Raw genomic sequence first — 57,671 nt, 5'->3', positions numbered from 1 at the left:
AGGATTGAAGCCTAGAGAGGATGTGAAGGAAGAAAAGGAAATCAAGGTGAGTACTACTGATCCGGACAGTGGTTACATGGTTCGTGACGGAAAGCCTGAAGGCTTTTTCTATCTCGATCATCGGACAGTCGATCATAAGTACAATATCATAACTGATGTACACGTGACTGCGGGTAACGTTCATGATTCTGTTCCTTATGTAGATCGGCTACAACACCAAATTGAGAAGTTTGGGTTTACAGATACCATTGAAGCCGTTGCATTGGATGCTGGCTATTTAACTACTCCAATCTGCAAGGCTCTGCACGATCTAAATATCTTTGCCGTCATTGGCCATCGAGCTTTTTCACCTGTTAAAGGCCTTATCGCCAAATGGCGGTTTAAATATGATCCCGAAAAGAATGTCTATATTTGCCCCCAAAAACATGAGCTTGCTTATTCGACAACTGACCGTAACGGATACAGAATGTATAAGTCAAATAAAGAAATATGTAAGGCATGTCCGATGCTCACTATGTGTACACGGTCAAAAAATCACCAAAAGGTGATAACCAGGCATGTATGGGAAGAGAGTAAAGAATGGGTTCGACAGAACCGCTTAAGTAAGTCAGGAAAATACCTATACAGGTTGAGATACCAAACGATAGAGCGAAGTTTTGCAGATGCCAAAGAACTGCATGGACTTCGCTATTGTAGGTTGCGCGGACGTGAAAATGTCCAAGAGCAAGCGTTGCTGACAGCAACCGTTCAAAATATAAAAAAGATAGCACTCCACCTTGCAAAGGCATGTTAGGTGTGGTGCTATCTAAGACTTCCAGCACTTCGTGCTCAATTTTATTGTTATGAAAGAAGAAACTCCAACATATTGTGGGGTTTCTCGACAGCCTGAGGCATGGCGCACAGGGCGTCATGCCTTTTCTTCATGTAGCTTATTCTACAACTGCTTCTACAGCATCCATTTCCCAGCTTGGCTCAGTGGAGAGCGTTTCAGCAAAGGAGCGGAAGAAGCCTTTTTTGTCAAAAGCTTCGATTGCTTTCGGATCTTTCTTCAGATCTTCTACAGTCAAAGAAGCGTCTTTTCCAGGGATGTCATACTTGGTCGCTTTGCCGAAGTTATACGATACGCTTTCTGCTTCCAGACCGACAGTCAACGGCTTTTGAGTTTTGTCAACCGCGAACGTTACGTTCAAAGCGCTCTTTTGGCGAATAGGCAGTTTTGCCTTGTCGATGTTGAAGTCCAGGGTCCAGTTCACACCGTGGAAGCCTTCTTCCTTCAGCAGCTCGACGACTTTTTCAGGCGTATAGACTTTGCCCTCTGTTTCCAGCCATTGTTTCGCAGAAGCAATGCCAGCTGTTACCGCTGCTTCGGCAGTAGCGCGCTTCTCGGCTTCTGTCGTTTTCTTCGCGTCAGGAGTCATTTCTTCCTCCAGTTGTTGAGTCAAAACCATGAAGTCGACAGCGAACGCTTTTACGTCTTGGTTGGCAACAGCGTCATTTGCTGTGTAGTAGAACATTTGAATCAGTTCTTTTGTGTCCAGAGTGATGGCGATGTGTGTCGTTTCCACTTTCTCGCCGTTAGGCAGTGTGACGGTTTCTTTGCCCAGGTCTTTCACATTGGACAGCTTGTAACCGTATTTGGAGATGTACTTCTTCATGAAGTCCATCGTCAGCTTGTTCATTTTGTCCTGATAGTCTTTCAATTTCGCTGGATCGATGGCTGTTTCGCCAGCCGCGCCGAGTCCGGTCGAGTTGTCGATTTTCAAGTATTTTTTATCCAACGAAGATTTTGCATACAAATCGCTTCCGCTTACGATCAGCTCCACGCCAGCTTTTTTATCGCCAGCCCAAACGCCTTTGTCCCGCAGCAGCTTGTCGTCGTTTACTACGACGTCCATCTTCGCGTTCTGAAGATCGAGCTGGGAACCTTTTACGGTTACTCCTGCTTTCAGTGCATTCAGTACGGCGATGCTTTCAGAGTCCGCTGGTTCGCCCAGGGCTGCTGGCAGCTTGTCTACGTCACCAACCAGTTTGAGTGAACCCTGGTAGTCATAGTTGGGTTTATCGAGCGATGTAACCACGGCGTCCCGCACTAATGACGCTTGACCTGAACAGCCTGTGAGAACAAGTCCCAAAGCAAGCAGCAGGGCACTCCCCTTTTTCCACATGAAGTGTTCCTCCTCTATACATTCATTTCAATTTCCACATCTTGTATTACGCATGAGTTGGTAAAAGGTTTCTCATTATCTAAAAAAAACACAAGAGAGCAAAAACAACGGGGGGTTTCGTGGTAAGATTGTAGAAAGCGAAAGGTTATGCTAAGAGGTTATGCAAGAAAGGACGTTGCAACATGTGGTCGTGGCTTCACAAGCTGATGAGTTTTATTCGCGGGGACGAAAGTGAACAGCAGGAACAAGGGCATACAGAACAATACGTTCGTTCAACAGGAGTGTCTGGCGGCAAAGTGCAGGCAAGAACGCGGAGCATTTACCCCAGAGAGCGGGAAGTCGAAGAGACGGACGAGCCGTTCCGCAGAAGGAAACAGCGACAATTTAAATTTCCGGTCATACCTGATGAAAAACAGACTGAAAAACGGACAGAACAGGCTCCGCCGACAGAAAATCCGGCAGATGCCGTGGCGAAAAGAAGGGCTGAGAGAGTGCGCGCGACTGCGGGAAAAGGTGAATCGGAGCGGCGGCGTGCAACAACAGCTGACAGCAATGAACAGAGCAGACAGCCAGAAGAAGCCGTCGATACGGCAAACCGGATCGTCCAGCCTTTAGAGACCAAGCGCCCCTATAAACCTTCAGAGGTCATTTCACCTGTGTTTGGAAAGGTGACTGCTGAGACAGAGGACGCTGATCATCGGATACATACGACAGCCGGAGTCCATTCTTCCCGGGAGCTGATCAATGAACAACAGGCGAGGATACGGGAGCTGACTTCCTTAAGCCACGCGGAAAGTGAAGAAGCGGATCACCGATCGGAAGCATCTTCAGACCTTGTACTGGAGATGAACAGCGAGCCGGTGGTACAGCTTCCTGAAAATGAAAAGACCGAAACGGTAGTGAGCGAAGCCGCAGATATTCGGGTGGAAGACGGCATGCAAGAGGAAGAATCGTTTGCTCACAGCGTCCATAACCGGGCGCAAGCGCCGCACTTTTTGGACGTTGACAACGCTGGAGGTCAACCTGCCGATCCAGCAGCCTCCGGCCACATGCAGCCGGCAAGCACTGGTCAGCCGGGAGAAGAGTATAGCGTGACTGTTGGCGAGATGCTTGAAGCAGCAGCTGCACTGGACGAGGCGGAATTTGATTCAGGCGAAGCCGAGGATAATGGCGTGCGGGCTGCAGTTGATTCAGATGCGGAAGGATTTGCTGAAAAGCTGACCGCAGAAGAGCCAGTGGCGGAGGAGCCGGTTGGAAAGTTGACTGTGGAGGAGCCAGTGGCGGAGGAGCCGGTTGGAAAGTTGACTGTGCAGGAGCCAGTGGCGGAAGAACCGGCTGAAAAGCAGACCTCAGAGGAGCCAGCGGCAGAAGGATCGATTGAACCAGCCGCAGTAGAACCAGCCTCGAAGCAATCGGGAGAAGAACAGCCGATTGTCTCTGTATCGAATGCCGGCATGCCGTTTATCGGGAAAGAGACCAACGCGGAACAGAAGGAAGCGGAACAGCCTGTAGAGGAGCAGACTGCGCAGGAGATGAGCGCTTCTCCCCGGGCAACGATTCAGCCGGGTCTGGAAGGCAGCCGTTCCCAGGAGAAGCGGGAAGAGATCGGCTCCGCAAAAGACGAGTCTGTGAACAGTTCTTCGCAAAGCGTTCCGCCGCATTCCTTTGCGAATCCAGCCAACAATTTGCAAGGGGTCGCGCCAATTGCTTCAGCAGCCGAGGTGGCGGCCAGTCTGGCTGCATACGCTGCGGAAAAAAGCGAGCCGTCATCCGCACCGCAGAAAGAGACAAACGAAGCAAATCCACAGCAGCGGCAAGCTGCCGATGTCACCCCACAGCAGGGGCAAGTTGCCGTCGTCAACCCACTACAGCGGCAAGCTGAAGTCGTCAACCAACAACCGGCTCCGCAACCGGACGAGCAACCGTTATTGCCGTATGCGAGTCCGTCCCTTGAGCTGCTTGCCCCATCGCCAGAGCAGGATGACGACGACGACGAGCATACGCAGATACAGAAGCTGCTGCTGGAAGAGACGCTGAGCAACTTCAACGTAAACGCGCAGGTCGTCGGCATCGTGAAGGGGCCTTCGGTGACCCGTTTTGAAATACAGCCTGCGCCAGGGGTGAAGGTGAACAAGATCACCAGTTTGATCGACGACATCAAGCTCAATCTCGCTGCCAAAGATATTCGGATCGAAGCCCCGATCCCGGGACGCAACGCTGTCGGGATCGAGGTCCCCAACCTGAAAAGCCAGCCGGTGCTGATCAGCCGCATTATCGGGTCCGAAAAATTTTTGCAGCATTCTTCTCCGCTGGCTGTTGCCCTGGGGATGGACATCGGCGGAGAGCCGATCGTCGCGGACATCAAAAAAATGCCGCATGGCTTGATAGCGGGCTCGACCGGTTCAGGAAAGAGCGTCTGCATCAACTCGATCATTGTCAGCCTGCTGTATAAGGCGACGCCGGAGCAGGTGCGCCTGCTGTTGATCGACCCGAAAATGGTCGAGCTGGCTCCGTACAATCATTTGCCCCATCTGGTTACGCCGGTGGTAACCGATGCGAAGCAGGCGACGGCCGCTCTCAAATGGGCGGTAGAGGAAATGGAAAAACGGTATGCGCTGTTTGTGGACGCGGGAGTGCGCGATATTGACCGCTACAACCAAACGACGGATCAGCAGCTGCCGTATATCGTTATTGTCATCGACGAGTTGGCCGATCTGATGATGGTTTCTCCGCAGGATGTAGAAGACTGCATCATCCGTATCGCACAAAAAGCGCGGGCATGCGGCATTCATCTGCTTTTGGCGACACAGCGCCCCTCTGTTGATGTCATCACCGGGAACATCAAGGCAAACGTCCCTACGCGTCTGGCCTTTGCCGTCTTTTCTCAGGTGGACTCCCGGACGATTCTGGACCAATCGGGTGCGGAGCGCCTGCTCGGACGGGGCGACATGCTCTTTTTGGAAAGCGGAACGACACCGATTCGCCTGCAAGGAAACTATGTGACGGACGAAGAGATCGAGGCCGTCACCCAAGCGATCAAAAGGCAGCGAAAACCGGCGTATCTGTTTAGCAAAGAGGATTTGGAGCAGCAGGTACAATCATTCGACATGGGGGACGACCCGTTGTACCACGAGGCACTGCTGTATGTGGCCGATCAGGGGCAGGCGTCCGCTTCCGCCCTGCAGCGCCGTTTCCGCGTAGGCTACAACCGGGCGGCTCGTCTGATCGAAATGATGGAAGCCGACGGCTATGTAGCCGGACAGAGCGGCGGAAAGCCTCGCGCTGTGTTGATCACGCGTGAAGACGCTGAAGCGTTGACGGAAGGGACATCGCTGTTTTAGCAAGTTCATCAGGGGGCCTGGTGGCCGGGATGTTATTCTCGGTAACAGGCCGTCTTTTTTTATTGCATGGTTGCTCAAAGCGATTGTTCGTTGTATTCTGAAAAGTATGAGAAAAGGAGAGGCGGGGATTGCGATGGATTTGGTCCAGAAAAAATATCAACGCATGGATGAGCATACCGTTCTGTTTAACGAGGAGTATTACCTCCGCGTCATGAAGCTGTCCATAGACGGTCTGGATGCTGCTGCGAGAGAGGAGCTGTTTACGCATCTCTACTCCTTCGAAAGTGCTGACATCGAGCTGGAAATCGATATTTCGGAGGAGGAGCAGGGCAAGTGGTACTTGCAGCTTCTCGTCCCGCATGTCCTCACCTTGCCAGAGGCGGCAAACAAGCGCTTGACGCGGGGAGAGGAACAACTTGGCGAGCATCTGTCTGGACAATCTCAGGCGGCTTTCACTTTTCGTCTGGCAGAGGAGGAGCTGTATCATTACGTGAAGAGGTACAATCCGAATCTGAATGTGACCGCATGACCTGCATGATCTGATGTGGCACAGCTTTTTAACTTGTTTGGGGCTAAGTCCTTGGGGGCTTGCCCCTTTTTTGTTTTGAGAACGGGGCCAGGGCGGGAAAAGCGTGTTTCTCTGCTTGGCTCCGGGATCCGTCTGCATAAGAAGTGTGAACAGTCCGCTCCGGAGCGTTTCGCGGGGGGAGCTGCCGGCTTGTATGTACAAAGTGGAAAAGGAGCTGCTAGTCTTGCGCAGCTCCTTCGTTGTTTATGAAACACTTCTTTTTCCTAGGAAGCAAAAGTGATCATTTAACTACAATAAATTCTTCATGATTGAAAATCATTGTAGTTGCTGTACGTCCTTCCGCTGTAGTGCCTGACAGGGCTATTACAACGCTTTTCTCATTTTTACTCGTATCCCCCTCCATAACAACACGGAGCATGTTATTGCCGCGGAAGGTATTCGGTCCGGAACGCACTCTTAGAAATGCACAGTTTCCTGCGGGTATGGTAACCGTTCTGCGGAAAATTCTAATCTCTGGGGGGGAGATGGGTATGATTGTCTCTCTCGACAAACATGAACCGATATATTTACAGCTGAACTAATGTTCGAAATGTTTTTTAGCCCGATTTGTAGAAACTTTATTACCCCCCTGCTATTCCGACGGCCGCGGCCCATATCGCGGATCATACAGGCTCTCCACCCCTTTCGCGAAGACTGTTCTTTGTGAAAGGGGTTTCTTTATGTCCTTCTGAAATGCACACTTGTCTTTATGGGGTAAATAATTTAACCTATACTCATGCAGTTTGTGATCGTTATACACAGATGGAGGAGTCGGAGATGAAAGTTGCCAAATTTGGCGGGACCTCACTGGCGAGCGCCGCACAGATAAAAAAAGTATGCGAGATTGTCAAGTCGGATGAAGCGAGAAAGCTCGTCGTCGTTTCAGCACCCGGAAAACGGTACAAGGAAGATACGAAGGTTACCGATCTTCTCATCCGGTACGCGGAAGCGCGTCTGCAAGGCCAGCCCGCCGAAGAAGTTCAAAGCCGGATCATCGGCAGATATCAAGACATTATCCGGGAACTGGGCTTGCCTGTCGAGGCGGCGGAAGAGATCGCCGCACAGCTGAAAGAGGCGCTGCACTACATACCTGCCGAAGATCCCGGCCGGTTCATGGACAGGGTAAAAGCGGCGGGAGAGGATACGTGCGCCAAGCTGGTAGCCCGTTACCTGCAAAGCCAGGGCAGGGAGGCTGTCTATGTAAACCCCAAGGATGCCGGTCTGGTCGTGACTGGAGAGCCGGGGAACGCTCATGTATTGCCTGAAGCGTATGAAAAGCTGCGCAATTTGAAAAGCCAGTCCGGGATCGTGATTTTTCCGGGGTTTTTCGGATTTACGCCGGAGGGCGAGCTGGTCACCTTCTCCAGGGGAGGCTCCGATATTACTGGCTCCATTCTGGCTGCAGCCGTGCAAGCGGAGCTGTATGAGAACTTTACCGATGTCGACTCGGTGTATGTCGTGAACCCGAGTCTTGTTGAAAAACCGAAGGAAATCCAGGTCATCACCTATCGGGAGATGCGAGAGCTCTCCTATTCGGGCTTTTCCGTCTTTCACGAGGAAGCTTTGTATCCGGCGTATCAGGCGGGTATCCCCGTCTGCATCAAAAATACGAATAATCCGCAGGCACCAGGCACCATGATCGTCTCAGAGAGACCGTTCCACGAAAATCGGGTATCCGGAATCGCGGCTGACAAAGGCTTTTGCAGTATTTATGTGAGCAAGTATTTGCTCAACAAAGAGATCGGCTTTGGCCGCAGGCTGCTGCAAATCTTTGAGGAAGAGGGTCTCTCGTACGAGCATACGCCGTCGGGGATTGACAATATCTCTGTCATTTTGCGGGAAAAGGATTTTACCCCGCAAATCGAACAGCGGGTAGTGAACAGATTGAAACAGGAGCTTCAGGCCGAAGACATCATCGTCGAGAGAGGCCTTTCACTCGTCATGATCGTCGGCGAAGGCATGCGCCGTTCCGTGGGTACTTCGGCGCGAGCAACATCCGCTCTCGCCAGAGCCAAGGTCAATCTGGAGATGATCAACCAAGGCTCCTCCGAGGTCAGCATGATGTTCGGCGTAAAAGAGGTAGATGCGGACAGGGCCGTGATCGCGCTGTATGAGGAGTTTTTTGCCCAGTCCGAAGAGGCATTGGCAGACATGGCCGTGACGCTGAAAGCTTGAGCAAGGACGTTTGCAGAAACGAGCCAGGCCATACAGTCGATTTGTTCAAGGTCGTCCGAAAATAAATAACAAGCCCCCCCTTCAGAAACTGATGAGAATCGAATCGGAGGGGGGGTTTTCTGTCCAGGACAAAAGAAACGGGATGGGAAAAAAGTATCGGTCAAGTTTTCCTCCTTCCCGCCATACGATTGTACTAACTATATAAATGGTCTAGTGTCGATAGGTGTAAGTACGAAGGCGGAGCGGCGATAGAGCTCACCAGTTCCCTGCTAAACGATCGGGACAAGACGGAGGTAGATCCATTTGCATACAAGGCGACAACCGCCAGATTTGGCCCGCAGTCTCTCAGTTACGTGATCATCGCCGAGCAGGAGCAAAAGCGGATCGCGGAGCTTTTGCGGCAGGCTGTGACCACCAAAAGCGAAAAGTCTCAAAAAGAGACGAAAGAATCAAAATGAGTCAAATATAGTATCGTTTTGATTCTTGTACGAAAAATGAAACCGTTCACTGCCTCCCCTCATCCATGGCATGAGAGTTGCACAGAAATAAGCTCTGAATAGTCGATTCAGAGTATCGAATCAGAGCATCGATTCCAACCAATCGACTCAGCAGCAATGGAGCATTCCTTTATTGCGGGCAAACAAGGAGGAGAGAAATCATGTCAATGGAAACGGGTATTCGCTATTTTCTTCAAGAAACAGGGAACCAAACGATAGGCCGACCGCGAGAAGCGGCGACATTTTTGGATGAGGCCAAAACGCAGGAGGTCATCCGGTTCCACCGCTCCATTCACGGCTACAAGCCTGCTCCGCTTCATTTCCTGAAACACCTGGCTGAGCGTCTCGGCGTGAGAGCCATTTTTATCAAAGACGAATCCTACCGCTTTGGCCTGAACGCCTTTAAGGTGCTCGGAGCCACTTATGCGATCGGCAGACATTTGAGCGCCCGGTTGGGGATTTCGGTCGAAGAGGCGAGCTTCGAGCTGCTTCGTTCGGCTGAGGCAAAGCAAAAGCTCGGAGCCGTAACGTTCGTCACTGCGACCGATGGGAATCACGGCAGAGCGGTCGCCTGGGCAGCGCAGCAGTTGGGACAAAAGGCAGTCGTCTTTCTGCCAAAGGGATCGGCAGAGCAGCGGGTGGAAGCGATTCGGCAGACAGGAGCCGAGGCGCATGTGACAGATGGCAATTACGACGAAGCTGTCCGCTTGTCGAGAAAAATGGCCGAGGAAAACGGCTGGCAGGTCGTCCAGGATACCGCATGGGAAGGCTATACGGACATCCCGCGATGGATTATGCAGGGCTATACGACGATGGCCAGGGAAGCGCTGGAACAACTCGAGGAGTCCGGAGAGCCTGTGCCGACACATGTTTTTCTGCAGGCGGGGGTTGGCTCGATGGCTGCAGCCGTGCATGGCTATCTGCAAAGCTGTTTGGGAGATCGGAGGCCGGCCACCATCATTGTCGAGCCTCATACGGCAAATTGCTTGTACCAGTCGGCACAGATAGGCGACGGTGCTCCGCATACGGTAGACGGTGATCTGGAGACGATTATGGCCGGGCTTGCTTGCGGAGAACCGAACCCGATCGCCTGGGAGATTTTGCGCGATCATGCCGCAGCTTTCGTGAGCTGTCCCGATTGGGTAGCGGCGACCGGGATGCGAATGCTGGCAGCTCCCCCGGGAGATGACCCCCGCATCATTAGCGGTGAGAGTGGAGCGGTAGGACTCGGCTTGCTTGCGGAAATCATGCGGTCAGGTGAGCTCTCTGCGCTGCGGGAACATCTCGGGCTGGGCAAAGACTCGGTGATCCTGCTCTTCAGTACCGAGGGAAATACGGATGCGAAACAGTACGAAGACGTCGTATGGGGCGGAAAGTATCCACTTGTTCCAGATCCTTCTTGTGCCTCCCGCCAGCTATAATGGAGGGAGACGGAAAACGAGAGGGGATGCGCTGTGTCATTGCGGGAAATAGCCGACTCGGTTCAACAGATTGCGGAGGCAGTCGCGTCCGTATTGCACGTGGAGGTAGAGATAGCTGACCATCAGTTGCTGCGAATCGCCGGTACAGGCAAGACTGAGCCGGGCAGATTGCAAGCGATGGCCGGAGAAGATTTTGTCTACCAGGCAGCGCTCAGGACGGGTCAGCCTGTCGTGATCGACAGCCCGGGTACCGATCCGCTCTGTCGTCCTTGCATGCATTACGGGAATTGCGCGGAAACCGGGGAGATTTGCTGTCCGATTCGGGTGAACGGGATTGGCGTGGGAGTGATCGGGCTGCTCGCCTTTGATCAGAAACAGCGGGATCGGCTTTTTTCCGATGTGGACTCCATTTTGCTTTTCTTGCAAAAAATGGCAGAGCTGATCGCGATGCAAATAAAAGAACATCAGATGTATCGGGAGCAGCAGCTTGCCCTGGAGAGACTGCAGGCGGCTATGCAGCAGGATGATGCGTTTGCCGAGATAACCGGAACCAGCGCCGTAATCACACGGGCGAAAGAGATGGCAAGACGTGCGGCAGAGAGTGATTCCACCGTCCTGCTTCTGGGGGAAAGCGGCACGGGAAAGGAATTGTTCGCACGAGCGATTCACAAGGCCAGTCCCCGCAGAAACGAACCGTTTGTTTCTCTCAACTGCGCCGCCATTCCCGATACTTTGATGGAGAGCGAGTTTTTTGGATACGAAGAGGGGGCGTTCACCGGAGCCCGCAGAGGAGGAAAAAAGGGACTGTTTGAAACGGCTGACAAAGGGACGATTTTCCTCGACGAGATCGGGGATATGCCGATGCATTTGCAGGGCAAGCTGCTGCGTGTCCTGCAGGAAAAGCAGGTCGTCCGCGTGGGAGGAGAGGCCCAGCCCGTCGGTGTCGACGTAAGAGTGGTGGCGGCGACCCATCGCGATCTCGCCCAACTGGTCAGAGAGGGCGCCTTCCGGCAGGATCTGTATTATCGTCTGCATGTCATCCCGATCCATCTGCCTCCGCTAAGGGAGCGCAGGGAAGATATATTGCCTCTGGCCCACCTTCTTTTGCAGAAAAACGCTGCACGTTTGGGAAAACAGCTAAACGGCTTTACGCCGGAGGTACAAGCCAGGTTCGTCCAGCATGACTGGCCCGGTAACGTACGGGAGCTGTCCAACGTCGTCGAGTATGCGTCCACGATGGAGCATCGCTTGTTCATTTCTCCGGAAAATCTCCCCGCCACGTTGTGGACAAGCCCATCTGCTGAAGGCAAGGCCCAGCCTGTCGTCGGGCCGGGAGAAGGCTCAAGCTGGAATCTAAAGCAGATCGAGCAGCGCACAATCAGGCGGGTCATGACTCACCTGGAGAGAGCAAACAGGCCGAAAGAGGAAGCGGCGCAGCTTTTAGGGGTCAGTCGGGCGACTTTGTTCAGGAAACTGAAAGAAATGAGAATATGTGAACGGTCTCACAGAGATCCATAATTTGGTATATTTTTGGCTCCGCCGCCATTTTATGCTATGATAGCTTTCGAGGAAATTTTGAAAATCGAAAGGCGGGGTTGCCGGTGAAGCTAAGAGAGATCTGGGAATGGGTCCGTTCATTGGCATTTGCGCTAGGACTTGCGCTTGTGCTCGGCATTTTTGTGTTTCAGCCGTTCAAGGTAGAAGGGCATTCGATGGACCCAACCTTGCAAGATCAGCAGCGAATCTATGTATCGAAGCTGTCCCATACGTTTTCGTATTTGCCGGACTACGGCGATATCGTGGTAATTGACAGTCGCGTGGATCGAGAGCGCAGCTTTCAGGATGACCTGGTCGGCCATCCGCTCATCCATCTGTTTTTGGGAAAAGAGAACGAAAATTTCATGTATGTAAAGCGTTTGATCGGCAAGCCGGGTGACGTCATCGAGATTAAGGACCATCAGCTCTATCGAAATGGCGAGAAGCTGAGCGAGCCCTACATCAAGGAAAAGATGGAGGGAGAAGACGGGAAATGGGCCGTGCCGGAGGGCCACATCTTCGTCATGGGAGACAACCGCAACAACAGCCTGGACTCCCGCGAGATCGGCTTTGTCCCGTTCGATCATGTCATCGGCAGCAAAATAGAATGGAAGGTTGGAAAGTAAAAGGGTTGCCATTTCGGCAGCCCTTCCCTTGTCTGACAGAATTTCTGCCGGCAAAGCCGGATTGCGAGGAATCCCATGCAGGGCATAACCCAGCTAGTCTCACGGAACAGGAGGAGATCGCATGACGACGCTTTTGATCGCGGACCGGGACGCCAATGAACGGACGGGCATCAGTTGGCTTGTTTCCACATGTGCCATCCCCTTTGACGAGGTTGTCACCGCCGGGACGGCTTCCGAGCTGTTCCGCGTCCTCGAAGGAACAAGGCCGGATGTCGTCTGCGTCGAGCTGGACATGGTGTCCAAGGAACAGTGGGAGCGACTGAAAATGCTGACCTCCCAATACCGGCCGACAGTCATTGTAACAACAGCGGAGGCCACCTTTGAGCGCGCCGTACAGGGCATCGAGCTTCACGCCATCGACCTGTGGGTCAAGCCGCAAACTCCCGAGCATATCCGGCGTGTCCTGACCCGCTGCTGCCAGGACAGGACGGTGGCCCGAAAAGCAAGCGAAGTGCAGACTGACCATTACGGATCGGCGGTATCGTACCGCAGTCTGTTTTTGCCTCTGGAAACGCCGGGAAGGGGACTTCAGCTGATGCTGCTGCAGCTCGAGGAGACAGCGCGGCACGGGGATTTGCTGACATTTTTGGAGACATATCCGTTTCGGGACAAGCCTGCTCTTTTGCCGCTGAGCGACGTGATCGTCTGTCTTTTCGATCTGAAAAACGAGGCGCCTCTCGCTTCGCTGCTGGAAGTAGGAAAACGGCTGCTGATGGACTGGGAAGCGCAGCATTCGGAGTCGCTTTCGCTCGTTTTGTACGACGCCGAGGATCAAATGCTCAGTCTGCACCAGAAGTACAGGTATGCCGTCGAAGCGCTGGACATCCGCTTTTTCAAAGGATACCGGCAAATATCGGTGGTGGAGAACAAGGTGAACTGGGCGGTCATCGATCCTTTTCTGACTCCGGCGGAGCAAAGGGCGTGGATTGACATGCTCCACGACGGCGACCGCGAACAGGTGAAGCAGTGGATGTACCGGCAGTTCCTTCATAAAGAAGAGCCGTATCCCGAGCCGGGGCTGCTTCGTATCCGCCTGACCAGCATTTTGGCCCAGGTGAGAAGATTTATGAAGTCTCACTGTCTGGACGAAGGAGCGCTGGAGGATTGGTATCACCGCGTATTCGATACGATCTTATACACGCCGGTGCTCTATCGGATCGTCCAGGAGCTGCTTTTGTTCATCTACGAGCTGCTCGATTCCGCGACGACGAATCGCGAGGGAGCCCGCCTCGATATTATCGAGCAGGCCATCCGCTACCTGGAGGAAAACTACGCCCGCGCCGATTTGCGGCTGGAGGAGGCAGCGCGGCATGTGGACCGCAGTCCCGCCTATTTCAGCTCGCTTTTGTCAAAGCGTCAGGGAGTGTCCTTTCGCCAGATGCTGACGACGATACGCTTGCGCGAAGCAGAGCGGCTGTTATTGGAGACGCGCCTTTCCATCCAGGAGGTTGCCGAGCGGACAGGCTTTGTAAACGCCAATTATTTTAGCAAGATTTTTAAGGAAAAGCGGGGGACAACCCCTCGTTCGTTTCGAAATCAAAAGAAAAGCAATAAATCGTAAATTTTTTTCTTTTTCTGGTTGGAAGCGCTTCCGGTTATCCGAAATCTCCGAAAAAACCGAAAGGAAATCGAAATAAGGATGCCTGTTTTTCCCCGATTGGTCTCTTCTATACTACATATACAAAGACCTATTGGGGAAAGGGCAGGTGCAATGATGACGAAGACACAATCGATTCAAGAGTTGATCCAGCAATATTCAGGTACAAAGCTTCATGCCAAGGGATGGGTACAGGAAGCGGCGCTTCGGATGCTGCTCAACAATCTGAACGAGGAAGTGGCGGAGCGCCCTGAGGATTTGGTCGTGTACGGCGGCATTGGCAAGGCAGCCCGGAACTGGGAATGCTTCGATGCAATTGTCGAAACATTGAAAAACCTGGAGAGCGACGAAACGCTCCTGATCCAGTCCGGCAAGCCGGTTGCCGTATTCAAATCGCATGCGGATGCGCCGCGCGTGCTGTTGGCCAACTCCAATCTGGTGCCGCGCTGGGCGACCTGGGACCACTTCAACGAGCTCGACAAAAAGGGCTTGATGATGTACGGACAGATGACCGCCGGCAGCTGGATCTACATCGGCAGCCAGGGAATTGTGCAGGGGACGTACGAGACATTTGCCGAGTGCGCCCGTCAGCATTTCGGCGGTACGCTGGCAGGCACGATCACAGTAACTGCCGGTTTGGGCGGTATGGGAGGCGCTCAACCGCTCGCGGTATCGCTCAATGGCGGGGTGAGCATCAACATCGAAATCGACCGCACACGCATCCAGCGCCGTCTGGAAACGCGCTATCTCGATGTGATGACAGAAAGTCTGGATGAAGCGATCGAGATGGCGAAGGAAGCCAAAGCGGCCAAGAAGGACCTGTCCATCGGTCTTCTGGGCAACGCCGTAGACGTCCTGAACGAAATGCTGCGGCGCGGCTTCATCCCCGATGTACTGACTGATCAGACGTCCGCCCACGACCCGTTGAACGGGTATATTCCGGTCGGCATGACGCTGGAGGAAGCGGCAGCACTCCGCAAGGCTGATCCGAAAGCGTACGAGGCGAAAGCGGTGGCGAGCATCGCCGAGCATGTCCGCGCAATGCTGAAGCTGCAGGAGGAGGGTGCCGTTACCTTCGACTACGGCAACAATATCCGTCAGGTGGCGAAAAACGAAGGCGTGGAGGATGCGTTCCGCTTCCCGGGGTTTGTACCCGCGTACATCCGTCCGCAGTTCTGCGAAGGCAAAGGTCCGTTCCGCTGGGCGGCGCTCTCGGGTGATCCGGAGGACATCTACAAGACAGACGAAGTGATTCTCCGCGAGTTTTCCTATAACACGCACTTGTGCAACTGGATTCGCATGGCCCGCGAAAGGGTGTCCTTCCAGGGACTTCCGGCGCGCATCTGCTGGCTGGGCTACGGCGAGCGGGCACGCTTCGGCAAAATCATCAACGACATGGTGGCCCGCGGCGAACTGAGCGCTCCGATCGTGATCGGCCGCGACCACCTGGATTCCGGCTCTGTCGCTTCTCCGAACCGGGAAACGGAAGCGATGAAGGACGGCAGCGATGCAGTTGCGGACTGGCCGATCCTGAACGCCCTGATCAACGCGGTAGGCGGAGCAAGCTGGGTATCCGTCCACCACGGCGGCGGCGTAGGCATGGGGTATTCGCTGCATGCCGGCATGGTCATCGTGGCTGACGGAACGCCGGAAGCAGAGAAGCGCCTGGAGCGCGTCCTCACGACCGACCCGGGCATGGGGGTAGTCCGCCATGTGGATGCAGGCTATGATCTCGCGGTGAAGACAGCCAAGGAAAAAGGCGTCAAAATCCCGATGCTAAAGGAGTAAGCGCCATGAACAACAAACCTGTATGGATTCGCCGGGCCAGCCAATTGGTGACGCTGGCCGGCGGTTCTGCCGCACCGGTGACAGGCAAGCGAATGAATGAGCTGGGAATCATCGAGAACGGCAGCCTCTGGATCGAAAAAGGCCGGATTGAAATGGTCGGGACGGATGACGAGCTGCAAGCGGCGTATGAGGGGCGAGCCCATGAGGCAGAAGTCATCGACGCGTCCGGCAAGCTGGTAACGCCGGGTCTGGTTGATCCTCATACCCATCTCGTCCATGCCGGAAGCCGTCAAAATGAATTCAACATGCGCTTAAACGGCGCTACTTATATGGAAATCATGAACAACGGCGGGGGCATTCACGCGACGACAGCCGCGACCCGCGCTGCTGATCACGCGACCCTGTTTGCCGAGAGCAAGAAGCGGCTCGATCAATTTCTCCTCCACGGGGTCACGACCGTAGAAGCGAAAAGCGGCTACGGCCTCACTCTCGAGGATGAGATCAAGCAGCTCGAAGTGGCACAGCAGCTGGACCAAGCGCATCCGATTGACATCGTCAGCACTTTTATGGGAGCGCATGCCGTCCCTCGCGAATACAAGCACGATCCCGATGCTTTCGTCGAGCTGGTGATTCGCGAAATGCTTCCCGAAGTCGCCCGCCGCAAGCTGGCAGAATTCAACGACGTATTCTGCGAGCGCGGAGTGTTTACCCCCGAGCAGTCCCGCCGCATTTTGGAAGCAGGCGTGGAGTATGGACTCAAAGCAAAAATTCACGCCGATGAAATCGAGCCGTATGAAGGAGCCGAGCTGGCTGCCTCCATCGGCGCCGTATCGGCTGACCACCTCCTGCGCGCTTCTGACAAAGGCATTCAAATGATGGCAGAAGCGGGCGTCATCGGTGTCCTCCTGCCGGGGACCGCCTTCTTCCTCATGGCGGAGTCGGCCAATGGCCGGAAGATGATCGACGCGGGAATGGCCGTAGCGATCTCGACGGACTGCAATCCAGGCTCTTCGCCGACTGTTTCCACGCCGCTGATCATGAATCTGGGCTGCCTGAAAATGGGCATGACCCCTGCGGAGGTATTGACAGCCGCGACGATCAATGCGGCCCACGCGATCAGCCGCGGCGGGCAGATCGGCAGTCTTGAGCAGGGCAAGCAGGGGGATGTGACGATATTTGATGTGCCTGATTACATGACCCTGCAATATCGATACGGCATCAACCACGTTCACACAGTTGTGAAAAAAGGCATCACGGTAGTAAAAGAAGGACGGTTGGCGTAAAGCGTCATAACCCGGTCCAGAATAGAGAGTGCGAGGGGGCACTCTCTCCTCGATTGGGTGATGGCAGGCAGCCTGTGCCGTTTGAAAAAGAGAGATAGCAGTTATCTGGATAGGAAAAGGGAGAGGGACCGACAACTCAGCCAGAGGAGGACCCTTATGGACTATCATCCGCAAAACGGGCTTGCTGCAGAAACGAATCCGGCCACTGCTCCAGCTACGCCGGCCAATGTATGGAAGTTTCTCATTTTCAGCTTGATCGGCATTTTTATGTTCTTTATCCCGATAACGGTAAACGGAAATTCCTCCATCCCGCTGGACCATATCGTCACCTGGCTGCGGGGCACTGTCCCGGGCGTCATCCCTCTGTATGCTTTTGTGGTGATCCTGCTCGGAGCGATCTATCCGTTCGCTACAGGCACGTGGAAGAAAAACAAGGTGAACATTGTCTTTTCCTTTCTCAAGGTGCTGGGTGTGATCGTAGCGGCTCTGATCTTCTTTCAGATCGGACCAGCCTGGCTGATGGACAAAGACATGGGGCCGTACCTGTTTGAAAAGCTCGTGATACCGGTTGGGCTGGTCGTTCCGATCGGTTCCATTTTCCTGGCTTTGCTGGTCGGCTACGGCCTGTTGGAGTTTATAGGCGTACTGGTTCAGCCGATTATGCGTCCCGTATGGAAAACACCAGGCCGCTCCGCTGTCGATGCGGTGGCCTCGTTTGTCGGCAGCTACTCGATCGGCCTGCTTATTACAAACCGCGTCTTTAAGGAAGGCAAGTATACGGTCAAGGAAGCGGCGATCATTGCCACCGGCTTTTCCACGGTTTCTGCCACATTCATGATTGTGGTGGCGAAGACGCTTGATCTGATGGCCTACTGGAACCTTTATTTCTGGGTCACGCTTGTGGTTACGTTTTTGGTGACGGCTGTGACCGTCCGCATCTGGCCGCTCAGCAAGATGAGCGACGAGTATTACGATGGCAAAGGGGACCCGGAAAAGGCGGTGACCGGACGCAGGCTCCAGCATGCCTGGAGCGACGCGATGCACGCCGCCCAATCGTCGATGTCGCTTGGCCAAAACATCTGGGTGAATCTGCGCGACGGCTTTATCATGACGATGGGCATCTTGCCTTCGATCATGTCAGTGGGCTTGATCGGCATGGTGCTGGCCCAGTTCACGCCTGTTTTTGACTGGCTGGCCTATTTGTTTTATCCGGTCACGTGGCTGCTGCAGCTTCCTGAGCCGTTCCTCGCGGCCAAGGCATCCGCGATCGAAATCGCCGAAATGTTTTTGCCCGCGCTGATTGTGACCGGAGCGCCCCTGATCACCAAGTTTGTGATCGCGGTAGTCTCTGTCTCGTCTATCCTGTTCTTCTCCGCCACGATTCCGTGCATCTTGTCTACGGAGATTCCGATCAGCATCCCGCAGCTGATCGCGATCTGGCTGGAGAGGACGATTCTCACGCTTGTGTTTACGACCCCGCTCGCTTATTTGTTCTTGTCGTAGGACCGTAAGAAAACAGAATGACCGCAAAGAAATGAGCACAGGCTGGTTGCACTTGTAAAAGAGGCAGCCAGCCTTATTTTTTCAAGGCACGTGTACATGCGATTGGTTTTCAACCGCTGGGAGAGCTGTAGCCGGATTAGCCATATGGAGAAGGTTCATGATATTCTTGCTTTACATCATGCAATCTACAACAGGAGGACTCGATGAAGAAGCTGAAAAAAATGCTGAAGAACAAATTCGTTTTGTGTCTGCTTGTGCTGGCTGCATTTGTCTACATAAACAACAGCTCTCTGTTTACAAAAGCGAGCAATGAAGCTCCGCTGCTGCTGGCCCATCGGGGTATGGCCCAAACCTTTCATATGGAAGGAATTACAGGCGAGACGTGCACAGCGGAGAGGATTTACGAACCGGAGCACCCGTTTCTGGAGAACACGATCCCGTCTATGGAAGCGGCTTTTCAGGCTGGAGCCGACATTGTCGAATTTGACGTTCAGCCCACCAGAGACGGCAAGTTCGCCGTTTTCCACGATTGGACGCTAGGCTGCCGGACCAACGGACAAGGGGTTACGCGCGAGCATACCCTGGAAGAGCTGAAGCGATTGGATATCGGGTACGGCTACACAGCCGACCAAGGAAAAACATATCCGTTTCGCGGAAAGGGAATCGGCTTGATGCCGTCGCTGGAAGAAGTGCTGAACCATTTTCCCGAGCAATCGTTTTTAATCCACGTGAAGAGCAACGATCCGACCGAAGGAGAGCAGCTCGCCGCCTTTCTCTCTGGATTGCCCGCCAGCCAATTGGAGCGGTTGACTGTGTATGGCGGAGATGAACCGATAGCGGCCCTGAAGGAAGGCTTGCCCAGCGTCAGAGTGATGTCGAAAGCAACGATGAAAAGCTGTCTGATCCCTTACATTGCTGCAGGCTGGACAGGCTACGTTCCAGCCGCATGCGAGCATACGCAGCTGCATATTCCCGAAAAAATCGGCCCTTGGCTGTGGGGATGGCCGACTCGTTTTCTGGAGCGCATGGATAACGCCCACACACGCGTTATCGTGGTGGGAGGAGACGGAAGCGACTTTTCAACCGGATTTGATACCCCCGAGGATGTAAAGCGGCTGCCTTCCGGCTATACCGGCGGCATCTGGACAAACCGGATTGACCGAATCGGTCCTCTCTATCAACAGAAATAACATGCTTTGCGGGGAGTGCGGCTCCATTCAGAGCAATTGACAACGGTTACACGATCTGCTTAAATCAAACTAAGTTAATACGAAGTGACGGAGAGATGGAGACCCACTGTTGAATTCCCCGATGAAGGGGAGTTTGCAAAAGGTGGGTTTTTTTCTGTCTGCAAGCTGTTTTGCAGTAAGATGGAAATGATCGATGCATCCTAGTTGGAGGAAGGACGTTATCGGAAGAAAGGTGGATCTTGATGAATTTTAACGGCCAAAAAATACTTCCTGCTGCCCGCCATATGAAGGATTTTGATCATATTTTGGAATCCCCCTACGAATACGGGGTGTTTCTGGATACGCATATCGCGCAATTGAAAGGCTTGTATGACATGGCAGAGAAACATAAGAAGAAAATGTTTTTGCATGCCGACCTCGTGCAAGGCTTGAAAAACGATGAGTACGCCGCGGAATTTCTCTGTCAGCAAATCAAGCCGGCGGGATTGATTTCAACCAGGTCGAGCGTCATTTTAAAAGCGAAGCAAAAAGGGGTATTGGCGATTCAACGTATTTTTTTGCTGGATACCAATGCATTGGAAAAAAGCTATTTGCTTTTGGAAAAGACGCAGCCCGACTTTATTGAAGTCCTCCCGGGCGCCATGCCTGCGATCATAACAGAAGTGTTTGAACGAACGAAGATCCCGATCTTGGCAGGGGGACTGATTCGAACGATTGATGACGTGAACATGGCCTTGCAAGGGGGAGCTTCGGCTATTACCACCTCCAATCGGAAGCTCTGGGAGCATTTTGCTCCGAAAGGCTGAGGTGCGTTTCGGAGCTTTACAAGGCGGACGTTGTCCAAAAATGGTCGCCTCGTCCTTTGGTACAGAGGCATTCGCGGCCCTGGAAAAAGCTGCAGTAATGCAGCCGGGCTGGAAACGAGCGGTAATTGCAGCTATGGCTTTTATCGGAAGGCATATTATGTTATATTATTGTATAAGTTAATATTTCGTCTGGAGAATCGGAGAGACCTCAATGCATTATAGTTTAGCTATAGTGTTCGTTGGGGTCTCTTTTTGTTTTTCTGTACAACCTCGGGAGGGAATGAAATGGCAGAGACATTTTCAAGTGCGCAGAGAACAAAGAGATTGGAAGAAATGAACAATCAGCTCTTTGACCTCGTGGTGATCGGAGGAGGAATTACCGGAGCGGGCATTGCCCTTGACGCGACAACGAGGGGCATGAAGGTTGCCCTGGTCGAAATGCAGGATTTTGCTGCGGGAACGTCCAGCCGTTCGACCAAGCTGGTCCACGGCGGCCTGCGCTATCTGAAACAGTTTGAAGTGAAGATGGTTGCGGAAGTCGGACGGGAGCGGGCAATCGTGTACGAAAATGGCCCTCACGTGACGACACCGGAATGGATGCTGCTGCCGATCCACAAAGGCGGGACCTTCGGCAAATTCTCGACATCCATCGGCCTGCGAGTCTATGATTATTTGGCCCAGGTGAAAGGCTCAGAGCGCCGGAAAATGCTGAATGCCCAGCAGACTTTGGCCAAAGAGCCGCTGATCAAGCAAAAAGATTTGTTGGGCGGAGGGTATTATGTAGAATACCGTACAGATGATGCCCGTTTGACCATAGAGGTGATGAAAGAAGCCGCCGAGCGCGGGGCGCTGCCGGTGAACTACGCCAAGGTTGAGGAATTTTTGTACGAAAACGGCAAGGTGAACGGCGTCAAGGTCGTCGATCAGCTGGACGGCACCGAATACAAGCTGTACGGAAAGAAAATCGTAAACGCGACAGGACCTTGGGTAGATACGCTGCGGGATCGGGACAACTCCAAGAAAGGAAAATTCCTGCAGCTGTCAAAAGGGGTGCATCTCGTCATCGACCAAAGCCGCTTCCCGTTGAAACAAGCTGTCTATTTTGACACGCCCGACGGACGCATGGTGTTCGCCATCCCTCGCGACGGAAAAACATATGTAGGGACAACCGATACGTTCTACAAAGAGGAGATTTCCCATCCGCGGATGACGAGTGCCGACAAGCAGTACTTGCTTGATGCGATCCGCTATATGTTCCCTGCGCTCGATATCAAAGACGAAGACGTCGAATCAAGCTGGGCAGGCGTTCGCCCGCTGATTTACGAAGAAGGAAAATCCGCTTCGGAAATCTCGCGCAAAGACGAAATTTGGCAATCCGATTCGGGATTGATCACCATCGCCGGAGGGAAGCTGACGGGGTACCGGAAAATGGCCGAGATGGTCGTCGACATGGTCGCTGATTTGCTGCAAAAAGAAGGAAAAGGGACATTTGGACCTTGTGCAACGAAGCATATGCCTATTTCCGGCGGAAAAGTGGGAGGCAGTGCGAGCTTGCCCGCCTTTATCGAACGGAAAACCGAAGAGGGAACGAGATACGGCTTTACCCGTCAGCAAGCAGAGCGGCTGGCCCGTTTCTATGGCTCCAATGTAGATGAACTGTTCCGCTTAGCCGAAGGGCACGCCCAGGAGGCCGCGGAGTCCGGTCTGCCGCTTGACTGGTTCGTTTCGCTGCGCTATGCGATGGAAGCGGAAATGGCAGTGAAGCCGGTCGATTTCCTCATCAGACGGACGGGTGCTCTGTTCTTCCGGATCAACGAAGCGAAACAGTGGAAGGATGCCGTGGTCGCGTACATGGCCAGCCATCTGGGGTGGAGCGAATCGCAAAAAGATGCGTATCTGCAAGAGATGGACATGCATATGCACGATGCGGTCACGCCGCTGGAGGCGTAAAAACTTCAGGACACCATAAATGACAACGGAACGAAAACACAAGAAAAAACCACGCGCTTGGCAGGTTCCTATGCGGAACGGTTGCCATGGCGCGTGGCTTTTTTTTTATCTGTTGAAGCAATAGGGAGCTGAGCGCCACGGGGCGGTCAAAAAGAGGCTTCCTTGGAAGCGGCTCTGCCCGACACCGCAAGCTTGAGCTTTTTTCGCTGAAACAGGTTGTTGCTGATCAAAGCCAAAATGATCAAGAGCGTTCCTCCGGCATCGTACATCGTGATCTGATAGCCTTGCCAGACGGAGATCAGAAAAGTGGTGACCGGAACAAAGTTGATAAACAGGATGCCGTTGATCGGTGTGAGCAGCTTGACACCCGCGTTCCAGCTTAGCAGAGCCAGGATTCCCGCGACTCCGATCATGAAGCCAAGCTCGTAGCCGACGGAAAATACCGACTGGAGCGATGGGGCGTGCAGGACATCCAGGGCTGTCAGCAGCAGGACGATCACCAGGGAGGTCCCGGTTCCCAGCACGCAGCTCAAAGTGGAATACCGCAGCACTGACCACGACTCGAAGTGGTTGCCCCCGATCGTATAGATCACCCAGCCCAGTACCCCGAGCAATATCAGCAGGACAGGCAGCAGGCTGTCTCCCCCCAAAAGAAAGGTGCGGAAGTCGCCCTTCGTAATCACCAAAAAGCAGCCGACCAGGGCGAGGGCGATGCAGCCGATGGTAAACGGTTGAGGCTTCTGGCCTTTATACATCCACAGCACGAGTACGGACAGCATCGGCATGAGCGCTTCCATGACGGATGCGAGGATCACTCCCGAGGTGCCCAACTGGTTTTGGCCCCAGAAGACCAGCAAGTTGTATATGGTAAATGCCATGGTCCCGAAAAACCAGAGAGAGACTCCGCGGCCTTCGAGACGCAGTGCTTGTCTGCCTTCATTGATCCAGAGAAAAACAAGCAGCAGCAGGGAAACAACCGAATAACGGATAACGGAAAAGTAAAACGGGTCCAGATGGGCAAACGCGCTTTCTGCGACCGGAAACATGGCGCCCCACGCCATGCTGGCGATCAGGCAGAGCAAGGCCCCTTTCATGATGTGCTCTTTGTTCATAGGTGACTTCCTTTCGCAATTCACTTTCGCTAACAAATTTTTCACGATGACTATCATATTCCGAAATTACCATCATGTAAAATGATTGAAAATGATGAAATGTATCATTGTCAGTGATACAATGGGGGTGGAAGATAAGCAGCGGAAACATAGAAAGAGGGAGCGAAAATGGAGATCAGCGATCTGCGGATTTTTCAGGCTGTGGCTGAGCTGGGCAGTGTCAGCAAGGCGGCGAAAGAATTAAATTACGTACAGTCCAATGTGACAGCCCGGATTCAACAGATGGAGCTGAAGCTGGGGACCGAATTGTTTTATCGGCATCGCAGGGGAATGAGCCTCAATCCCGAGGGGAAAAAGCTGCTGGGGTACACGCAGAAGATCCTGGCGATGATGGAAGAAATGAAGCTCGCCTTTCAGGACGAGGAAGACCCATCCGGTCCGCTCCTGGTCGGCTCGGTGGAAACTGTCAGTTGTTTGCCTGACATCTTGTCCGCCTATCACAAAAAGTATCCGCGCGTGGATTTGTCGCTGATGACCGGCGTCACGGAGCATTTGATCAGGGACGTCCTCCAGTACGAGCTGGACGGGGCGTTTGTCAGCGGTCCGGTCCAGCACCCGGAGCTTGTCCAGGAGCCCTTGATCGAAGAGGAGCTGGTCTTGATCGCCAGGGCCGAGGATGGGCCTGCGTCGCTGGAGGAATGCAGCACAAAGCCGCTCCTTGTGTTTCGCTCCGGCTGCGGCTACCGCTCTCGTCTGGTTCATTGGCTCGGCAGCCAGGGCATTGCGCCGACGAAGATCATGGAGTTCGGGACGCTTGAGACGATACTGGCCGTCGTCGCATCGGGGCTGGGCGTTTCGCTGGTTCCGCGGCCGACCGTGTCACGGTTGGAGAGAGAGGGGAAGATTCGCTGCTTCTCCATACCTGAGGAATATTCCACGGTCTCGACCGTGTTCATCCATAGACGGGACTCGCACATGACGGGAACGATGAAAAAATTTCTGGAGACGATTCGGGCGCTTCACGCAGGATGAGCCGTTCGTACAAGAAGCGATGATAAGCATGAAAACGGATGACAAGCATCAAAAGCGGCGTTCCATACGCGGCATTCAGGGCCGATGCGATTGCGCGCAGCACCGCAAGGAACGTATCGGCCCGCTTTTTGTCTCCTGGGGCAGCCGCCTCGTTCAGCAACGGTTTCGTGCAGGAACCGTCTTGTATAGCAACCGTCCCGTGGAGCAGCCGTCACTTGTGTCCCAGGGTGTACAGCCCTGTTCAAGGAGAGCACACGGAAAGCATATTCGAAGGGCGCAGCGCCTTTTTTTGGAATCGCCATTGTGCTACACTATCAAGCGAGATACATAAAACCGATAGAACGGGAGGAAATCGAATGGCAACGCATCTTGCTGATACCACCGTCTTAAACAACGGAATCAAAATGCCCTGGCTCGGCCTCGGCGTGTGGAAAGTGAAAGAAGGGGATGAGGTGCAGCGCGCGATCCTGTCGGCTATCGAGACCGGCTACCGCGCCATCGACACCGCTGCTGTTTACGGCAATGAGGCTGGCGTGGGCGATGCGATTCGCGACAGCGGAATTGCCCGCGACCAACTGTTCATCACGACCAAGGTATGGAATTCCGATCAAGGCTACGAGACGACGCTGAAGGCGTTTGACGAAAGCATGAAAAAGCTGCGCCTGGATTACCTCGACCTGTACCTGGTGCACTGGCCGGTACAAGGCAAGTATCTGGATACGTGGAAAGCGTTGGAAAAGCTGTACCGCGACGGATACGTGCGAGCGATCGGAGTCAGCAACTTCCACGTGCATCACTTGGAGGATTTGAAACAGAACAGTGAAATCGTCCCGGCCGTGGATCAGGTAGAGTACCACCCGCTCCTGACACAAAAAGAGCTGCTCGCTTATTGCAAGGAGAACGGCATCCAGATGGAGGCGTGGAGCCCGCTGATGCAAGGCAACCTCGACCAGCCGGTGCTGGTGGAAATCGGACAAAAATACGGCAAGTCTCCTGCCCAGGTAATCCTGCGCTGGGATCTGCAAAACGGTGTCGTGACGATTCCAAAATCGGTCACGCCGGAGCGCATCCGCCAAAATGCCGACGTGTTCGACTTCACGTTGACAGCTGAAGAGATGGAGCAAATCAGCCGCCTTAATCAAAACAAGCGTTTTGGTCCGGACCCGGATAACTTTGATTTCTAGCATAAACGACGAACGCCCCGACCTCTGCGAGAGCTGTCGGGGCTTTTTGCTTTCTGTACGGCAGAAGGCTCGTCTAGCCTTCCTTGGCTTCGCTCGTCCGATTTTGGATACTACCGTTTATAGGAGCGGATGCGGCGGTACTGGCTTTTGTCCTTCAGCTTCAGGAACAGGGAAATATCGGGCCGCAGGTTGGCTTCGATGATCCAGACCCGTCCCGAAGAATCCAAAGCCATATCCAAACCGTACACCCTCTGATTGGCATAGTAGGTGCTTAGCTGCTTGGCGGCTGCGACCGCCACCGCTTTCAAACGCTGAATCAGTTGATCGGCAGAAGCGGATCGAAGCGATGAGAGCTGTATCGCGGAACGCAGCGGCAATACTCTTCCTCCGCTCCGCTTGATGTTGGTGATAATATAGCCGGCTCCAGCCACCTTGGCGAGCATTCCGGTCACGACCCACGAGGAGCCCGAACGGCGCTGGACCATGACACGAATGTCAAACGGACGGCCGTTGACGCGGGCGAGCGAGATTCCTTTCTGCACCAAGTACTGCGACTTGATCCGGCTGCGGATGTAGCGGTAGGTGGCTGATTTGCCGCGAATCGTACGTTTGCGGCAGCCGCGATGGACCTTGTAGTGGTTATCTCCCAGGCCGGTGATCAGGATGACACCGGCACCGCCGCTGCCTGCGATCGGCTTGGCAATAACTTTTCGATACTGTTTTAAAAAATGGCGGAGCGCATGCTTGGAGAAGAGTCGGGTGCGCGGAAGAGTAGAGGCCAAGCGGGAATTTCGACGCAAGACACGGTATTTTTTCAGCTTTGACTCATTGTATTTACCCACGAGCGGTCATCCCTCCATGAGCTGAAGTTATGGTTTCATTCCTTTTCAATCTATGTTTCTATCAGCGAATAGCGATGGGGAGATGTCCACTCAGGGGAAAATTAGGTGGATGGCGCACTTCAAGGCGCACTTCAAAAGGAATGGCCGCGTTGACAGCCTGACAGGACCGCGTCACATTCTGCTCTTTACTCTTCGCCGCTTTTTTTCGTATACTTAAAAATAGAACCTCATTTCATCAGGTGAAACGTACGGAACCGATTTTAATGAAGCAGGTGGAACGAATGGAAGAACAGAAAGCTAACGTGCGAGCCGTAGAGCGGGCGCTTGACATCCTGCTTTGCTTTACGGATTCAACCGACTTGGGGCTAAGCGAGATCGCCGGGCGGTTGTCGCTGCATAAAAGTACGGTACACCGCTTGCTGGCCACTCTGGAAAACAAGGGATTTTTAATACGCGACGCTCAGACGGAGAAATACCGCCTTGGATTTCGCTTGTGGGAGCTGTCCGTGAATCTGGCGCATTCCGATGACCCGGCCACCCTTTGGCTGCCGGAGATGGAGCGTTTGCGGGATGTCGTCGGGGAAACGATCAGCTTGTATGTCCGCGACGGCAATGAGCGGATTCGCATACAGGCAGTGCAGAGCAACCAGGCTATCCGGAGGGTCGCGCCTATCGGGGCACGCATGCCGCTGTCAGTAGGCGCATCGAGCAAGGTTCTGGTGGCATACGCGGAACCGGCTGTCAGGGAAGAAGTGCTAAGTGACCCGCTTTGGCCCGAATCGATCGACCGCGACGCATACCTGGAACAGCTGGAGCAGATCCGACGCCAAGGCTTTGCCACCAGTGTCGAGGAACGGGAGCTGGGAGCAGCAGCAGTAGCCGCGCCGATTTTTAACCGGAACGAAAAATTGGTTGCCGCGCTGGCGGTATCAGGTCCCTCCAACCGCCTCACGCTGGAAAGAATGATGGAGATTGCGGAGCCGATCATGGAATCCGCTTATCGCATGGGAAAAATGTTAAAATGAACAGGGAAAAGGGCGGCCCCTCAAGCAGGTTTTTCTACTTGGGGGATCGCCCTTTTTTCATTGCTTTCCACTCGTCCATGAGCAGATTCCAGAACGGTTTGACCGCGTTTTCCGCAAGGTAGTGCTTGCCCCGGCTTTTCACGTACTGGCACATCTGCTGGTAATAGTCCGGATCTGATAGCTTCCTGTAGCACTTGAGAATGTCGTGTTCGTCTTTGACAAAGAGCGGATACTTTTCTCCAAGCAGATGGATGTTGCCGACGGTTTTGGTGGTAAGCACAGGCACACCGAGCGCCATGTACTCCAGGACGCGGGAAAGATACGAATGAGACGGATTTTTGTCTGATGTGTTGTCGTAAATCAGGGCAAGGCCAATTCCGCTTTGCAGAATCATCCGCTTTGTTTCCCACATCGATTTTTGTCCGTGATTCCGCACACCTCGGGAACGGAGCAGCTCGTGAGCCTGTTTCCGGTAACGGATCACGATAGACGGGTAGAGCACATTGAGCTTTGCCCCCGGAAATTCCTTGCGAATCAGCCTGATGGCGTTCACGGCCGTTTCTAGTCCGTAACGGGGGCGAAGCACCCCGGCCATAATCAGGTCGAGCGGGGGATTCGGCTGCGGCTGGGGGGCCTGATCACCGGAATATCCCTCCACGAATTGAGGGAGGACCTGAATTTTGCGATCCAGCTCCCGAGCGGAATACCTCGTTTTCCGTTCCAGATATTCGCGGTAGCGCCTGGCATTGGGCACGGTTTGAAAAAAGACCATGCGGGAGTTGTCGAACAAGTGATTGACCTTGTTCATGATGATCGGGTCGTTCAGATTGTAGTGAATAGAGAGGAACAACAGCTTTTTGCCCAGGGAAGGCTTCTTTTTGATAAACTCGCGAGCCTGTGTCCGGTTGCGAATAAAAATAAAGTCGTAGCTGTGCTTCTGATCGAGACTGATAATTTTGCTGTTCAGCTCCGCGGCTTGATAAAAGCGAACATGGCGAAAGCGAAAGCCCCCCATCCCGTTTACATATCGAAACGGCAGGACGCAGTGCAGGACAAATCCCTCGCGCTCTTGGGCAGGGAGCCGTTCCACTTCCCGGTCAATCGCCTGGAGCATGATGAAAAACTGCAGGACATTCCCTTTTGGCTTGAATTTTTCTAGGTGGCAGGAAAAACAGATTTTCACGAAATTCTCTCCTTAGGTTCTCTCTCTTACAAGGTATGCAAATGCCTGGAGAGCGGGGAAGAGAAATTTTTGAGCCGGGTGGATGATGAGAGGGAGAGGGGGAAGTGAGGAATGGTTGACTTTAAAATTAACTCAAGTTAATTTATTAATATGAGTTTGTATTTATTTGCGAAGGAGCTGCTCCCATGGAACGAAGCATTCCGCTCAGGGAATGGAAAAAAGCGAAAACGAAGCAAGCACTGCTGCATGCGTGTCTGGAATTGATCGGAGAGAAATCCTTCCGCGAGGTGTACGTCGAGGAGATCTGCAAAAAAGCGGAGATTTCCAAGGTGACCTTTTTCAAGTTTTTTCCCCAGAAGGAGGACCTGCTGATTTACTACATGCGGCTGTGGGTGACCGATCGGCTGCTGGAGCTGGCCGATTCGCCCAAAAGGGGGCTGTCGGCGCTTCGTCACGTATTTCAAAAGGTGGATGAAAACGCGAAGCAGCATCCGGGTATTATGCTGAGCCTTATCGGTTTTTTAACTGAGGTGAAAATGCATCCATGCATGCCGGAGCTGACGGAGGCGGAACTCCATTTGTACTATCCCGGAAAGGAAGAACAGGCGGGTTCGCTTGTTCCTCGTCTCGACGATTTGTTCCGCCGTTGCATAGAGCAGGCCATGGCTGATGGCGAAATTGCGGCTGATGCGGATGTAAATGACCTGGTTATGGGACTGCACACGATCTTTTACGGTGCGTATTTGACCGCCCACATCTATCAATCGCAGGATTTTCTCGGATGTTACGAGCTTCATGCCAAACTTTTATTCAGGTAGGTGATCCAGATGGGGAAAATTTTAGCGGGGCGGTATACGGCAGAGATGGAAGGGCCGTTTGTCGTGTTTGTCATCGGATTGCATGTGAACAACTGGCTTGCCGTGAATCAATGGCTTCCTGTCGTAAAGGCGATGAATGGCATGCTGCAAGAATTGTATCGAAACAAGGAGCTGGGCTTTCTTGACGCCGCCTTTTTCATGAGCGCACGGGGCCCTGTCCAGATTCAGTATTGGCGCTCGTTTGACCAGCTGGAGCAGTATGCCAGAAGCGGGGAGCTGCACCTGTCTGCGTGGAGAGATTTCAATCAAAAGGCGGCAAAGTCGGGAGGGGTCGGATTTTTTCACGAAACGTATTTGGTGGAGGCGGGAATGTACGAGTGCATGTACGTAAACATGCCTGTGTATGGATTGGCCAAAGCCGGTCAGCACGTCCCGGCCGTAGGCAAAAGAGAAACCGCCCGGCGCAGGCTGGGAGGCGAAAATGCTCCTGCCGTTCCGACGCCGGATGCGTAATCGTTGCCAGTGTCCGTCTTTTTTTGGTCCAAATCGAAAGCGGACGTCTCGAAAGGGCTTATCGCATATGGGAAAACAGCGGCGGACTGGGGAGAGGAACGCAGTCCGCCGCTGTTGCGCCTGTCGTTTTCAACTATTGTTCCACGTTACATCGAGGATGTTAATCTTTTGGTTGCCGTGGCGACTTGATGATAAGCCGTCTTTAATTCTTCTATCGCTCTCGAATTGTTTGAGATTTGAGCGGTGATTGCTTCGATGCTCTGCATCATCAAAGATACCGATTTTGCGATATCCGTCAACTGAACCGAAATGGTTTCCGCCGACTGTTTGCTGGATGCCGCCATGTTCCGGACTTCATTCGCAACGACCTCAAAACCGCGTCCGTGTTCACCGGCTCGGGCAGCTTCTATAGCGGCATTTAGACCTAGCATATGGGACTGAGAGGCAATTTCTTTGACAATTTTCGTTACGGATTGGATACTTTTTACCTGATCGGTAACTGCTTCAGATTCAATATTCAACTTGGTCATCTGGTTCAAGATGAGCTTTGAGGCATCCAATACTTGATCCGTGCTGGCAGTCATCTCCTCGACCATAGCCATCAATTCTGCGGTACTTTGCTGAAGAACTGATTCACGTTTTGTGATATCAGTAGCCACCTTGACGACTGCTTCCACTTTGCCATTCTCAATAACAGGCATATAAGTTGCTTCCAGCGTCAGCTTTCGTCCATCCTTCGAAATCCGTACGATCTTTTCTTGGGATGCTCTCCCCTGACGCAAACCATCCCACAAATTTACATACGCTTTGCTTGATGCATATTCAGGCAAGCAAAACTGGCTGTGATGGAGGCCGACAATTTCATCGACCGCATATCCCATTGTGGAAGCGAAAAGTTGATTCGCCCAAATAACCCTTCCTTGCGTGTCAAACCTGATCATGGCTAAATGATTTTGAATCGACGATAAAATAGCGAATTTTTGATCGGTCACGGTTTGCATGTATGGAATTTCCTCTCCCTGTATATCAGTAGTTGGTTCGCTCGAACTGCTTTCATTGCTGGATTCCAAGAGCTATTATCGCCTGATGCTCTGAATAAATTCTAAACAACTTGTAAACGGAAAAAACCGGAGCTCTCAATCGCTCCGGTTTTTCTACTGCCGTGCATGGTCCCTAACACAATTCGAATCCATGCTGCTTCCGTTTACTCGATCTTGCTCCATGGACAGAAGCGACACGGCTCCGCAGGTTTTCCGTGTACATTGGCTTCGCCAGCTCGCTTTTGGGCCTCTACTCGTTTTACTTGCTTTGCCAAAAGTCCTGCGGTTCCCGATGCTGACCGTCAGGCCACTTATCCGATCATCAAAATCTCGCGAATGTCCTGTTCCGTCAGGGACGACAACGCGGCCTCACCAGGCTTGACCACTTCCTCGATCAGATGCTTCTTTTTCTGTTGAAGCGCGTACATCATCTCTTCCACGGTCCCTTGGGCGACGAGGCGAATGACTTGGACGACATTCTTTTGGCCGATGCGGTGGGCACGGTCGGCTGCCTGTTCTTCCACAGCGGGATTCCACCACAGATCATAGAGAATGACGGTGTCCGCTCCCGTCAGGTTCAATCCGGTGCCCCCTGCCTTTAGCGAGATGAGGAACAGGTCTCGTTCACCCTCGTTGAACCTGTTGCACAGCTCAATCCGCTCTGCCGCTGGCGTTTTCCCGTCCAGATAAAAAAACGGCACTCCCTGACAGCCAAGCTCCCTTGCGATCATTCCAAGCATTTCGGTAAACTGCGAGAATACCAGAAGCCGCTTTCCCGCGCTGCGGCATTCCGCGACGATCTCCAGCAGCTGCTCGAATTTGGCCGAGCTTCCTGCGTAGTCCTCGATGAAAAGGGCAGGGTGGCAGCACAGCTGACGAAGACGGGTCAAGCCAGCCAGAATTTTGATCCGGTTTTTATCAAAGGTCTCCTCGTTCAGATGCTTGAGTGTCTCCTGCTGCAGCTTGGACAAATAGGCGACGTACAGCTTTTTCTGCTCCGGAAGCAGCTCGGAGGCTTGCAGCGACTCGATCTTGTCAGGCAGCTCCTTCAGCACGTCCGCTTTCACCCGGCGCAGCAAAAAGGGACGAACTCGCTTCGCCACCGCTTCCCTCGACATGTCGTTGAATGCCCGTCGTCCCGGAAACAATCCGGGGAACACCGCATCGAAGATTGACCACAGCTCCTCCAGCGAGTTTTCCACGGGTGTTCCGGTGAGGGCAAAACGGTACTTGGCCTGGAGCTCTTTGACCGACTGCGCCGTCTGTGTGGCGTGGTTTTTGAAGGCCTGCGCCTCGTCCAGGATAAGCGTATGAAACGACTTTGACGCATACAGCTCGACATCTCTCCGCAGGAGCGGATACGAGGTAATGATCACATCTGCCTGGGCGGCATCCCGAATCTTCCTGCTGCGCTCTGTCTTGCTCCCGTCCGCGATGACGGCCTTTATTTCCGGAGCGAATTTCTTCAGCTCGTTTTTCCAATTGTACATAAGCGAAGCGGGTGAGATGATCAGCGCTGGGAGCTGCCGGCTTCTGATCTCCGGCAGTACGGAGACGAGAAAAGCAATGCTTTGCAGCGTCTTTCCAAGCCCCATATCATCCGCGAGAATACCTCCGAAGCGGTAGTGGGCCAGCGTCTTCAGCCATTGGAAGCCGTACTTTTGATAGTCCCGAAGCACAGATGCCAGACTGTCCGGCACAGGGAAATCGAGATTGTCCGGATTGCGCATGTTTTCCAGGAGATGGCGGAACGATTTGCCCAGCTTGACGGCATTCCCTTGTCTGTGGGAATCGATCAGATGAAGCCCCCGGGCTACCGGAACGCGGAAGTCCGAGCCTTTCAGCTCTGCAATGCGGATGCCCATGTCGTCGATGAAGCGGCCGATTTCCCGAAACGCCTCATTCTCCAGCGGTACAAACGCTCCGTCCGGCATCCGGTAGTATTTGCGCTTTTCCTCGATGGATTGGAGCAGTTGGCGAATGTGCGACTCCGGGATCCCGTCTATATCAAACTTGAATTCCAGCCAGTCGGTTCGTTCATCCAGATTCACCGTTACCTTTGGCGGAGTGTACCCGGTATGCAGTCTTGTTTTCACGGCAGAGGTGGCGTATACCGTCAGCAGCTTCTCCAGCTCGGGAACGACGTGGTACAGAAATTCGTACTGAGCGTCCTCATCCTCCATGAAATAGCCGCTCTCCGTCCTGATAAAAGGGGATTGCTCCATCAGCTCCAGGATTCGCCGCTCCTGCTCTCCGTCCCGCATGAGGATGCGTTCGGCGCCGCGATGCTGCCCGTCTCCCTCCAACGGATTGATCACAATGTCGCCGTATTGAAACTCCAGACCGGCGAGCAGTCGATCCTTTACCCGGTCCAAATACAGCTTGGCTTTCAGTTGTGTTTGGATGATGCGCTCAGAGACGGAGCGGGCGATGCTGACGCTGCCGAGCTTCATCAATCCGGGTGCGACCGTAACCATGAATGGCTCCATCTGTCCTGCCGGAATCAGGATTTGCCGCTTGCGGGAAGCCTCAAGCATTTGTTTCAGCTCCGCCAGTCGCTTGCACTGGTCGGCTGGCAGCTTGATCAGCTTCCCTTCGGAAAGAACGACTCCGTACGATTCCATCACGGTGATTAAATCCAAGCCCTGGACGTCCAGTTGAAAGCTTTCCGAGTCGGCCTGGTCGAACGCAAAGCAAAGCGGGATCAGCTCATCGGAGATGTGGACTCCTGCGAATGCTTGCTCTTTGTCCATCACCTGCACGTTCGGGGCGGACGTGAGCAGGGGAAGAAGCGACTCCCACATGAAAGGGGGAATGAACAGCATTCGTTCGCCGCTTTTGTTCCTCGTTTGCAGGAGGTACGCGCTCACGGTTTCGCGGTACAGCTTTTCGTTGTGAAAAATGTGAATCAGCTGTCTGATGACGGCATCGTCTTCTTTTTGAAAACGGTGAAGCTCAGGGTCGTAGGTGAAGTGCTTGGAAAAGACGAACGGTTCTCTGCGCTCGATACACTCGAGGAACTCCTTTATTTTCTGGACGACGTACAGCCGTTTTGGCCCGACCTTGAGCTCGATGCCGAACATCTGCTTGCGGTAGCCGTACAGGACAGGCTTCAGAGTGAAAGACACATCGAGGGCTGTCCGGGTATCAAAGAGCGGCCGCACATGATTCGGGCGGGTCGGTTTTTCGCCGAACAGTCCCAGAACGCGGTTGGTCAGCTGTACATCTCCCGCAGAAATCCCGGAGGAGGGCTGGGTGGCAGAGAAGCGGGGTTCCCGCTCTCCGGAAGTCCCCGAATACGGATTTGCCAAGGCTTCTGATCGCCGTCCGGCCCCTTGCGAGTAGCGATTCATGAGCTCGTTTTTCTCCATATCCTCGATGCCGTGCAGGACGGCGGCAATGTGCTGGCAGAACTGATCATAGGAACCGAGCGAGGGACAGGTGCATTCCGCCTCTACGTTCCCGCCCGGATGAAACTCGACAGCGACCTTGTAGCTGCTGCCTGTTCCTTTGACCGTGGCTTCATAGACGGAAGCTTCGGGATCGTATTGCGTAAAAGTTACTTTTCTGGCCCGGTAATACGCTTTTCCTCTGTCGGAAGAGATCCGGCCGCACAAAGACGTGATGATCCCTTTAGTCAAATGAAAGCCCATGGATTTAATCCTTCCTCGATAAAATAGTCCTGTCTCTTATGATAACACACAAGAGAGCCCCTCTGGACTGAGTACCGGTATCGATACTGAGCCAGAGGGGCGAGTGGGGGATCAGGCGTATGTTTGTCCAGGGTTTAAAACGTAGGCAGGTTGTCCAGATTGTTCTCCTTGATTCCGTCCGGCTCGCTCCGCAAAATGTCACGGCCGTATTTGTGGAAGACGTCGACATGGGCAAGCTGACCTGCCTTTGCCTCCTGCAGGGCTGTCACATAGTCCAGCTCCCGTCCCGTATTTGTCTTGAAAGCGATCAGATCGCCGTCGTCATTTTTGCGGACGGCAACGATGCTCTCCTTTCCATCGGCGGATAGCGGCGCTCCTGTCCCACCGCCATTCTCCTGCCGGGCCTGCCGCTCGCCCTCTGCCTTGTAAGCGGCGTAAATCTGTTCAAAATCTCGTTGGTCCATTGCGCAGTCCCTCCTTTTTTATAGGGTGCCTTGCCAGGGAAGGAAGATACATTCGTTTTGCGCTAGAAAAAGAGATCGTGTATGAAGCTGATCAAAAAAATGAAAAAAACAATGCTCGAAATGATGCGAGTCATGTCGACCCGAAATTGTGAAGGCTCATAATCGCGCTTAGACAAAGCAGTGCGAGGATACAGAGCGGTAAGCCCTGTGATCGCTAAAAAGAAGAGGTAAAACAAGAAATCGAAAATAGACCCCATGGATAAAATCACCACCCGTTACTGGTCATTTACGGATTGGCTCGGGAGACGGTTTCACAGTCCATGAGTGACATTCTATCAAAGGGTGCGGTTTGTAAAAAAGGCAAATATTGCAGCAGCAGCCGTTAGCTCGCGCAGGATGGGGAAGCCGGTTGCACAAAAAAACAGGCAGAACACCGTCTAAGACGATGTCTGCCTGCTATGGGTGGGTGCTGTAATGGAAATATTGGGTAAAGCTTATGCGTTTACCGGTTTGCCTTCGTCGAGAAGCTGACGCAGAACGGTTTGCAGAATACCGCCGTTGCGATAGTAGTCTACGTCAACCATGCTGTCGAGGCGTACGATTACGTCGAATTCGAAGCTGCTGCCGTCTTGGCGAGTCGCTTTCACTTTGACGCGTTGGCCAGGCTGAACATTGTCAGAGAGGCCGAGGATGTCAAAGGTTTCGCTGCCATCGATGCCGAGAGACTTCCAGCTTTGACCGTCTGCGAATTGCAGCGGCAGTACGCCCATGCCTACCAGGTTGGCGCGGTGGATGCGCTCGAAGCTTTCTGCGATAACAGCCTTGATGCCGAGCAGGAAGGTGCCTTTTGCCGCCCAGTCGCGGGAAGACCCTGTACCGTACTCTTTACCGGCCAGAACAACCAGTGGAGTACCGTCTGCTTGATATTTCATGCACGCATCGTAGATGGACATGACTTCGCCCGTCGGCAGGTATTTGGTTACCCCGCCCTCGGTGCCAGGTGCCACTTGGTTGCGGATACGGATGTTGGCAAACGTACCGCGCATCATGACATCGTGGCTTCCGCGACGAGCGCCGTAGGAGTTGAAGTCTTTGCGTTCTACGCCGTTTTCTTGCAGATAGCGGCCAGCCGGGCTGGTCGGCGAGATGTTTCCGGCAGGGGAGATGTGGTCAGTTGTGACAGAATCACCGAACAGCGCGATGGTGCGTGCTTTCAGTACTTCGTCGATGTGACCTGCGTCTCCAGCCAGGTTTTTGAAGAATGGAGGCTCCTGGATGTAGGTGGATTTTTCATCCCACTCGTACAGATCGCCTGTCGGAGCGTCGATTTTGTTCCACTCTTCGTTCTGTGTGAATACTTTTGCGTATTGCGCACGGAACAGCTCCGGATTCATCGCTTTGCCCATTGCTTCGTTGAGCTCTTGCGGAGTTGGCCAGATGTCTTTCAGGTAAACGGGTTGACCGTCGTTGCCGATGCCGATCGGATCTTTGGTCAGGTCGATGTTCACGTTGCCAGCCAGCGCGTATGCGATAACGAGCGGAGGAGAAGCGAGGTAGTTCGCTTTCACCTGGGCGTGAATACGGCCTTCAAAGTTGCGGTTACCGGACAGGACAGCCGCTACAGTCAGATCGTTGTCAGCGATTGCCTTGCTGGTTTCTTCCGGCAGCGGACCGGAGTTACCGATACAAGTGGTGCAGCCGTAGCCGACGACGTTGAAGCCGATGGCGTTCAGAGAGTCGATCAGACCAGCGTCGATCAGGTATTGGGTAACGACACGGGAACCTGGAGCCAGGGAGCTCTTCACGAACGGAGGCTTTTTCAGGCCTTTTTCAACCGCTTTCTTCGCCAGAATACCTGCGCCCAGCATAACGCTCGGGTTGGAGGTGTTGGTACAAGAAGTGATTGCCGCGATAACGACGGAGCCTGTTTTCAGGGTCGCAGTTTCACCGGTCGGATAGGTTACTTGCGCTTCAGCAGCGATTTTCTCTTCGGACAGACCGAAGCCGCCTTTTTCGATTGGCGTACGCAGGCTTTCGTTGAAGGATTCCTTCATGGAAGTCAGCTCTACGCGGTCTTGCGGGCGCTTCGGACCAGCCAGGCTCGGTACGACGGTGGACAGATCCAGTTCCAGTGTTTCGGAGAAGACAGGATCTGGCGTGTCGTCTGTACGGAACAGGCCTTGTGCTTTGGTGTAGGTTTCCACCAGGTTGATCAAGGACTCTTCACGGCCGGTTTGACGCAGGTAGTTGAGCGTTTCCGCGTCTACCGGGAAGAAGCCCATGGTCGCGCCGTATTCAGGAGCCATGTTGGCAACCGTAGCGCGGTCAGCCAGCGAGATGTTGGACAGGCCAGGACCGTAGAACTCTACGAATTTGCCGACAACGCCTTTTTTGCGCAGCATTTGTGTTACAGTCAGTGCCAGGTCGGTAGCGGTAGAGCCTTCTTTGAGGGTACCGGTCAGCTTGAAGCCGACGACCTCTGGCGTTACGAAATAAAGCGGTTGGCCGAGCATTCCTGCTTCTGCCTCGATACCGCCAACGCCCCAGCCGAGTACGCCCAGACCGTTGATCATGGTGGTGTGGGAGTCGGTACCTACGAGGGAGTCAGGGAAAGCGACGAGCTCGCCGTTTACTTCGCGGGTAGCGATTACCGATGCGAGGTACTCCAGGTTTACCTGGTGAACGATACCGGTCGCAGGAGGAACCGCACGGAAATTGTCAAAAGCGGTTTGAGCCCAGCGCAGGAAGCGGTAGCGCTCCTGGTTGCGTTCAAATTCCAGCTTCATGTTGTTATCGAGAGCTTTGTCGTTTCCGAAATCGTCAACCATGACGGAGTGGTCGATAACGAGATCAACCGGTACGAGCGGGTTGATGCGCTTCGGATCTCCACCGGCGCGCTTCATGGCGATGCGCATAGCGGCGAGGTCTACGACAGCAGGAACACCAGTAAAGTCTTGCAGGACAATACGGGCAGGCATGAGCGGCACTTCTTGATTGCCGTCGCGTCCTTTTGTCCAGTTTGCCAGTTGTTGTACGTGTTCTTTGGTAATGGCGCGGCCGTCAAACTGACGAACTGCCGCCTCCAACAGGACTTTGATCGAGAATGGCAGCTTGGAGATCTCGCCGATTCCTTGTTCTTCCAGGCCTTGCAGGCGGTAGTATGCGTACGCTTTATCGCCCACTTGCAGGGAAGACTTCACGTTGTAAGCATCGTGTGTAGCCAATGTGCATAACCTCCCTAATTATTTCGGGGTTTCATCTGGTGAAACATAGTTTCGTTTCTTCATTACGAACCTATTATACTCGATTTGTTTCCCCGCTTCTACCCCAAATTTCATCCTTTATACACAAAATCACTCGGAAAAAACACGATGCCGCTTTGACGGTAGAGCTAGGAAAAATAACCAGACTCCATGTATTATCCCGTTTACATTCCGTTTACATTCATGCGGTATCGTTTCTCCATGCATAAAACCGGATGGGAAGTGAAACGAACGGGAAAATCGCCGCATTGCCAAAGAAATGGTGCAAGGGTGTTGGGGGAATCAAGCGGAAAGCTTTAGGAGAGGAGAAATCATTATTTATGGAACAGACACATACGCAAACGAAGACAAAAACAGGAAACTGGCGCTCTTTTTACGAGCTGATCAAACAGACCAACCCGTCCAAGCTGAAGTTGGGCGTGGCCTTGTTCATGAGCATCGCCACGACGCTTGTCAGTCTGGTGATCCCGCTGTTTACGCGAAATCTTGTGGACAGCTTTACGCTCGCTTCGATCACCACCGGACAGATTGTGCTGCTGGCCGTGGCCTTCATCGCCCAGGCCATCGCAGGAGGGCTGACCATCTATCTTTTGAATCACGTGGGGCAAAGCATCGTCGCCGCTCTCCGGGACAGGCTGTGGAAAAAGCTGCTCGTCCTGCCCGTAAGCTATTATGACAACCACCGGACCGGGGAAACGATCAGCCGGATGACGAATGATACCGGAGTCGTAAAAGGGCTGATCACGGATCACCTGTCCAGCTTTTTCACCGGGATCATCTCCATCATCGGTTCGGTAGCGACGCTTCTCTACCTCGACTGGCAGATGACGCTGACGATGCTGATTGCCGTTCCGCTGTCACTGCTCATTTTGGTCCCGCTGGGGCGGCAGATGTACAAAATATCGAAGGGACTGCAAGACGAGACCGCCAGCTTCACCACCATCATGAATCAGGTGCTGTCGGAAATCCGTCTCGTCAAGGCATCCAATGCCGAGCCGCACGAGTACCAAAGCGGCAAGCGGGGAATAGAGAACCTGTTCCGTTTCGGATTAAAGGAAGGCAGAGTACAGGCGCTGATCGGTCCGCTCATTTCGTTTGTCCTGATGGTGCTTTTGGTCGTCATCATGGGATATGGAGGAATGCGCGTTTCCACGGGCGCTTTGACGGCAGGAGAGCTTGTCGCGTTTATTCTTTATCTGGTTCAAATCATCATGCCGCTCGGGCAGTTCACCCAGTTCTTTACCCAGCTGCAAAAAGCGATGGGTGCGACAGAGCGGATCATCTCCACGCTGGAAGCCGATGAAGAAGACCACGCTTCGGGACGGCCGCTGGAGGATGCGGGGCTGCCGATCCATATCGACCGGGTGACGTTTGCCTACGAAAACGGGGAGACCATTCTCGACGATGTAAGCTTTCGGGTCGAGCCGGGGAAAGTGACGGCGATCGTCGGACCGAGCGGCAGCGGGAAGACGACTTTGTTCTCCCTGATCGAAAGGTATTATCAGCCGACTGGCGGAACGATCCGGCTCGGCGACAGCCCGATCAGCGACTATACGCTGTCGTCGTGGCGGAGCAAAATCGGTTACGTGTCCCAGGAAAGCCCGTTGATAGCAGGGACCATCCGGGATAACATCTGCTACGGAATCTCGCGTCCTGTCAGCGAGCAGGAGTTGAGGCAAGCTGCTTCGATGGCATACGCCGATCAATTCATCGACGAGCTGCCGGAAGGATATGACACACAGGTCGGCGAAAGAGGCATGAAGCTGTCGGGCGGACAGCGTCAGCGCATCGGCATCGCCCGGGCGCTGCTGCGCAACCCGCAAATTCTGATGCTGGACGAAGCGACCTCCAGTCTGGACAGCAAATCCGAGATCATCGTGCAGCAGGCGCTCAACAATTTGATGAAGGGACGCACGACACTCGTCATCGCCCATCGCCTGTCTACGGTCGTAGATGCCGATCAGATTGTCTTTCTGGAAAAAGGAAGGATTACCGGAAAAGGAACGCACGAAGAGCTGCTTGAAACACATGCGATGTACCGCGAATTTGCCACGCAGCAGCTGCGAATGAAACAGGAGGTGTAGGCAAATGGCCAAACTGCTGGTTGTCGATGACGATCCGCATATTCGCGAACTGGTCAGGGTCTTTTTGCAAAACGAAGGCTTCGATATCCTGGAGGCAGCCGACGGTCAGGAAGCCATGGCTATCATGGAGACGGATCAGGCGGATCTGGTTATCCTCGACATCATGATGCCCCGTATGGATGGATGGGAGCTATGCCGCGAGCTCAGGAAGCATTACGACATCCCGCTGCTCATGCTGACAGCCAAGGGAGAGACTGCGCAAAAAATCAAAGGCTTCGAGCTGGGAACGGACGACTACCTCGTCAAGCCGTTCGAACCGGCGGAGCTCGTTGTTCGCGTCAAGGCGCTGTTAAAGCGGTACCGGATCGCAGCCTCGCACACGGTACAGGCCGGTTCGCTGCAATTGAACCGGAAGACATTTGAAATCGGGATGGGCGGCCAAAAGCTGACGATTCCTCCCAAAGAGTTCGAGCTGCTGTTCAAGCTGGCCAGCTATCCGGGGCAGACCATCTCCCGCGAGCAGCTGATCGAGCAGATTTGGGGCTTTGACTTCGAGGGCAATGAGCGAACCGTCGATGTGCACATCAACCGCCTGCGGGAACGCTTTCCCGAGTCGGAGTGCGGCTTTCAGATTCGAACCGTTCGGGGGCTCGGGTACCGACTGGAGATCAGGCCATGAGCGTTCATCCGCACAGGAAGGTGATATGGCTCAGAGTCCTTGGCGTCATCGGCTTTGTCATCTACATCAATCTTTGCTGGTCTGCTGCGTATTGGATTACGCAAGGCCTGTACCCGAAAATCGGGATCGAGCCTTCCGAGTTTGTCAGGGGACTGGTCAACTCCTTTTTGGGCTTTCTCATCTTTTTTTGCTCTATGTTTCTTCTTTCACGGCTTGTCAGGCCGCGGCATGTGGAGCTTTTCCAACTGCTGATCGACGCATTGAAACGGATCGCCAAAGGGGATTTCAGCGTCAAGCTCGATATCAAAACGGAGCACCAGTGGGGGCAGCTCGTCGAGAACATCAACCATATGGCGGAGCAGCTGAACGAAATGGAGCAGATGCGCCAGGAGTTCATCTCCAACGTCTCTCACGAAATCCAATCTCCGCTGACCTCGATCAGCGGCTTCGCCCGCGCCTTGCGAAGCGAGCATCTCACCCGCGAGGAACAGCTCCATTATCTGGATATTATTGAAACGGAAAGCAAGCGCCTGTCAAAGCTGAGCGACAATCTGCTGAAGCTCACATCGCTGGAAGCGAGGCAGCATCCGATGGAGCGGAAGCGCTACCGTCTCGACGACCAGCTTCGGAGCATCATCCTGGCATGTGAGCCGCAGTGGCTGGAGAAAGGCATCGAGCTGGACGCAGAGCTGGAAAAAGTGGAGCTCGTCGCGGACGAGGACATGATGAGCCAGGTTTGGACCAACCTGCTCGGCAACAGCATCAAATTTACTCCCCCGGGCGGTACGATCAGCGTCCGTGCCCAGAGAATAGGGGGAGAGGTGGTCGTGCAGATTTCCGATACCGGCATCGGCATTTCAAGGGAGGATCAGGAGCGGATATTCGAGCGGTTTTTCAAGGCGGACAGATCGCGGAATCGGGCCGTTGGGGGCAGCGGACTTGGCCTTTCCATCGTAAAAAAGATTGTCGATTTGCATCAGGGAAAGATTGCCGTACAGAGCCGGCCAGGCGAAGGAACAACCTTTATCATCACATTCGCGGAGGACAAGAAAGTCCCCTCTCTTCCTTAAAAAGAAGGGGACTTTTTGCAATGCTCGCCGTGCGCTCAAGCTCCGATATACCTGGCATGGAGAGTGCGGGCCAGACTGACGTCATCCGTTCCTTGCACGAGCACCCGCCCGTCTGGAAAGACGACCAGCGTGTGCGGGTCTACGTGGAAGCGCAGGAGAAACTTGTTGCGTTCCACCTGGCCCAGCGGGGAAAGCCGTTCAGCGACCACATCCAGATCAAGCGACATATTGCTGGCAGGGGAGATTTGCACCGTATCCCGGCCGCACAGGGAGACGGCTTGGCCCTCTTGCGAATCCGGCTGCAAAAAGGAGAACTGCCGCTGGCCGCATGTCGGACAGTCATCGCGACGCCCGTTCGCCACCTTGATCTGGTGGTGGCGATTGTTCCACAAGTCGAAATGCTCCAGATTGGGGTTTAGCGCATCGGTGTCCCCGACCAGGATTTTGAGCGCTTCTGTCGCCTGATAAGAGGCCACGATGTGAATGATCGGGCCAATTACCCCGGCCGTATCGCAGGTCGCCATTTCACCCGGATTGGGCGGCTCCGGAAAGAGACACCGCAGGCAAGGCGTCACGCCCGGGCGAATGGAGGCAAACGTGCCGGTCGCGCTGACCGCTCCGCCGTACACCCAGGGAATGCCGTGTTTGACACAGACGTCGTTTACGAGATAGCGCACCTGGAAGTTGTCGGTGGCATCCAGCACGAGATCGACATCGGCGAGCAGAGACTCCGCATTGTAGGCGGTCAAGTCAGCCACGACAGGCTCGATCGCGACTTCGGAATTGATCCGCGTCAGCTTGGCGTGGGCTGCGATGGCCTTGGGCAAATGCTGCCGGGCATCGTCCTCGTCGTAGAGCATTTGCCGCTGGAGGTTGCTCGGTTCCACAAAATCGCGGTCGATGAGCCGGACAAAACCGACGCCTGCGCGAACCATGTGATTGGCGGACACCGTACCCAGCGCTCCCATGCCGACAATCGCTACACGGCTTTGCGACAGCCGCTCTTGTCCCGCGCGGCCGATAGGAGGAAACAGGATTTGACGGGAATAACGCGTATTCACGGTAGGTTAGCTCCTTTCCACGTCATCCGGAAGCGCTGTCGGGTTCCAAGGTCCTTGCTGATGGCCCTTCCACTCGCTGCCGTCCTCCCAGATTTCCTTCTTCCAGATCGGTACGATCTGCTTCAACCGCTCGATCGCGTATTCGCCAGCCTCGAAAGCCGCTTTTCGATGCGGCGTCGCTACGGCAGCGACCACCGCGATCTCCTCGATGGCAAGCTCGCCGATCCGGTGATGCATCGCCAGCTTCGTACCCGGCCACCGCTCTTCAACCTCGGACGCGATCTGCTTCATTTTTTCCACTGCCATTGGCTCGTAGGCTTCATAGGCAAGCAATACGGTACGCTGGCCGTGCGTGAACTCCCGGACGGTTCCGACAAAAGCGAGGACAGCGCCGGCATGCGGATTGGACACGAGCTTGACCAGTTTGTCAGCGCTCAGCGGTTCGGTCGTGATGGCAAAACGAGGGTCCTGACCGCCGCTCACAGGTGGCAATATGGCGATTTCGTCTCCGGCCCGGATGGCCGTATCCGGCTTGGCATACTCTTGATTGACGGAGATAAAGCAGCTGCCGAGCAGGGAGGACAGCGCAGGGTATTGGCTGGATGCGGCTTGCAGCAGGTCCTGTACGGTTGCTCCCTCCGGCAGTGTCAGTTGTATCGTTCGCTCGCCGGCCAGCTCGGCCAAACCGGCAAATAAAAGGACAGATATTTGCATGTAGCACTCCTCGTTTCCCAAGGGTTATTTATAGGAAGGAAAAGCTTCTCTCTACTTGTGACGATAACATAATTGCGCCTAACTGCCAAATCCGAGAGCGACTTCTTGCAGATTCCCGATTGATTTTCTACAGTGCTGAATGTAAGGTTAGATTATCGAAAAAGAAGGGCATTCCCAGGCGGAAAGCAAATGGGAGGAAGAAATGAACGACGAATTAACGCATTTTAACGATCAACAACGGGCCAAAATGGTGGACGTCTCCGAAAAAGAGGTAACCAAGCGGGTAGCGGTGGCTGTCAGCAAAATCACGATGAAGCCGGAAACGCTGCTGCGCATTCGCGAGGGGCAGATTGCCAAGGGGGATGTATTGGCTGTCGCACAGGTAGCCGGAGTAATGGCTGCGAAAAAGACGTGGGAGATCATCCCGATGTGTCATCCGCTGCCGCTGACGGGCATTGACATCCGCTTTTCGTATGCGGACAAAGCGACATTGGATATCGAGGCAACCGTCAAAACGACCGGCAAGACCGGCGTGGAGATGGAGGCACTGACAGCCGCAAGCGCAGCCGCGCTCACCGTTTATGACATGTGCAAGGCCATGGACAAGGAAATGGTAATCGGGCCGACGTATCTCCAGAGCAAAACCGGCGGGAAAAGCGGAGATTTTTATCGGAGCGAGGCGTAAACATCAGATGAGTCGACTATGGAATTCCTATCCGCGCAGCATCCGGCTTCTGGCCGTTGCTGCCGTTATTCATTCTACGGGCATGGCCTGTATCTGGCCGCTGGTGACGATCTACATCCACGATTTTCTCGGGAAGCCGCTCACCGTAGCGGGTGTTCTTTTGATGCTGAATCAGGGAGCGTACCTGATCGGCAGTCTGACAGGCGGGGTTCTCTTTGACCGCTGGGGGAAAATGCGCACAGTATACGCCGCGACAGCGGGAGCGGTAGCCGTAGCTGTGGCACTGGGCTTCACAACCAGCTTTCATACGTATACGGTCTTGCTGCTTTTGAACGGATTTTTCTCCGGCATCATGTTTCCTGTGCTCAATGCCCTGATCGGCCTCTTGTGGCCTGACGGCGGCCGCAAGGGCTTGAATACGGTTTATGTGGCACTCAATATCGGGGTAGCGATCGGTTCCGCCTCGGCGGGAATGCTGGCGAGCATTTCCTTTGCCTGGACTTTCTTTGGAAATGCGGCGCTGCAGCTGGCAGTTCTGTTTCTCTTTATCTTTTTGAGCCGCACGGTCGATCTTGAGCGCGGTCAGGAAAAAGAAGGCCGGCTCGTGGCAGCGTCGGCGAAGCACACAGAGGAAGGTGAGGGGGCACAGCTGCCTGCCGCGGGATTGGCGGAGAAGGCCGGCGGATCAAAAGGGGCCGCGGCGGCAATGGCGACGGATGCCGCTCAAGCTGCCGGTCGCCCGATGGCATGGCTAGCGCTCGGTCTGTTGTCGGCAGGGTTGTTGGTCTGCTGGATTATTTACTCGCAGTGGACGACTGTGCTGTCGGCGTATATGCAGTCGCTGGGCATCACGCTCAGGGAGTACAGCCTGCTGTGGACGCTGAATGGTGCTTTGATCCTGTTCGGGCAGCCGTTTATCTCCTGGGTGATCAGGCACTTCGCCCGTACGCTGAAAGCGCAGTTGCTGTTAGGCGCCTACGTCTTTTCGCTCTCCATGCTGATCTTGTCCCAGACGACGGTGTACGCCGGTTTTTTCGTGGCCATGTTTGTCATTACACTGGGTGAAATGCTGGTGTGGCCTGCCGTCCCGACCATCGCTGCCGAGTTGTCTCCACCGGGACGTGAAGGGTTCATTCAAGGCCTCATCGGGGGCGTAGGCTCAGGAGGACGCATGGTCGGCCCGCTGATGGGCGCCGTGATCTTTGAAGCGCTCGGAGCAAATGGGATGGTCTACTTCATGGCTGCTTTGGCTTTGGTCGCTGTCGCTTGCTTTACCGTGTACACGTCCTTTGTAAAGCGTCCTGAGATGAAGGCAGCTCTGCCTGCTCCGGAGAAGCTCGGGTCATGACAAGCAATGCTTGGACGGATACTCGTAGCTGTCAGGCGAAGACCAGCAGGCTTTCAGCCGAGGCCGCTCAGGCTGTCAGTCGAGGCCCCTCAGCCTGTCAGTGAGGCTCCTCAGTTTGTCAGTTGAGGACCGCCAGGCTGACAGTTGAGGACTGCCAGGCTGTCTAACGAGGCCCTGCAGGCTGCCGGGCCAGCAACAGCAAAGCAGCCCGGGCCATGGTTCGGGATATTGTATTGACACTCCCAACCTGCTCAAGTAGTATAGTAGACATTCAAAGTAAATAGGTTGCTGTTAACTTATCCAGAGAGGTGGAGGGACTGGCCCGATGAAGCCCGGCAGCGGATCTTGCAGGATATTCTGCAGATGCTGTGCCAATTCCAGCAGGAGCGATCCTGACAGATAAGAACGTGGAGACGCACGATCCGCCCCTTTTTCTGTTCAGGAAAAGGGGCTTTTTGCATGCCTGCTTCGATGTCTGGATTATTTTTGCGAAAGAAAGGATAGAAAGCCAATGCGCATCCAACCATCTGCCATGGTGGACCGACTGCCGACGCAGTTTTTTGCCACGCTGGTAGCGAAAACAAACAAGGCCATCGCGGCCGGACATGACATTATCAATCTTGGACAGGGCAATCCCGATCTCCCGACACCGCAGCATATCGTGGAAGAGCTGAGCGAGCAGGCCAAGCGCCCTGTCCATCACAAATACCCGCCGTTCAGCGGCAGGCTGGAGCTGAAGCAGGCCGTCGCCCACTGGTACAAGGAAGAGTTCGGCGTGGAGCTGGACGCGGAGGAAGAGGTAGCCATCCTGTTTGGCAGCAAGACAGGTCTGGTTGAGATTTGTCAGGTGCTGCTGAACCCCGGGGACGTCGCTTTGGTGCCCGATCCAGGTTATCCGGATTACTGGTCCGGCGTGGCTGTAGCTGACGGCCGCATGGTCATGATGCCGCTCAAGGCTGAAAACGCGTTTCTTCCGGATTACGGCCAGTTGAAGCCGGAAGATTTGGAAAAAGCCAAGCTGATGTTCCTCAATTACCCGAACAATCCGACGGCGGTCAACGCTCCGGTGGAATTTTTTGAAGAGACCATCCGCTTCGCCCGCAAGCACGAGATCGTCGTCTGCCATGATTTCGCCTATGGTGCGATCAGCTTTGACGGCAAAAAGCCGGTCAGCTTCATGCAGGTGCCGGGGGCAAAAGAAGTAGGAGTGGAGTTTTACACCCTGTCGAAAACGTACAACATGGCCGGCTGGCGCGTCGGGGCTATGGTCGGAAACAAGGAGCTCGTACGGCTGGTCAATTTGATTCAGGACCATTACTTTGTCAGTCTCTTCGGCGCTGTGCAGATGGCGGCGGCAAAAGCGATGACCGGCTCGCAGCAATGCGTACATGATCTCGTCTCCGTCTACCAAAGCAGGCGGGATGTGCTGTTCGCCGAGCTCCACCGGATCGGTTGGCAGGCCAAGCCTTCAGAGGGCTCGTTTTTCAGCTGGCTGCCTGTTCCCGAAGGGTTTACATCGGTCGAGTTTTCCGATTTGCTGCTGGAAAAGGCTCATGTGGTGGTTGCGCCTGGCGTCGGTTTTGGACCGACGGGCGAGGGGTATGTGCGCGCGGCGCTTCTTTCCAGCGAAGAAAGGCTGGCGGAGGCAGTGCGAAGGATTGAGAAGCTGGGGCTGTTTGCTCGGTAAGCTTGTTGGCGGGCTTCGGGTTATCTTGCTCCTTGTCCAGGGGCCGCGGTGGGGAGAAGCCTGGAAACAGGCTTCTCCTGCGATTCGGGGTGGCACAACAGGCTGAATCAAGCAGGATACTCACGGATAAAGCAGGCTTGATTCGAAATGATACTCACGGATGCCAAAACATAATGACGGCAATCTTTTCAAGAAAGACAGCCTTATTTTTCGTGAATAGCGGAAGCCATACTTGCAACATAAAGCATGGCTTCCCAAGCAAAAGGCCCGGAGCTATGATCGCTCAGGGCCTTTATGATGGCTTGATGGAATCAGGTGATACCCCAGGCCAGCTTTATGGACTAGGAGGGATCGGCGGTTGCCAGTTCAAGTCTATGTACCGTGTTTCGATGGTTTGCAAAGCGAGCTTCAGCTTTTGCGGAGGCTGCTCCATTCCTTTGACAATCAGGGTTTGGACCAATACGACTCCCTTGTCTGAATTCTCCATATACGTCTTGGCAAAATCGGTCCGAACGTCGAAACGCTTGCCGTTTTCGTCATACAGATTCCAGTAAGGGAAGCTCTCCAGTTTTCCCAAGCCCTTCAACTCGATTATCCAGACGGGCTCGAATTTGCCTACAAAAACCCGTCCCACCGTACTTTTGCTTTTTCTCCTGTTTCTTACCTCTACAGCCCGGTTTACCACCAAAAGAAAAGCAGGAAACATCTGCACAAGCATCGATACCCCCAACCAAAGTAGTCGCGAGTAAAATCCGACGATTTCGACCGAGCCATCGCTCGACATAGCTAAAACCTATTCCGCCGATAGATTTGTGAGATTGGACTTATGACGGCCGCAGTGATAAAACAGGTATAAGCGAAATCTAGGGGGAACCGAACATGGAATATTCATTTTCCAAATCAACCAGCGCACTCAGCTCCTCGGCCGTGCGCGAAATCCTGAAGCTGACACAGGGCAATCAAGTATTGTCTTTGGCAGGCGGCCTGCCGGCAGAGGATTCTTTTCCAATCGAAGAAATGAGAGAAGCCTTCAATCGCGCTCTGGATCACGGAGCAAAATCGCTGCAATACGGCTTGACTGACGGGTACATTCCGCTTCGGGAATGGGTTTCGTCCCGCATGAAACAAAAGCATATGAATGTTGGCGTAGAAAACATGCTGATCACTACCGGCTCCCAGCAGGCCGTCGACTTGCTCTGCCGTGTCTATCTGGACGAAGGCGACGTCGTGCTGGTAGAAAATCCAACGTATCTCGCGGCCGTGCAACTGTTCCAATTTCGCGGCATTCGAGCTATTCCGGTGGATGGAGATGCGGAAGGCATGGATATGGAGGACCTTGCCAGAAAAATCGCACAATATCGCCCGAAGATGGCCTATGTCATTCCGACGTTTGCAAACCCGACAGGAAAGGTTTGGAGTCTGGAAAAACGCTTGGGACTGCTGAAACAATGCCGGGAAAACAACATTTTGATTCTGGAAGACGATCCGTACGGGGAAATCCAGTTCGACGGCGAGGCGCCTTATCGCAGCATTTTTTCTCTCGATGAGCATCCGGACGGATCGGCTGTCGTCTACACCAGCACCTTCTCCAAAATCGTCGCTCCGGGTCTTCGAACGGGGTGGGCGATTGGAGACAGCCAGGTGATTCAGATGATGGTAAAAGCCAAGCAGGCAATCGACTTGCAGTCCAGCACAATCGACCAATTTGCTCTGTATGAGCTGCTGTCCCGGTTTGATTTGGAAAGCCATATTCAAAAAATCCGCGACTCGTACAAAGAGCGGATGGAGTGGATGCACGAGCTGCTCTGTCGTCAAACCAGCGGCATGAAGTGGAATAAACCGAGAGGCGGAATGTTCCTCTGGGTAGAGCTGCCGGAGCATGTACACTCCGAGAAGCTGCTGGCGCAGGCTGTCAAGGAAGGCGTCGCGTTTGTTCCCGGTATCCCGTTCTACGCGGACCAGCCTCAAACGAATACGATGCGCCTCAACTATACGCTGCTGGATCGGGAACATACCGAACTGGCGATCAACCGCTTGGGCAAAGCGTTTGCGGAGTACAGCCAGCTAGTCGCTCACTAGCGATAAATGAATACGTGGATCGAATAAAACAGGGTGTCCCGAAGTCTTTGACGACGGGGGCACCCTGTTTTTTGCAGCCTCGGTTATTATTCTTCTGTTTCCTCCAACGTGCAGATCGCACTCGGCCGCTTGATGCGGAGCACGACACACTCATAGACGCGGAACAGGCTGTTCATTTGCTCGTCTCCGAGGAAGGACGTATCGAAGTCTTCCGCAATAGCCAGGTCAAGGTTGTGACGGCCGGTTGCGACCAGGACGCCGGATCGGCCCTTGATGGTCGGGGATTGGAAGACGCCGTCGGTGACCAGATTGCGGACGTGCTCGATTTCCAGTACATTCGTTCCCTTGTGTACGCGGTGCAGAAGCGAGTACAGCTCAGGGGAGACGACCAATGCGTATGGACCGCTGTGTCCCATCTTCAACAGCTTGTTGCGCGCTTCCACGATGTCGGCAAAGGCATTGCCCGACTCCATCCAGTCGCTCTTCAAGTGGGTGAGACGCCCCTTCACATTCATCAAGCCCGGCAGGTCCAGACCCGGGGAGCCGTTGAAGATCAGGTCATCCTCCATGAGAGCGCAGCCGGCTGCCGCATTCGCAGCGGCACTCATATCCAGCGGCATACCCAATGTCCGGGCTTGGGCCACATCCCGCCAGTACAGCATGAAGTCTTTGTACAGGATGGGAATGGTCAGGCTGACCCGTTTGCTGGGCTGGGTCATTTCCAGCGATTCGCCGCGCAGGTTCAATCCGCCAAAGCGGGACTCGTCGTAAATATCGTTGGTAATCGTCTGAATGCCCTCACCGAGCGGGCCGTAAATATCGAGAAAGCGGCGGCCAACCAGCTGGCGTCGCGCCATATCAACAACGGTTTCATCCAGTTGCTTCCATTCATCGTGAGTCAAAGGGGAATCGGGATATTTGCGGAGCTTGTCCATTCCACATACCTCCAAATCGTTTCTGTTTACCTGCCGGAATCTGCAAGCAAAGTTTAAAACATGCCTTTTAAGCTGCCTACAGTCAGGCCCTTTCTGCCTGTTTTGGCTGCTGGGGCGGCAGCAGTCTTGCCGGTATTGGCAACTGCCGGAGAAGAGGAGGCTTTCAGATGATCCACCTGGTGGATATCGTATCCCTCGTCATGATCGGTCAGATCAGGCCGGTGCACATCCGAGAAACGCTCGCTTAGCGCTGCCATGATTTCCTTTACGCGGAGGTAGTCCGCCTGGGTGGATTCGCGCATGCTGTTTAGGAGCTGGCGGGTTTCCTCGTCTTTGAACTCATACAAAGATAGCTCCAGATGCTCGCGAAAATTGTGCAAGCCGAACCGTTCGAGATTGATGTCGGATAAAAGGCGGGACAGTTCGCGGTCGCTGAGCTGTTCCGCTTTTTTTGCCTCGTCGAGCGAGCCTATGTAGGGAATCAGCTCCTGCAAACGGCCGAGGCGTTGTTCTTCTTCCTCCAGGATGTGGTGGTAGTAGAGTCGCGTATGCTCGTCCTGTGCAGCATCGATAATGGGCTGGATAATCTCCGCAAAGCGGTCGATATAGCCCCTGGTTCGAGAAAATATGGCGTGCAGTTGTGACATTTCTTGCACCCGACGCCACCTCCTTGCAGGTGATTTGTTTCATTATAACGTTGGAAAAATAAACCGGGCAACCTTTATCTGCATGTATCTCCTAGTTTGTGTCAGTCTGAAAAACTTATCATGGAGAGTATTGTCAAAGCTAAATGGTAATGATAATATTTATCAATAAGAGTGATATTCATTATCAATTAGAAATGAAAGCCATAGATATACACAACAAAAGTCGATAAACCAGGTTAGGAGGAAAAAACATGTCATCTATTCTCGTCATTGGCGGAGACCGCCTCGGAAATATTGTAGACTTTTTGGAGGAGCAGGGTTTTACCAATATTCATCATGTGACGGGGCGGAAAAACTCCCAGACCGGCGTAAAAATCCCTACTGGCATTCACATGATTTTGGTGCTGACGGATTTCGTCAACCACAATCTGGCCAAGACCGTAAAAAGTCAGGCAAAGGACAGGGAGCTGCCGATTCTCTTTTGCAAACGTTCCTGCTCGGCGATCGCGAAGGCTTTGGTTCAGGGAGCATAAATACATACCCCCCGCTGTGGAAAGACTACAGACTGATATGTACACCAAACGGGGGAATGAAAGGTGAAGCAAAACAAGCTTGACGAATTGCCGATTGCCAAACTGTCCGAGCAGCAGCTTCAGCATCTGCGAGCAGCGGAAGAAGAGATCACCAAAGAAGGCACAGATGTCTACCTGATCGCTTTTGAAAAACAGGCCCCGTCCCAGTGACGGGGTTTTGCTTTGAAATTGGCTCCGCCAGGCCGAGGGCTCCGACGGAACGGAGCCGGGGACTTGGCGGGACCTTTCCTCTAAAACACAAATTGATCCAACTGCTGTTTCAATGCATCGATTCCGATGGCAAATCCAAGGCATTGGCTGGACTGGATGATAAACGCGTTTAGCCCTACGACTTCTCCATTCAGATTGATCAAGGGACCTCCACTGTTGCCGGGATTGATGGCGGCATCGGTCTGGAAAATTTCGTCATACATTCGTTTGGCGACATGGAGACGGCGATTTTTTGCACTGATGATGCCCGCTGTGACGGAGTTTTCCAAACCGAGCGGTGAACCGTCTGTTCCTGTAGGAGCAAACATCTTTGCCGTTACCGGTAAAAAATGGCCCGCACTTTCACCGTACGCTGCTTCTTTTTTCCTTGGGTCGTCCAAGCCTCTGCCTCCACTCGCTCCAACAACAGCAGGGCCAAATGCCGGCGTTCTTCACGCGCAGCCTGCTGCCATATCCATTTCCAATCTGTCCATTGCCGCCAGTCGATTGCTCCGGGAGCAAAGAAAGCCTCATTTCCACCCGAAGACATCTCCTGCTCCAACCGCCTCAAGTCCTGCTGCCTTGCTGCGAGCTCCTCCAGCGTAATCACGCCTGCCTCATACGCTTTCATCCAGCGCTGCCGTTTTTTGGTAAGCTGCTTGCGATCATCGGCAGCCGCTGTAGAGGACCTGCACCTCTCCTGAACGATGCGGCGAAAGACCGAGCCCATTTCCTCTTGTGCAGAAGAAAGCTGCCCAAGCACCTCGTCCTCCAGCCGGTCTTCCCGGAGTGCAGGCGCCTGACAAATGCCGTTGGCTCTGTTTTTGCACAGGTAATAGATGTGACGATACCGCTTTCCGCCGCCTTTGCGGATATCTGCTGTTTTCCCGCGCATCTCGGCTTTGCAGCGGGCACAGTATAACAAGCCGGAAAAAACAAACGGAGAGGAAAGGACTCTCGGATGCGTTCTCTGCCGCAGCCCCATCCGTTCCTGTACCTTGAGGAACGTTTCCCGATCGACAATTGCCGGATGGGCGTCTTCAACCAGAATCCATTCGTCCCGCTTGTTCTGCTGTCCGCCAGCTTCCGCGTAGTTCCAGCGAAGCGCTCCGTAGTACACCGGATTGCGCAGCAGGCGGGTCACCGTGCTGCCGCTCCATTTTCCGCCATGCTTGCCCAAATGTCCGTCCCGATTGGCTTTCTCTGCAATCTGGCCGGGCGTATAACCGGAAAGGTATTGCTGATACATGCGGCTGACCACTTTGGCTTCCTCGGGATGGGGTATGAGCTGATGGTGATGCAGCATGTAGCCGTAGGGAGGAGGACCGCCCGGGCGTTTTCGTTCCCGCGCCATTTGCTCCATGCCCAATTTGACCCGCTCTCCGAGGTTTTCCCGCTCCCACTGGGCCAGGGCGGCTACCAGTGTGATAAACAGTCTGCCGATGGCTGTTGTCGTATCGTACACCTCTGTACAGCTTTTAAAGCGGACACCGTATTTCTCAAAATCCTGAAGCAACCGGTACAAGTCGAGAACAGACCGGGTGAGCCGATCCAGCCGGTAGACCAGGACGACATCGATGCTTCCGGAACGAATGTCGCCGAGCATTCGCTGCAGGGCCGGCCTTTTCGTATCCTTGGCGCTGAAGCCCTCGTCAGCATAGATGTTGGAAAGCGTCCAGCCCTGCGAGCTGATGTAGGCAGTCAGCCGTTCTTTCTGAGCAGCCATGGAAAACCCGTCGGAAGCCTGTTCTTCCGTACTGACGCGAATGTACACAACTGTCCTCATGGCATCAACCTCCCGGATAACGGATTGCTAGAGTTTACAAGCAGGCCGGGTTTCCTATGCCTGGACAGCTGAAAGTTTTTGCCGGGGAAAATAAAAAGCCCGCTGCGATTCGTGACGAAAACGCAGCAGGCGAGAGGGATCTGTTGGGGAGGCTACATCCACTTTTGCCCCCATTCGTGAATGGAGTCGATCACTGGCCGAAGATCCTTCCCCTTGTCGGTCAGCTCGTACTCGATACGGACGGGTATTTCCGGATACACTTTGCGTTCCAGAATGCCCTGCTCCTCCAATTCCTTCAATCGCTCGGAAAGCATTTTATCGCTCATGTGCGGAACCATTTCCCGGATATCCTTGAATCGGACAGCCCCGCGCAACAGCACGTTGATAATCAAACCGGTCCATCTCTTACCGAGAATATTGATAGCTCCTTCGTATTTGGGGCACGTCTGTTCATTCCCAAATTCTTGACCCACGATGGTGTCACCTCTGTGGTACATCTTGTTTTCCTCTTTATTGTAGCATATCAACTTGAATAAAGTAAGTAACACAATGAGACTTGGTGCCTATATTGTTTTGTCCAGAGTGTCCGGACTTATGCAAGCGCTGGCGATAAAAAGGGCGATGGCCCGTTTCCAGCCCATGGGTCTCCACTTTTTTCATTTCAACATAGACTATTCGAGAACATAGACGGAGGGTGGGTCTTGATGTCAAAAAAACCGGTAATCGGTATTCTTACGTGGAGAGAAGGGAAACGGTTTGGCGAGCCGGGGTACTTGCGAAGGCTGGTGACGGCAGGAAAGCGAATGGGGGCAGAGACGTTCCTGTTTTCCCATCAGGATGTGAATACGGCTGAGAAAAAGATCAGGGGATTCGTTCCGGCAAAGGGAGGCGGGTGGGAAAGCCGCCTGTTTCCGTGGCCAGAGGTCGTCATTGACCGGTACCGAAAAAGGGAAGACGCGTACATGCGGCTGCGTCATGGCGGGGTGTTTCAGTTTGCCAACAGTCCGTTTGGAAAGAAATGGAGGGTGACTGAGCTTTTGGCCAAAGACGATCGGGTCAAAAGATGGATTCCCGAGACGTACGTGTACGCGAAAGGAAAAGTAAAGGCGATGCTGGACCGCTATCCGATCGTCTATGTAAAACCGGGCAATGGGACAGGGGGACGCAGCATCGTCAAGATCTCGCAGGCAGGGAAACACTTCCTCATTCAGGGGAGAGATCGCCGGCTGCAAAGACGGAAGGCTAGCTTTGCGACCAGGGATGGCGTGGAGAGCTGGATTCAAAAGTGGGTGCGGGAGCAGCGGATTCGAGACGGGAACTTTCTCGTGCAGCAGGGGCTCGATCTTTCGCTGGTGCCGGGCCGCGTCGCTGATGTACGCCTTTTGATCCAAAAAAACAGCGCTGGAGAGTGGGAGGTGACTGGCTCTGGAGTACGCCTCGGGGAGACGGGCAGCTCCATTTCCAATCTGCACGGAGGGGGGAAGGCCATTTCATTCCAGTCGTTCGTGGGCAAGCGGTTCGGTCCGGAGCGGACAAAGCTTATCCAGCAGGAGTGCCACCGGATGGCCCACGAGATAGCGTCTGTCCTGGAGGAAAAATTTGGGCGGATGATGGAGTTTGGTCTGGACGTAGGGGTGGATGTAGCCGGAAGAGTCTGGTTGATCGAAGTAAACCCCAAGCCGGGCCGGGAAATCTTCAGGCAGATGGGGGATACGCGCACGTATGAAGAAGCGATCGCCCGCCCCGTCTCCTTTGCGCTTCATCTGATCAACTCCGGACAGGTGCAGACGAAAGGCGGTCGAAAAACGGGGGCTTGAAGAGGCGGGAGCCAAACCCGGAACGAAGCGGTGGAGACCCCCCATGACGGTTTGCCGCTATAGCAACAGGCGGTGAACCAATGCTGATGACCCATTCACCTACTTTTGTCTCCGAAGAGTCACCGAGCCGCAATGGATGCAGCTTGCAATCCGCATCAATCTTGATCACAGCATAATCGCGGACGCGATCAGCCAGTACCCGCTTCGCCTCAAAGACACGCCCATTGTATAGTTTGACAAGGATGGTGCGCGATTTTCCGATGACGTGTTCGCTGGTCAGGATATACCCTTTGGGATGAAAGAGAAAGCCGGAACCGTAACTCCGCTCGGAAGCAAAGGGCGGATCATCGGAGACCAGACTGCGAATCAGGTCTTCTACGTTGTTGGTCTGATGATTATCTTCTGTGACGATGGAAACAACGCCGTCCCTTACCCGTTCGATAATGGGAACGAAGAAGTTGAAGGGGTGCAAACTGTTGCTCGCGGGGTATTTGGCTCTGGCATAGTTGTTCCACTTTTTACTTTTCACGTCTCTCTCCCCCTAAAGCAGATAGGTATGTATCATCTTATGGCGAGTGCGGAGGTATGGGACGCCCAAATATAATCAGTGGGATATATCAATATTTTTAATTGATATAATAAAGAATTAGCATTGGTATATTTATAAAGGAACGCTTATAATTAGGTAAAGAATATTTCGAACAATACAAGCGATTTCGCAATATACGGAAACCTTCCGTTTCCAGAATTGACGATTTCGCGGCGGAAACATGGAGATGCTTAGGGTATTGGAGGATGTAGAGAGATGGACGTAAAAACAATCATACTCGGTTTTCTGAATTATGGTGAAATGAGCGGCTATGACATAAAGCAGGCTTTTTCAAGCAGCATCGGCTTTTTCTACGATGCCAGCTTCGGCGCGATCTATCCGGCTCTGCGCAAGCTGGAGGAAGAGGGCTATGTGACCAAGCAGGAAATCATTCAATCGGGCAAGCCGAACAAGATTTTGTACCGGATTACAGAAGCGGGCAAGGCGACATTCAACCAGGAGATTCAGTCTGCAATTTTGCCGCCCGTTCTTCGTTCCGATATGCTGGTAAAAATTTTCTTCGGAAACAGCCGCACCGAGGCAGAGCAGAAAGAGCTGATGGAGAGCTGTCTGGAGCTTCAGCATAACATGCTGAAGCAAAGCCGGGACTCGTACGCGAAATTGCAGGACACTTTTGACGATTATCAAAAGTTTTGTTGGGAATATACGATTCATCACCTGGAAATGACGATTTCTTTCCTGGAAGAAAAAATGCCGGCTCTATTGAAAAAGGAGCATGCGTACATGGCTTAAAAGCCAGGAACCCAAGTGAAGGACCCCCAATGATGCGTGCTCAGAACAAATAAAAAAAGCGAAAGGGCCGTATAGACGCCTTTCGCTTTTTCGTGTTTTATTTCAGGTTTTCCGGATTGAGGCACTCCAGCTCAGGTACGACAAAACGGCCGTCCTTGCGAATCAGGCGGTCATCAAACCAGATTTCACCGCCACCCCACTCAGGGCGTTGGATGCAGACCAGATCCCAGTGAATGGAGGACTTGTTGCCGTTAAACGCTTCGTCATAGGCTTGACCCGGCGTAAAGTGGAAGCTGCCGTCGATTTTTTCGTCAAACAGG

Annotated in this window: 48 protein-coding genes and 1 riboswitch (2 of these 49 cut by a window edge); of the genes, 30 read left to right on the top strand and 18 right to left on the bottom strand. The window is 53.7% G+C overall.

Going from position 1 to position 57,671, the window contains the following annotated elements; translation table 11 throughout:
• A protein-coding gene (locus NST37_RS18380; protein WP_122958896.1) for an IS1182 family transposase occupies positions 1-793 on the top strand; the annotation gives its coding sequence in 2 pieces (ribosomal slippage) (positions 1-3 and positions 3-793; 1,332 coding nt in all) (it extends 538 nt beyond the left edge of the window).
• Between the two features lie 136 nt (positions 794-929).
• Here NST37_RS18380 and NST37_RS18375 read toward each other — a convergent pair.
• Complete coding sequence (locus NST37_RS18375) at positions 930-2,165, bottom strand: hypothetical protein (RefSeq protein WP_339185637.1); 1,236 nt, start codon at positions 2,163-2,165, stop codon at positions 930-932.
• 182 nt (positions 2,166-2,347) lie between these two features.
• On the opposite strand from NST37_RS18375, the gene NST37_RS18370 reads away from it, so the two are divergent.
• From NST37_RS18370 to NST37_RS18310, 13 genes are all read left to right on the top strand, one after another.
• The gene (locus NST37_RS18370) at positions 2,348-5,506 is read left to right on the top strand and encodes a DNA translocase FtsK (protein WP_339185636.1); all 3,159 of its coding nucleotides are present in this window, start codon (positions 2,348-2,350) and stop codon (positions 5,504-5,506) included.
• Positions 5,507-5,639: 133 nt separating this feature from the next.
• Positions 5,640-6,035 carry a hypothetical protein gene (locus NST37_RS18365; protein WP_003389106.1) on the top strand — a complete coding sequence of 132 codons (396 nt, stop codon included), beginning with the start codon at positions 5,640-5,642 and terminating at the stop codon, positions 6,033-6,035.
• A gap of 816 nt (positions 6,036-6,851) precedes the next feature.
• Positions 6,852-8,249, top strand: a complete 1,398-nt coding sequence (locus NST37_RS18360; protein WP_339185635.1) for an aspartate kinase — start codon at positions 6,852-6,854, stop codon at positions 8,247-8,249.
• Between the two features lie 658 nt (positions 8,250-8,907).
• The gene (gene dpaL, locus NST37_RS18355; RefSeq protein WP_035979046.1) at positions 8,908-10,167 is read left to right on the top strand and encodes a diaminopropionate ammonia-lyase; all 1,260 of its coding nucleotides are present in this window, start codon (positions 8,908-8,910) and stop codon (positions 10,165-10,167) included.
• 33 nt (positions 10,168-10,200) lie between these two features.
• On the top strand, positions 10,201-11,685 hold the full coding sequence (locus NST37_RS18350) for a sigma 54-interacting transcriptional regulator (RefSeq protein WP_339185634.1): 1,485 nt from the start codon (positions 10,201-10,203) through the stop codon (positions 11,683-11,685).
• 77 nt (positions 11,686-11,762) lie between these two features.
• Positions 11,763-12,329, top strand: a complete 567-nt coding sequence (gene lepB, locus NST37_RS18345) for a signal peptidase I (RefSeq protein WP_085974956.1) — start codon at positions 11,763-11,765, stop codon at positions 12,327-12,329.
• 121 nt (positions 12,330-12,450) lie between these two features.
• Entirely contained in the window at positions 12,451-13,950 is a 1,500-nt protein-coding gene (locus NST37_RS18340; protein ID WP_024982885.1) for a helix-turn-helix domain-containing protein, read from the top strand.
• Between the two features lie 153 nt (positions 13,951-14,103).
• Entirely contained in the window at positions 14,104-15,774 is a 1,671-nt protein-coding gene (hutU, locus tag NST37_RS18335; protein ID WP_122957946.1) for a urocanate hydratase, read from the top strand.
• A gap of 5 nt (positions 15,775-15,779) precedes the next feature.
• Entirely contained in the window at positions 15,780-17,057 is a 1,278-nt protein-coding gene (hutI, locus tag NST37_RS18330) for an imidazolonepropionase (protein ID WP_122957919.1), read from the top strand.
• 156 nt (positions 17,058-17,213) lie between these two features.
• Entirely contained in the window at positions 17,214-18,560 is a 1,347-nt protein-coding gene (locus NST37_RS18325; RefSeq protein ID WP_003389117.1) for a YjiH family protein, read from the top strand.
• A gap of 203 nt (positions 18,561-18,763) precedes the next feature.
• On the top strand, positions 18,764-19,750 hold the full coding sequence (locus NST37_RS18320) for a glycerophosphodiester phosphodiesterase family protein (protein ID WP_339185633.1): 987 nt from the start codon (positions 18,764-18,766) through the stop codon (positions 19,748-19,750).
• A gap of 242 nt (positions 19,751-19,992) precedes the next feature.
• Positions 19,993-20,556, top strand: a complete 564-nt coding sequence (locus tag NST37_RS18315; RefSeq protein ID WP_003389120.1) for a glycerol-3-phosphate responsive antiterminator — start codon at positions 19,993-19,995, stop codon at positions 20,554-20,556.
• A 285-nt stretch (positions 20,557-20,841) separates the two neighbouring features.
• Positions 20,842-22,506, top strand: a complete 1,665-nt coding sequence (locus tag NST37_RS18310; RefSeq protein ID WP_003389122.1) for a glycerol-3-phosphate dehydrogenase/oxidase — start codon at positions 20,842-20,844, stop codon at positions 22,504-22,506.
• Between the two features lie 146 nt (positions 22,507-22,652).
• Here the strand turns inward: NST37_RS18310 and NST37_RS18305 are convergent, their stop codons facing one another.
• Complete coding sequence (locus NST37_RS18305) at positions 22,653-23,618, bottom strand: DMT family transporter (RefSeq protein ID WP_031933132.1); 966 nt, start codon at positions 23,616-23,618, stop codon at positions 22,653-22,655.
• Positions 23,619-23,786: 168 nt separating this feature from the next.
• Here NST37_RS18305 and NST37_RS18300 point away from each other — a divergent pair, with 168 nt between their 5' ends.
• Both NST37_RS18300 and NST37_RS18295 read left to right on the top strand, forming a co-directional pair.
• The gene (locus NST37_RS18300; RefSeq protein WP_003389124.1) at positions 23,787-24,650 is read left to right on the top strand and encodes a LysR family transcriptional regulator; all 864 of its coding nucleotides are present in this window, start codon (positions 23,787-23,789) and stop codon (positions 24,648-24,650) included.
• A gap of 356 nt (positions 24,651-25,006) precedes the next feature.
• Positions 25,007-25,834: an aldo/keto reductase gene (locus NST37_RS18295; protein ID WP_003389125.1), complete on the top strand. Its 828-nt coding sequence runs from the start codon at positions 25,007-25,009 to the stop codon at positions 25,832-25,834.
• Positions 25,835-25,944: 110 nt separating this feature from the next.
• Here the strand turns inward: NST37_RS18295 and NST37_RS18290 are convergent, their stop codons facing one another.
• Positions 25,945-26,676: a YheC/YheD family protein gene (locus NST37_RS18290; protein WP_031933130.1), complete on the bottom strand. Its 732-nt coding sequence runs from the start codon at positions 26,674-26,676 to the stop codon at positions 25,945-25,947.
• Between the two features lie 281 nt (positions 26,677-26,957).
• Here NST37_RS18290 and NST37_RS18285 point away from each other — a divergent pair, with 281 nt between their 5' ends.
• On the top strand, positions 26,958-27,701 hold the full coding sequence (locus NST37_RS18285) for an IclR family transcriptional regulator (protein ID WP_003389127.1): 744 nt from the start codon (positions 26,958-26,960) through the stop codon (positions 27,699-27,701).
• Between the two features lie 34 nt (positions 27,702-27,735).
• Here the strand turns inward: NST37_RS18285 and NST37_RS18280 are convergent, their stop codons facing one another.
• The gene (locus tag NST37_RS18280) at positions 27,736-28,884 is read right to left on the bottom strand and encodes a glycosyltransferase family 1 protein (protein WP_339185632.1); all 1,149 of its coding nucleotides are present in this window, start codon (positions 28,882-28,884) and stop codon (positions 27,736-27,738) included.
• A gap of 185 nt (positions 28,885-29,069) precedes the next feature.
• Here NST37_RS18280 and NST37_RS18275 point away from each other — a divergent pair, with 185 nt between their 5' ends.
• Together NST37_RS18275 and NST37_RS18270 are read left to right on the top strand one after the other, a co-directional pair.
• Complete coding sequence (locus tag NST37_RS18275) at positions 29,070-29,702, top strand: TetR/AcrR family transcriptional regulator (RefSeq protein ID WP_003389129.1); 633 nt, start codon at positions 29,070-29,072, stop codon at positions 29,700-29,702.
• Positions 29,703-29,711: 9 nt separating this feature from the next.
• Positions 29,712-30,215, top strand: a complete 504-nt coding sequence (locus tag NST37_RS18270) for a DUF4188 domain-containing protein (protein ID WP_122957920.1) — start codon at positions 29,712-29,714, stop codon at positions 30,213-30,215.
• Between the two features lie 146 nt (positions 30,216-30,361).
• On the opposite strand, the gene NST37_RS18265 is transcribed toward NST37_RS18270, so the two are convergent.
• The 4 genes from NST37_RS18265 to acnA form a co-directional block, all read right to left on the bottom strand.
• Entirely contained in the window at positions 30,362-31,216 is an 855-nt protein-coding gene (locus NST37_RS18265) for a methyl-accepting chemotaxis protein (RefSeq protein WP_003389131.1), read from the bottom strand.
• Between the two features lie 350 nt (positions 31,217-31,566).
• Entirely contained in the window at positions 31,567-34,908 is a 3,342-nt protein-coding gene (locus tag NST37_RS18260; protein WP_339185631.1) for an SNF2 helicase associated domain-containing protein, read from the bottom strand.
• A gap of 134 nt (positions 34,909-35,042) precedes the next feature.
• Positions 35,043-35,372, bottom strand: coding sequence for a DUF3892 domain-containing protein (locus tag NST37_RS18255; protein ID WP_003389134.1), 330 nt, complete (start codon positions 35,370-35,372; stop codon positions 35,043-35,045).
• A gap of 494 nt (positions 35,373-35,866) precedes the next feature.
• Positions 35,867-38,596 carry an aconitate hydratase AcnA gene (acnA, locus tag NST37_RS18250; RefSeq protein ID WP_003389136.1) on the bottom strand — a complete coding sequence of 910 codons (2,730 nt, stop codon included), beginning with the start codon at positions 38,594-38,596 and terminating at the stop codon, positions 35,867-35,869.
• A gap of 359 nt (positions 38,597-38,955) precedes the next feature.
• Here acnA and NST37_RS18245 point away from each other — a divergent pair, with 359 nt between their 5' ends.
• Genes NST37_RS18245 through NST37_RS18235 form a run of 3 tightly spaced genes read left to right on the top strand, consistent with a single transcriptional unit; the run spans position 38,956 to position 42,468 of the window.
• Positions 38,956-40,719, top strand: a complete 1,764-nt coding sequence (locus tag NST37_RS18245) for an ABC transporter ATP-binding protein (protein ID WP_024982878.1) — start codon at positions 38,956-38,958, stop codon at positions 40,717-40,719.
• Between the two features lie 4 nt (positions 40,720-40,723).
• Positions 40,724-41,398, top strand: a complete 675-nt coding sequence (locus NST37_RS18240) for a response regulator transcription factor (protein WP_003389138.1) — start codon at positions 40,724-40,726, stop codon at positions 41,396-41,398.
• Positions 41,395-42,468: a HAMP domain-containing sensor histidine kinase gene (locus NST37_RS18235; protein WP_339185630.1), complete on the top strand. Its 1,074-nt coding sequence runs from the start codon at positions 41,395-41,397 to the stop codon at positions 42,466-42,468. Before NST37_RS18240 ends, NST37_RS18235 begins: the two co-directional genes overlap by 4 nt.
• A 35-nt stretch (positions 42,469-42,503) precedes the next feature.
• Here the strand turns inward: NST37_RS18235 and NST37_RS18230 are convergent, their stop codons facing one another.
• Positions 42,504-43,529 carry a ThiF family adenylyltransferase gene (locus tag NST37_RS18230; RefSeq protein ID WP_031933123.1) on the bottom strand — a complete coding sequence of 342 codons (1,026 nt, stop codon included), beginning with the start codon at positions 43,527-43,529 and terminating at the stop codon, positions 42,504-42,506.
• 6 nt (positions 43,530-43,535) lie between these two features.
• Positions 43,536-44,243, bottom strand: coding sequence for a molybdopterin converting factor subunit 1 (moaD, locus tag NST37_RS18225; protein WP_003389141.1), 708 nt, complete (start codon positions 44,241-44,243; stop codon positions 43,536-43,538).
• A 202-nt stretch (positions 44,244-44,445) separates the two neighbouring features.
• On the opposite strand from moaD, the gene moaC reads away from it, so the two are divergent.
• The 3 genes from moaC (at position 44,446) to NST37_RS18210 (ending at position 47,963) form a co-directional block, all read left to right on the top strand.
• Complete coding sequence (gene moaC / locus NST37_RS18220; RefSeq protein WP_003389143.1) at positions 44,446-44,928, top strand: cyclic pyranopterin monophosphate synthase MoaC; 483 nt, start codon at positions 44,446-44,448, stop codon at positions 44,926-44,928.
• Positions 44,929-44,935: 7 nt separating this feature from the next.
• Complete coding sequence (locus NST37_RS18215) at positions 44,936-46,276, top strand: MFS transporter (protein WP_003389145.1); 1,341 nt, start codon at positions 44,936-44,938, stop codon at positions 46,274-46,276.
• Positions 46,277-46,569: 293 nt separating this feature from the next.
• Positions 46,570-46,682: riboswitch (SAM riboswitch) on the top strand.
• A 105-nt stretch (positions 46,683-46,787) separates the two neighbouring features.
• On the top strand, positions 46,788-47,963 hold the full coding sequence (locus tag NST37_RS18210; protein WP_003389147.1) for a pyridoxal phosphate-dependent aminotransferase: 1,176 nt from the start codon (positions 46,788-46,790) through the stop codon (positions 47,961-47,963).
• Between the two features lie 334 nt (positions 47,964-48,297).
• Here NST37_RS18210 and NST37_RS18205 read toward each other — a convergent pair whose 3' ends face one another.
• Positions 48,298-48,681, bottom strand: coding sequence for a hypothetical protein (locus tag NST37_RS18205; protein WP_003389149.1), 384 nt, complete (start codon positions 48,679-48,681; stop codon positions 48,298-48,300).
• A gap of 161 nt (positions 48,682-48,842) precedes the next feature.
• On the opposite strand from NST37_RS18205, the gene NST37_RS18200 reads away from it, so the two are divergent.
• Positions 48,843-50,042, top strand: coding sequence for a PLP-dependent aminotransferase family protein (locus NST37_RS18200; protein ID WP_003389151.1), 1,200 nt, complete (start codon positions 48,843-48,845; stop codon positions 50,040-50,042).
• A gap of 86 nt (positions 50,043-50,128) precedes the next feature.
• On the opposite strand, the gene NST37_RS18195 is transcribed toward NST37_RS18200, so the two are convergent.
• Together NST37_RS18195 and NST37_RS18190 are read right to left on the bottom strand one after the other, a co-directional pair.
• Complete coding sequence (locus NST37_RS18195; protein ID WP_003389152.1) at positions 50,129-50,977, bottom strand: family 1 encapsulin nanocompartment shell protein; 849 nt, start codon at positions 50,975-50,977, stop codon at positions 50,129-50,131.
• A gap of 53 nt (positions 50,978-51,030) precedes the next feature.
• Positions 51,031-51,624 carry an IMEF encapsulin system ferritin-like cargo protein gene (locus tag NST37_RS18190; protein ID WP_339186797.1) on the bottom strand — a complete coding sequence of 198 codons (594 nt, stop codon included), beginning with the start codon at positions 51,622-51,624 and terminating at the stop codon, positions 51,031-51,033.
• A gap of 251 nt (positions 51,625-51,875) precedes the next feature.
• Between NST37_RS18190 and NST37_RS18185 the strand changes: the two genes are divergently transcribed.
• Positions 51,876-52,157: a DUF2325 domain-containing protein gene (locus NST37_RS18185; protein WP_003389154.1), complete on the top strand. Its 282-nt coding sequence runs from the start codon at positions 51,876-51,878 to the stop codon at positions 52,155-52,157.
• A gap of 63 nt (positions 52,158-52,220) precedes the next feature.
• Positions 52,221-52,367 (top strand): hypothetical protein, encoded by a 147-nt coding sequence (locus NST37_RS18180; RefSeq protein ID WP_003389155.1) that lies wholly within the window; start codon positions 52,221-52,223, stop codon positions 52,365-52,367.
• An 80-nt stretch (positions 52,368-52,447) separates the two neighbouring features.
• Here NST37_RS18180 and NST37_RS18175 read toward each other — a convergent pair whose 3' ends face one another.
• The 3 genes from NST37_RS18175 to NST37_RS18165 form a co-directional block, all read right to left on the bottom strand.
• Entirely contained in the window at positions 52,448-52,807 is a 360-nt protein-coding gene (locus tag NST37_RS18175) for a trypsin-like peptidase domain-containing protein (protein ID WP_269320786.1), read from the bottom strand.
• Complete coding sequence (locus NST37_RS18170) at positions 52,744-54,192, bottom strand: recombinase family protein (RefSeq protein WP_327986069.1); 1,449 nt, start codon at positions 54,190-54,192, stop codon at positions 52,744-52,746. Before NST37_RS18170 ends, NST37_RS18175 begins: the two co-directional genes overlap by 64 nt.
• A gap of 152 nt (positions 54,193-54,344) precedes the next feature.
• Positions 54,345-54,665: a helix-turn-helix domain-containing protein gene (locus tag NST37_RS18165; RefSeq protein ID WP_024982871.1), complete on the bottom strand. Its 321-nt coding sequence runs from the start codon at positions 54,663-54,665 to the stop codon at positions 54,345-54,347.
• A gap of 231 nt (positions 54,666-54,896) precedes the next feature.
• Here NST37_RS18165 and NST37_RS18160 point away from each other — a divergent pair, with 231 nt between their 5' ends.
• Positions 54,897-56,009, top strand: a complete 1,113-nt coding sequence (locus NST37_RS18160; protein ID WP_003389159.1) for a YheC/YheD family protein — start codon at positions 54,897-54,899, stop codon at positions 56,007-56,009.
• Here NST37_RS18160 and NST37_RS18155 read toward each other — a convergent pair.
• Entirely contained in the window at positions 55,960-56,538 is a 579-nt protein-coding gene (locus tag NST37_RS18155; protein ID WP_003389160.1) for a trypsin-like peptidase domain-containing protein, read from the bottom strand. The two genes, NST37_RS18160 and NST37_RS18155, sit on opposite strands and share 50 nt — an antisense overlap.
• Positions 56,539-56,814: 276 nt before the next feature.
• Between NST37_RS18155 and NST37_RS18150 the strand changes: the two genes are divergently transcribed.
• On the top strand, positions 56,815-57,351 hold the full coding sequence (locus NST37_RS18150) for a PadR family transcriptional regulator (protein WP_003389161.1): 537 nt from the start codon (positions 56,815-56,817) through the stop codon (positions 57,349-57,351).
• Between the two features lie 97 nt (positions 57,352-57,448).
• Here the strand turns inward: NST37_RS18150 and NST37_RS18145 are convergent, their stop codons facing one another.
• Positions 57,449-57,671, bottom strand: the 3' end of a protein-coding gene (locus tag NST37_RS18145) for an aminopeptidase (RefSeq protein ID WP_003389162.1). 890 nt of this gene lie beyond the right edge of the window; only the last 223 of its 1,113 coding nucleotides appear in the window; its start codon lies beyond the right edge, outside the window — the gene reads right to left on this strand; its stop codon occupies positions 57,449-57,451.

It is taken from the genome of Brevibacillus sp. FSL K6-6036 (genome assembly GCF_037964015.1).
Taxonomy (GTDB): Bacteria; Bacillota; Bacilli; order Brevibacillales; family Brevibacillaceae; genus Brevibacillus; species Brevibacillus borstelensis.
The sequence above is the reverse complement of the archived record's forward strand: the minus strand, read 5'-3'. Positions and strand labels throughout refer to the sequence as shown.

Coding starts and splice junctions, on each gene's coding strand:
- moaC (WP_003389143.1), top strand. CDS start 44,446: ATGAACGACGAATTAACGCATTTTAACGATCAACAACGGGCCAAAATG.
- NST37_RS18340 (WP_024982885.1), top strand. CDS start 12,451: ATGACGACGCTTTTGATCGCGGACCGGGACGCCAATGAACGGACGGGC.
- NST37_RS18315 (WP_003389120.1), top strand. CDS start 19,993: ATGAATTTTAACGGCCAAAAAATACTTCCTGCTGCCCGCCATATGAAG.
- NST37_RS18160 (WP_003389159.1), top strand. CDS start 54,897: ATGTCAAAAAAACCGGTAATCGGTATTCTTACGTGGAGAGAAGGGAAA.
- NST37_RS18200 (WP_003389151.1), top strand. CDS start 48,843: ATGGAATATTCATTTTCCAAATCAACCAGCGCACTCAGCTCCTCGGCC.
- NST37_RS18205 (WP_003389149.1), bottom strand. CDS start 48,681: ATGCTTGTGCAGATGTTTCCTGCTTTTCTTTTGGTGGTAAACCGGGCT.
- NST37_RS18375 (WP_339185637.1), bottom strand. CDS start 2,165: ATGTGGAAAAAGGGGAGTGCCCTGCTGCTTGCTTTGGGACTTGTTCTC.
- NST37_RS18255 (WP_003389134.1), bottom strand. CDS start 35,372: ATGGACCAACGAGATTTTGAACAGATTTACGCCGCTTACAAGGCAGAG.
- NST37_RS18265 (WP_003389131.1), bottom strand. CDS start 31,216: ATGCAAACCGTGACCGATCAAAAATTCGCTATTTTATCGTCGATTCAA.
- NST37_RS18260 (WP_339185631.1), bottom strand. CDS start 34,908: ATGGGCTTTCATTTGACTAAAGGGATCATCACGTCTTTGTGCGGCCGG.
- NST37_RS18295 (WP_003389125.1), top strand. CDS start 25,007: ATGGCAACGCATCTTGCTGATACCACCGTCTTAAACAACGGAATCAAA.
- NST37_RS18365 (WP_003389106.1), top strand. CDS start 5,640: ATGGATTTGGTCCAGAAAAAATATCAACGCATGGATGAGCATACCGTT.
- NST37_RS18185 (WP_003389154.1), top strand. CDS start 51,876: ATGTCATCTATTCTCGTCATTGGCGGAGACCGCCTCGGAAATATTGTA.
- NST37_RS18320 (WP_339185633.1), top strand. CDS start 18,764: ATGAAGAAGCTGAAAAAAATGCTGAAGAACAAATTCGTTTTGTGTCTG.
- NST37_RS18270 (WP_122957920.1), top strand. CDS start 29,712: ATGGGGAAAATTTTAGCGGGGCGGTATACGGCAGAGATGGAAGGGCCG.
- NST37_RS18195 (WP_003389152.1), bottom strand. CDS start 50,977: ATGGACAAGCTCCGCAAATATCCCGATTCCCCTTTGACTCACGATGAA.
- NST37_RS18285 (WP_003389127.1), top strand. CDS start 26,958: ATGGAAGAACAGAAAGCTAACGTGCGAGCCGTAGAGCGGGCGCTTGAC.
- NST37_RS18170 (WP_327986069.1), bottom strand. CDS start 54,192: ATGAGGACAGTTGTGTACATTCGCGTCAGTACGGAAGAACAGGCTTCC.
- moaD (WP_003389141.1), bottom strand. CDS start 44,243: ATGCAAATATCTGTCCTTTTATTTGCCGGTTTGGCCGAGCTGGCCGGC.
- NST37_RS18150 (WP_003389161.1), top strand. CDS start 56,815: ATGGACGTAAAAACAATCATACTCGGTTTTCTGAATTATGGTGAAATG.
- hutI (WP_122957919.1), top strand. CDS start 15,780: ATGAACAACAAACCTGTATGGATTCGCCGGGCCAGCCAATTGGTGACG.
- NST37_RS18300 (WP_003389124.1), top strand. CDS start 23,787: ATGGAGATCAGCGATCTGCGGATTTTTCAGGCTGTGGCTGAGCTGGGC.
- NST37_RS18215 (WP_003389145.1), top strand. CDS start 44,936: ATGAGTCGACTATGGAATTCCTATCCGCGCAGCATCCGGCTTCTGGCC.
- NST37_RS18305 (WP_031933132.1), bottom strand. CDS start 23,618: ATGAACAAAGAGCACATCATGAAAGGGGCCTTGCTCTGCCTGATCGCC.
- NST37_RS18235 (WP_339185630.1), top strand. CDS start 41,395: ATGAGCGTTCATCCGCACAGGAAGGTGATATGGCTCAGAGTCCTTGGC.
- NST37_RS18275 (WP_003389129.1), top strand. CDS start 29,070: ATGGAACGAAGCATTCCGCTCAGGGAATGGAAAAAAGCGAAAACGAAG.
- NST37_RS18370 (WP_339185636.1), top strand. CDS start 2,348: ATGTGGTCGTGGCTTCACAAGCTGATGAGTTTTATTCGCGGGGACGAA.
- NST37_RS18360 (WP_339185635.1), top strand. CDS start 6,852: ATGAAAGTTGCCAAATTTGGCGGGACCTCACTGGCGAGCGCCGCACAG.
- NST37_RS18325 (WP_003389117.1), top strand. CDS start 17,214: ATGGACTATCATCCGCAAAACGGGCTTGCTGCAGAAACGAATCCGGCC.
- NST37_RS18245 (WP_024982878.1), top strand. CDS start 38,956: ATGGAACAGACACATACGCAAACGAAGACAAAAACAGGAAACTGGCGC.
- NST37_RS18210 (WP_003389147.1), top strand. CDS start 46,788: ATGCGCATCCAACCATCTGCCATGGTGGACCGACTGCCGACGCAGTTT.
- NST37_RS18190 (WP_339186797.1), bottom strand. CDS start 51,624: ATGTCACAACTGCACGCCATATTTTCTCGAACCAGGGGCTATATCGAC.
- hutU (WP_122957946.1), top strand. CDS start 14,104: ATGACGAAGACACAATCGATTCAAGAGTTGATCCAGCAATATTCAGGT.
- dpaL (WP_035979046.1), top strand. CDS start 8,908: ATGTCAATGGAAACGGGTATTCGCTATTTTCTTCAAGAAACAGGGAAC.
- NST37_RS18310 (WP_003389122.1), top strand. CDS start 20,842: ATGGCAGAGACATTTTCAAGTGCGCAGAGAACAAAGAGATTGGAAGAA.
- NST37_RS18240 (WP_003389138.1), top strand. CDS start 40,724: ATGGCCAAACTGCTGGTTGTCGATGACGATCCGCATATTCGCGAACTG.